This window comes from Erythrobacter insulae, assembly GCF_007004095.1.
GTDB lineage: Bacteria > Pseudomonadota > Alphaproteobacteria > Sphingomonadales > Sphingomonadaceae > Erythrobacter > Erythrobacter insulae.
On the sequence record NZ_VHJK01000002.1, the window covers coordinates 230,687 to 287,872 of the forward strand.

Here is a 57,186-nt window from a genome sequence, read left to right on the forward strand (position 1 = left end):
ATCAACGTGGGTGTATATCTGGGTTGTGGCGATATCGGCATGTCCCAGCAAAGTCTGCAAGACGCGTAAATCTGCCCCACCTTCAAGCAGATGCGTGGCGAATGCGTGGCGCAGAACATGCGGACTGATTCCGGTTGGATCCAGATCGGCGCGCGCTGCGAGCTCTTTGAGCATTTGGAAAAGACGCACCCGGCTAAGATGTTTGCCGCCTCGCGAGGGAAACAAAAAACGCGAGTTAGGCTCGCCTGGCCTGACCTTGATCCAATCTTGCAACGCCTGACGCGCTCTTTCGCTGACCGGAACCATGCGGGCAACACCGCCCTTACCCATGACAGTAATTAGCGGCGCATCGCGCGGAACCGCGCTGATTGGCAACGAAACAAGCTCGGTCGCACGCAGGCCCGAACCATATAACATTTCGAGCAGCGTCAGTTGACGGATGCTTGCCGGCTTACCGCTCTGCGCCTCAAATTCCGCGCGCTTCATCAAGGTTTCGACCTGATCATGCGACAGGACTTTGGGCAGAGGGCGATTTGTGCGGGGATTCGGCAGCGCACCGGACGGATCATCATCACGCCAACCTTCATCGACCGCAAAACCGAAAAATTGCCGCAACGCCGATGCTTTACGCGCCACTGTTGACGGAGCGAGCGAGCTCCATTGCCCTGCTAATTTGGCGATTTGCATGCGAGATGCTTTCGCCAGATCGCCGATCAACTCCTCGGCTCCGGTCAAGTCCCGGGAATAGGCGGAAAGTGTATTCGCTGCTGCCCCGCGCTCTGCTGCCAGCATATCGAGAAAGGCACGGATCGCCGGAGACACTGCCGCATTCAGGCCCGTGCAACCGCCTCTGCGGCGATCATACGCGCTTCGGCTTCCAAGCCAACACGCCTTAGCGCCGAGACGATGTGGTAAAGGTGCAGAGGGGTCATTTGTTGCCAATCCTCGCCTTGCATCCCCAGCCCGGCGAGCATCGAAACCAGAGCGCGATTCTCAACCTCGGCAGCCCTTTCGATAGTGCGGGTCCAGCGGGTCTGGCGTCTTAGATCAATATCAAGAGCCCCCTCCATCGCCTCTCTTTCAGCGGCTCCGATCCGGTCTAGCCCGGCAAGACCAGCGACAAGAAATGCGGATGCAAGCGCGCCTTTGCTGTCATCATTATCGGTAAAGGTGTCGATCGCATCCACAGGTGCCATTCCGGCGCCATCGGTTCCGACGGACAGCAATGCCCAGCCCAGACTACCCTCTGCAATCATACCGCGCCACGCAGCCGCGTCACGATCAAGCCCTGCCGACAGCATCGAAGCGATAAGACCGCTCGAATACCCGGCGAAATCTTCGGACGGTGCGATGCGCGCTGCGGCGTAGGCTGTGGTGACAAGGCCGGCATAATCCCGCGTTTCACCCCAGATCTGCTGCATCGCACTAATTCTTTGCTGTGCATTGCCACCGATATAGGCTTGGCGCAGCGCCTCTGCCTTTTCTGCAGCATCGCCGCCGACCGCGTTATCGGCATAAATCTGGCTGTATAGATCGACCATGGCACTGGCAGAGAAAATACCGCTTTGTGCCGCGCGTTGGGCCCATGGCTCGCGCTGACCAAGCGGTATCATCGGCGCTGAAGCCGCCGACTCGGCATAATAAACGCCATTTGGTCCATTCAGGGCATTATCGAGCAAGCCCTGAGGGATCGGTTCGCCGACCGCATTGGCCATCGCAAACCGCCACGGGTTCAAATCCTCAATTTCATCCCATTCGATCTCTACCGCTCTCCGCCCGCGCCCGGCGGCCCCGGCATATCTTTGCGCAAGCAACAGATCGATCACTGGAGCAATGTCATTCTCGATCCCGCGGTCAATCTGCGACGCAGCAAGCGCGCCTTCGCCAGCATAGGCGTTGCAAATTGCCTGCATCATGACCCATTGCGGATCATCGCGCACCGATCCTTGGAGACGCACAGCCGGGCATGCGCCATTGAAATCGTTAGATGCGATATATGCGGTAACCGCCTGACTCGTCAGCTCCGTATTCCAGTTACCAGTATCGACATCCTGCACGAGCGCTCTTGCGATCGTGAATTCGCCCATCCGGTTAAGCACGCCCGCACGCAAGGCTGCGAACTCCACCGGGTTCATTCCTTCTGGCGCGGTCAGGCGGCTCGCCAAGGCTCTCCGCATCAAAATATGACCCCAGCGCGAGACTAAGGGTTTCTGCGTCCCTGCGAGGACTGCCCGTACAAGCTCAGCTGGCTGCTTGCCCAGTGAATTGATCGCCATGCCGCCTTCTTCTGGCGCCAAAAGACCAACTTGCGAAAGAGAGCGGCGCGCTGCGGGTGGAATATCGAATTTGGGCTTTAGCCCTAAACGCTCGTCCAGCTCGTCGGGTGTCAAAGCCTCCAATTCTTCCAAACTGGGAAGGCGGCCCATTTCTTCGCCGGAAAGCGTGGGAACCGGCGGCAAGTCGGCGGGATTGGGCGCCGTTGGCAGTGGTCCGCTGGGTGGTAGGGGAGCCGCACCGCTCGGCGCTGGTGCAGCAGAGGGTGCCGCGGTTGGGCGCGCAGTGGGCCTGGCGGTCGGAATTGGAGTTGGTGCCGGTGCCGGATCATCGAATCCCGGCGGCAGCAAGGATTCGGGCGCTTCCTGCGCGACCGCAAGGCCACTGGCCAACATACCGCCCGCGGCCCCTGAAAAACCGAGTACAGCCGCGCTCGCCAGCCAATAAAATCGCCGCATCAGTCGCTCTCCGTAGCCACACCGGGCAAAGTCACCGCTTGAACAATCGGGCGGATCGGTTCTTCACCGCCATCAATATATGCCAGCGTCAATATTCCGACTAGCCCCGCAAATGTAAACAAAGGCCAGCGCGTGCGCCATGACCGCTCCGGCTTACCGTTTTTTTGCGCAAGATGTGTGTGGTTTGTCTTTGACATGTTGCGCGCGCTTTACCCCATCTATAGGCCAAGCCGCAATGACTGCTGATGTCTCTTTAAACGATCAGGAAATTGCCCGCATCGCTGCACGGATTGACAGGCCAGTGGTGCTCGTCGGTTTGATGGGCGCGGGCAAATCCACTGTGGGGCGCAAGCTGGCAAGCATGCTTGACCGCGATTTCATTGATGCCGATGATGCGATCGAGAACGCGGCACAGCGGAAAATCTCTGAAATTTTTGAAGAATTTGGCGAAGCCTATTTCCGCGATGGTGAACGCCGCGTCATCGCGCGTCTGATCGAAGAAAACAGCGGGGTGATTGCAACGGGTGGCGGCGCTTTTATTGATCCCGAAACGCGCACCCTCATCCTGGATAGCGCAATCGCAGTTTGGATCGATTGCGATTTGGACACTCTCGTCGAGCGGACATCCCGGCGCAATCACCGGCCTTTGTTAAAGACAGGTGACCCGCGCGAAATTCTGGGTAAACTGCTGAACGAGCGGGAGGAATTCTATTCTCAGGCGCAGATTCGCATAAAAAGCGTCAATGGCCCGCATACAGAAACAGCCAAGACGATTATCGGGGCAATTGACCAATGGATGTGATTTCAGTCGCGCTGGCCGGACGCAGCTATGACGTGACGATCGAGCGCGGACTGCTGAACAGTTTTGATGCCCATGCACGGCCGTTTCTGGAACCGTACAGCAGCAGCAACCGCAAAGTCCCTTTTGTAGCTGATACCAACACGCATAAAATCTTCGAGCAAGCGATCGCGAAAAGTCTTTCATCTGCAGGCTTGGAGGCGGACTGGTTTGTGGTCGAGCCCGGCGAAGGGGCCAAAAGTTGGGCCATCCTTGAAAAACTTACCGATTGGCTGCTCAACCTTGGCGTTACCCGATCGGATCATGTTTTTGCGCTCGGCGGCGGCGTCGTCGGCGATCTCACCGGCTTTGCCTGCGCAATTGCAAAGCGGGGCTGTGGTTTTGTGCAAATACCGACCACCTTGTTGGCCCAAGTGGACAGTTCAGTCGGCGGCAAAACGGCGATCAACACAAAGGCAGGCAAAAATCTGATCGGTGCGTTTCATCAACCGGCGGCTGTTTTCATCGATCCAATGGTGCTCGACACTTTGCCTGATCGGGAAATGCGGGCCGGATATGCCGAAGTTATCAAGTACGGGTTGTTAGGCGATGCGGCCTTTTTTGCATGGCTGGAGGCGAATGGCACCGATGTTGTGGCTCGCGAACCCACCGCGCTTACCCATGCGATTGGGACGAGCATTCGCGCAAAGGCACGCATTGTTGCCGAAGACGAGCGTGAAACCACGGGCGTGCGTGCTCTTCTGAATCTGGGCCACACTTTTGGTCATGCGTTGGAAGCTGAGACAGGTTTTTCAGACCGCTTGCTCCATGGCGAAGCAGTCGCAATCGGCATGGCTCTGGCAGGGCATTATTCTGTGCGGCGCGGTCAAATGTCGGGCGCTGATGCGGCGCGCGCTGCAAAGCTGATCGCCGAATCGGGACTGCCCGCCGACATGGGTTCATTGGGCATTACATGTTCGGGAGAAAAGCTTGTCGATCATATGCGCCATGACAAAAAGATGGAAAGCGGAACGCTGCCTTTCCTTCTGTTAAAAGGCATTGGCCAAGCGTATTTGGCACGTGATGTCAAAATGGACGATATCGCGGCGTTTCTGGATCAAGAATTGCGCTCTTCCTGATCAGAACGAGCGGAACAGGTGGCTTAAACGGCTGGCCTGCTCGGGAGCTTGGCAACTTTGGCTCCCAAATCGGTGACGGAGCCACCATTCGCCGAGACATCTACGATCATTTCGTCATGCTCTGCAAACAGACGTTCCAAATCGCTGCGACGCTCCAAAAGCGTATGCGCAATCCCCGGTGCGAGGCTCTCACCATCTCCAATTTGTCCTAACAGAGCAGCGAGATCGCTTTCTGTTGCTTCGCGGGCCGTTTTGAAAAAATGGCCCTTGCGGTCAAAATAACCGGTGCCTTTCTTAGCCATAATCAATTTCCTCCAAAATCCGATCCACCACATGAGCGATGAGTCGCAGCTGGATTTTCCCCAAAACAAAACGAATTGGCGAGTCATCTCATGTAAAAATGCGCGATGGACACAATTTTGGCGGTTGCATACAACGAATTGGAAACAAATGCGCAGCGACAATAAGGCTTTATTTCAAGCAGATGAACATTTGTGATTCAGGCCATCGGAAGTCGCGGGTCATTCCAGCTCAAGTATGACCGCGTCCACCGCAAGACTGTCGCCTTCCTCGGCATTGATCTGTGCGACCGTGCCTTCCTTTTCGGCGCGGAGAATATTCTCCATCTTCATCGCTTCAACAGTCGCAAGCGGTTGCCCCGGCTGCACCTCTTCACCGGCACTGACATGCAGCTTAACCAGCATACCCGGCATCGGACAGATGAGCATTTTTGAAAGATCAGGCGGCACCTTTTCAATCATCAGGCTTTCATGTTCAGACAGCCGCAGCGGCACAACAAGCGCGCGATGCGATGCGCCGCGCGTGGTGATGATCCAGTGATTGCCGCTGCGCTCAACGATCAGGCCGTATCGCTCACCGCCTTCGCCATCGGGCGATGTTGTTGCAATCGCCTCCTTCATACCTGGAAGCCAATTGCAATTGCCATCCACACGCTCGCCATCAACAACCGCGTGCCCTTCTCCCAGCACAACTTCATGACGGGTATCGCCCAGTTTCACGAGCCATTCGCTGGGCACATCCGGCATTCCATCAAGCTGCCCTGAAATGCGTTGGGCGCGCGCCTGCCAAGTGAATTCGTTGCCGGCACAAATTGCCGCGAGCATCCGCCGAAAATCATCGCTGACCGCAGCGCCAGTAAAGCCTTCTGGATACTCCTCGGCGATGAACCCGGTCGTCAGTTCGCCTGCGCGAAACCGCGGGTGCTGCATGATCGCACTCAGGAAATCGACATTATGGCCTAGCCCCTTGATGCGGAAACTATCCAAGGCTTCGATCTGCAGATCTGCTGCTTCTTCTCGTGTCGGCGCCCATGTAATCAGCTTTGCGATCATCGGATCGTAAAACATCGACACTTCGCCGCCTTCGAACACGCCATCATCGACACGCACGCTGCCCGCACCATGCTCGACACCGCGGCGCATTTTGCCCTGAACTTCGCGATCCTCGGTCCACCCTGGAACGGGAGGTGAGTATTCAACCAAGCGACCGGTTGAGGGCAAAAACCCACGGTAAGGGTCTTCGGCATAAACGCGGTTTTCGATCGACCAGCCATCAATGCCGATATCATCCTGCGTCATTGGCAATGCTTCACCAGCGGCGACACGGATCATTTGCTCTACCAGATCAACGCCCGTAATCGCCTCGGTCACAGGATGTTCAACCTGAAGCCGCGTGTTCATTTCCAGGAAGAAAAAGCTCTCGCCAGTCGGATCGGCACCGCTGACGATCAATTCGACGGTGCCTGCTGAATGATAATCGACTGCTTTGGACAAGGCGACGCATTGTTCACCCATCGCTTTGCGCATTTTCGGCGTGACAAACGGCGACGGCGCTTCTTCTACAACCTTTTGATGCCGCCGCTGAATCGAACATTCGCGCTCATTCAGATACAGCACATTGCCGTGTTTATCGCCAAGGATCTGGATTTCGATGTGGCGCGGATTTTCGATGAATTTTTCGATGAATACCCGGTCATCGCCAAATGAATTGAGCCCTTCTCGCTTGGTCGCTTCGAACCCTTCGCGCACGTCTTTTTCAGACCAAGCCAGTCGCATGCCCTTGCCCCCGCCACCGGCGGAAGCCTTCATCATTACAGGGTATCCGATGCCGTTCGAAATTTCGACTGCATGATCGGTATCACGGATTTCGCCGACAAAACCGGGCACCACGTTCACACCTGCGGCTTTGGCGAGTTTTTTGGATTCAATCTTGTCGCCCATCGCCGCAATTGCGCCTGCGGGCGGTCCGATAAAGGCGATGTTTTCTGCTTCAAGAGCCTCAACAAAGCTGGCACGTTCGGACAGAAAGCCATAGCCGGGATGCACAGCTTCGGCGCCGGTTTCCTTGCATGCCGCAATGATTTTTTCCGGGATCAGATAGCTTTCCGCTGCCGGAGCCGGGCCGATACACACCGCCTCATCCGCCATTTTAACAAACGGCGCACGGGCATCCGCATCAGAATAGACCGCAACAGTAGCGATCCCCATTCTCTTGGCGGTGGTGATTACACGGCAGGCGATTTCGCCGCGATTGGCAATCAGGATTTTGGAAAACAAACGGACCTCCGACTGTGGCATTTGCGTAAGACGCCTATGCCGTGGTCGAAGGCCCGTATCAAGAGAACCCGATCGGGCTCTCAATTAGAGTGCCCGGTTATTACAGGTCGATGTGGCCGATTTCTTCTTTCTCGTCCGCAACTAAGCTCTGGTACTTTTGCCAATATTCCTCGGCTTTTTCCTCGCTTCCCATACGCTCGATCAATCCTGCCCACCATTTCTGGCCGTTGGGATTACTCTCCCAACCCATCTGAGCGATGCCGCCCGGCATTTTTCTGACGAGCATCGTGTGCCACTCGCCTGAATTCATGTGAAAGAACATCGGCATCTCCAAGCCAGCTTTCGCTGCGATTTCCTTGAAAACCTCCTGCATTGCGCGAGCTTCGCCAACCTTGCCGGCGTGATACCGCACATAGTTGATTTCATACCAGTCGAGGTTGGCAAGTTTCGGCGCGTCCGCTTCCTTGTGGCCATCAGCCAATGCCGGTGTAGCAGCAAGCGGCATAGCGAACGCCGCCGCAATCATAAGTGTCTTACGCATTATTTTCCCCCTAAAAAATGCGACCCAATGTAATCGACCGTTTCCGGCCAATTTCATCAGCGTAGCCGCGTAATTTCGGGTGGCAAATTACAGACTTGTATGTATTCGCCACTACCGGCCAAAGCCGCTGTAAAGCCTCACCATATTTATTCCTGAGGGCGTCTCTGACCAGCCGTTCAGGGGCCGCGTTCGGCCAATTCCTTCAATTGCTCGGTTCGCAAAATCGTAAGTCCGGTTTTGCAAGTGGAAACCAGCAAGGGCTCAAGACTGCCTCCACGCGCATAATACCCGTCAAGCCGGCAATGGGCATCGCGATAGCGCAGCCATGCGCGCTGCGATTCCAGCAGTGTCGTGAAGTGACCCGGCCGGCGATCCCAATCGGGCTTCCAGCCTTCATCACGCTCTTTCATTCTGGCGCTCGTAACTGCCCATTGCGCATTGAGCGCGGCATCGGCCTCGCGATATTCAGCCGCGGCGCAAATGTTCATTTCCTGCTGGATGCCTTGATCGGACGCCTCTTGATCGCATTCAGGCTGACCGGCTGGGCCGGACTGAAGCAGAAGCACAAGGGCAGTGATCATCATTTGCAGTGCGTGCCCGTTACTCTGCAAATCCTTGCGCGAGATCAGCCTTGATATCCTCGATATGCTCAATGCCCACTGATACGCGGATCACATCGGGGCCCGCGCCTGCGGCAATCAATTCCTCTTCATCCAACTGGCTATGCGTAGTCGAAGCGGGATGGATAATCAGCGAGCGCGTATCACCGATATTCGCAAGATGGCTGAACAATTTCACATTTGAAACCAGCTTCACACCGGCCTCGTAACCCCCTTTCAAACCAAAGGTGAAAACTGCGCCGCCTTTACCGCCGAGATATTTCTGCGCGTGTGGGTAATAAGGATTGTCGGGAAGCCCTGCATAACTGACCCATGCGACAGCTTCCTGCTCCGTTAGCCATTCAGCCAAAGCCTTTGCGTTTGCGCAATGGCGCTCCATCCGCAGATGCAGCGTTTCCATTCCTGTCAGCGCCAGAAAGGCGTTCATCGGTGCCATTGAAGGACCAAGATCGCGCAGGCCCAGAACACGGCAGGCAATGATAAATGCAATCGGACCAACTGGCTCAAGCGCATCGACCAGCACCGCACCATGATAGGAGCCGTTCGGTTTGGTAAGCGATGGATATTTGTCGCCTTGAGCTTTCCAATCGAAATTACCGCTATCGACCAGCACGCCGCCAATCGCATTGCCATGCCCATTCAGGAATTTGGTCGTCGAATGAACGACGATATCCGCACCATGTTCAATCGGTCGGCACAGCGCGGGACTGGCCATGGTGTTATCAACCATGAGGGGCACTCCGCCAGCATGAGCGACATCGGCAATCGCCGAAATATCGCTAACCACACCGCCGGGATTGGCGAGGCTTTCGATAAAGACGCAGCGCGTCTTATCATCCATCGCCGCGCGAACATTTTCGGGATTATCGGCATCCACAAAGCGGGTTTCCCACCCGAATTTCTTGAACGCTTCGCCAAGCTGGTTGAGCGATCCGCCATACAGTTTTTTTGCCGCGACAATGTTGCAGCCCGGCTCCATCAATGTGTGGAACGCCAGAAACTGCGCGGCATGGCCAGACGCAACGCCGAGGGCTCCAACACCGCCTTCGAGCGCGGCGACTTTCTTTTCCAGCGCATCATTGGTTGGGTTCATGATCCGCGAGTAAATGTTGCCAAATTCCGCCAGCGAAAACAGGTTTGCCGCGTGCTCCGGGCTATCAAAAACATACGAGGAGGTTTGGTAGATCGGCGTAATTCGCGCATTGGTTGTCGGATCAGGCTCGCACCCGGCATGAACGGTCAGGGTTTCGGGACGAAGGTCGCTCATTCTGGAATCCTCTCACAATAATTCTTTAGCTGAGATGCATAGTGCAGCGCGCCGCGGCGGTCACCCTCGCCCGTGACAAGCGTTTCTATCGCGTCGTTCAGCATGGCTTTATTGGGCCGCGACAATTCACCAAGCGGCGCGACATAGATGCCAATGGTGAACAATATCGCGCCAGTCTTTGGCAGCCGGCGAAGCGCTTGCCGCTCCGACCGAACAAAAAGTGTCTCGCCCGCATTGTCGGCCGTGACATGTGAAAACGCAGAATCCGCCGATCCATTAGCCAGCCATCGCCGCGCGCCAGTCGGAGCAATGAACCAATTGCAGCGGCCGTAAATCGCGCCCGGTTTCAACGTTTCCATGAAACGATCAACTCCTGTGGCAAGCTGCGCTTCATAACCCGCAATAGGCGCATGAAGCGCGCGCAAAGGCAGTCCGATTTTGTCGCTGGGGTACCAGTCTGAAGGCCACGCAACGGCCGCCCCGATAAGGCGATAGACATCCTCGCCCGCGCGCCGGGTCAGCAGACACATATCCTCGTGGGACGCCAGCGCAGCCTCGCGCAGGCCTCCGTTGATGCCCAACATCGCGGCAAGTTCGCGCCCTGACGCTTCGGCTTCGGTGGTTAGCTGAATACCCTGCGGCCAATCGGCGAAACCCGATGTCCGCGCCTCGAGATCTGGTGCTGGTTGAAGCCATTCTTCTTCGGACAATCGTACAAGGCCCATCCGTAACTGGCCGCCTCCGCGCGCTTTCGGAAGAAGTTCGTCGACGGAAAACCCAAGGCTCATTGATCGCTGGATTGTCCAGACCGTTCACACCTTAAGCCCAGACCATATTCGCTCAGCCATTCAACATTTGTCGGCAGAAGATATTGCAGGGCTTCGGGCAGAAGCCCGTGCAGGCTGTTGGCATGAACCAGATCATTCCTGCGGTCTGAAAAGCAGAAATCCTGATTTCCATCCATCGCTTCGATAAGCGTCATAACCCCTTCCTCGGTCGCGCCCCCCTCGTCTGCAAGCGACACAAATAGCGGCGGCAAACCGTTTACATTGCCGTCAATCTGGCGGGCGAGTTGTTGATCACTCCACTGCATACTGGGGGAAATCGCCCCGTAGCCATCGAACAGGCTGGATGCGTTCATCCACGTCTCGACCACAAAATGACCAGCGGCGCTTTCTCCGACTAGAATATCGGTTCCGTTTGTCCGGTATTTCTGCTGGATCAGGGGTTGAAGGGTCGATGACAGCCAGAGCCGGAACGCCTCGCTTTCGCCAGCGCTCGGATATTGCTCCCGCTCTGCGGGATCTGACGTTGGGATGAGCAATTCGCGTTGGCGGTCCTTTGTCTGGACACCGACTATGATCGCCTGCTGGCTGCGCTCCCACAGCCCGTTCCAGCTATTTAACCCGGTTACCAGCATCAGGTCCTGATTCATGCCGCCATCGAGCATATATATGACGGGCCACGCCTTGTCGGTTGCCGTGTGATAATCCGCCGGGAGAATGACGTTGATCTGCCGCTTTTCATCAAGCGCGGTCAGCGTGATCGTTTCGCCGATAATCAGCGGAGTGGATTCGGGCGCCGCTTGAGCCGGTGCCAGAATCGCAAATATGCTGGCGAAAATCGCGGCAATCATTGCGCTGCCTCTACGGCTTTGCATGCTCGGGCCGGTTCTTCTTGCTGAAGCGCTGTCAGGCCCAATTTGGCAAACAACGCCCCGTCGCTGTCATCCCCGGCATTCGGCGCTGTCAGCAACTTGTCGCCAGTGAAGATCGAATTCGCACCGGCGAGGAAACACAACGCCTGCGTTGCCTCACTCATGCTCTCCCGCCCGGCGCTCAGCCGCACCATGCTCATCGGCATGGTGATCCGCGCAACTGCAACCGTGCGGACAAATTCAATATCGTCGATCTTCGCCAGCGGCGTATCGGCCAGCATGTCGCCCAGCACAGTACCCTTTACCGGGACCAGCGCATTGACCGGCACGCTTTCAGGATGCGTGTCCAAAGTCGCAAGAGTGTGCACAAAACCAACGCGGTCCTCACGCGTTTCGCCCATACCCACGATGCCGCCGCTGCATACATTGATGCCCGAATTGCGCACATGATCCAGCGTGTCGAGGCGCGACTGAAAATCGCGGGTCGAGATTACCCGTTCATAATATTCCGGGCTGCTGTCGATATTGTGGTTGTAATAATCAAGGCCCGCTTCGGCCAGCATTTCGGCCTGGTGGGGCTCCAACATGCCCAGTGTCATGCAGGTCTCCAGACCCATCGCGCGAACGCCCTTCACGATCTCGACAATCGCAGGCATGTCTCTGTCCTTGGGATTGCGCCACGCCGCGCCCATGCAAAAGCGCTGACTGCCTGCATCCTTGGCCTGAGCCGCAGATTGCAGCACGGCGCGCACGTCCATCAGCTTGGTCGCCTCGACACCGCTGTCAGCCTTCACCGATTGTGAGCAGTAGCCGCAATCCTCCGGGCAGCCTCCGGTCTTAATGGAGAGCAAAGTGCACAGTTGGACTTGCTCAGGCGGATGGTTCTCGCGGTGGACCGATGCGGCCTGAAACAGCAGCTCGGTGAAAGGGAGGTTAAACAGCCCAGCGATTTCTTCGCGGGTCCAGTCGGTGCGGATTTGGGTCATTTACGAGCCTTATTGAATGAAGGTTTTCTTGATCCGGCGAGCGAACCAAGTGCAGAAAAATGCGCCTATCACCGCGGCAATCAGTCCGTGGAAAAGGAGTTCGATCCAAAACCGCGTTTCGCTGTCCCAATCGACGATGTTCCAATCGTACAAATTAGACCAAAGCAGTCCATAGGCGAGCGTGACCAAAATGTCCGCAGCGACAAATACCGCCAAACCTAAAGCAATGGTCTGTCTCACTCCGCCGCCTCGTCCAGATCCTCACCGGCAGGCGGCATATTATGGCCCAGCAGCGTCAGGATATCCGCCGCACATTCGACCACGTTGGAGCCAGGTCCGTAAATTCCCTGCACGCCAGCTTCGCGCAGGAATTCGTAATCGCTTGCAGGGATCACACCGCCCGCCGTTACTTTGATATCGCTGCGTCCGGCCTCTTTCAGCAAGCGGATCAGCTCAGGGATCAAAGTCTTGTGACCCGCCGCAAGCGAACTTGCGCCGATCACATCGACATCCACCTCTAGAGCGCTTGCCAAGGTTTCCTGCGGGGTCTGGAAAAGCGGGCCGGAAATGACCTCAAAACCCATGTCTGAAAACGCGCTGGCGATTACATTGGCGCCGCGATCGTGGCCATCCTGACCCATCTTGGCGACCATGATGCGCGGTTTGCGGCCTAATCGGCGCTCCACTGCATCGACGCCGTCTGTTACCTGCGCCCAGCGGCGATCAAATTCATACGCCGATTTGTACACGCCAGTCACAGGTTTCGGTGTCGCATCGTGACGGCCGAAGACCACTTCCATCGCCATCGAAATCTCGCCCAAAGTCGCATCCTGACGCGCAGCCTCGACAGCCAGCTCAAGCACATTGCCGCCCGACGAACAGCCCGCGGTCAAAGCTTTAAGCGCGGCCTGACAGGCCGCCTCGTCCCGCTCTGCACGAACCCGTTCGATGCGCGCAATCTGGCCCTTGCGGACTTTGGCATTGTCGATGTCGAGCGTCTCGATCGGATCTTCGGTTTCCTTGCGGTATTTGTTGACGCCGACGATCACAGTTTCGGCTTTATCGACGCTGGTCTGCTTTTCCGCTGCCGCGCGTTCAATCGCCGCCTTCGGCGCACCGGTCGCAACGTAAGCGGTCATGCCGCCCGCCGCATCGACCTCGGCCATCAGTTTCTCGGCTTCTTCGACAAGGGTCGCCGTCAGCGCTTCGATGTAATGCGACCCGCCCAAGGGATCGACGACATTGGTGATGCCGCTTTCCTCTTGCAGGACAAGCTGCGTGTTCCGGGCAATCCGCGCGGAAAAATCGGTCGGCAGCGCAATGGCTTCATCCAGCGCATTGGTGTGCAACGATTGCGTACCGCCCAGCGTCGCCGCCATGGCCTCGATCGTGGTCCGCATCACATTGTTGTAGGGGTCCTGCTCTTGCAGAGAGACACCCGACGTTTGGCAATGGGTCCGAAGCATTTTTGATCGTTCGCTTTGCGCGCCCAGCCCGTCCATCACTTTGTACCAAAGCGTCCGCGCTGCGCGCAGCTTTGCAATCTCCATGAAGAAATTCATGCCGATGCCGAAAAAGAAGGAAAGCCGCCCTGCAAATGCATCGATATCAAGGCCGGTCGCCATTGCTTTCTCGGCGTATTCCTTGCCATCGGCGATAGTGAAAGCAAGCTCTTGAACAGCGGTCGCGCCCGCTTCGTGCATGTGATAGCCGCTGATCGAAATGCTGTTGAATTTCGGCATGTTGGCAGATGTATATGCGATGATGTCCGCGACGATCCGCATGCTCGGCTCAGGCGGATAAATATAAGTGTTGCGGACCATGAACTCTTTAAGAATGTCGTTCTGAATTGTGCCGGAAAGCTTTTCTGCAGGCACGCCAGAGCGTTCTCCTGCAACAATATAGAACGCCATCACCGGGATTACCGCGCCGTTCATCGTCATGGAAACAGACATCGTATCCAGCGGGATCTGATCAAACAGAACCTGCATATCGGCGACTGTATCAATCGCGACGCCTGCCTTGCCGACATCACCAACCACGCGTTCGTGATCGCTGTCATAGCCGCGGTGGGTCGCCAGATCGAATGCGACCGACAGCCCCTTTTGCCCCATCGCCAGATTGCGGCGGTAGAACGCATTGGATTCTTCAGCGGTGGAGAAACCCGCATACTGCCGGATCGTCCACGGACGGCCCGCATACATGCTGGCCTTCACACCGCGCGTAAACGGCGCGAAGCCAGGCAGGCCCGGATCAAAATCGGCATGATCGGCCTCTGTATATAGCGGTTTGATATCGAAGCCCTCGGGCGTCGACCATGTCAGGTCGCGGCCTTTTGATTCCTTGTCAGCAAGGGCTTTCCAGTCGGCGGGGGTAGGTTTTTCAGTCATGCTGAGCCTCTAATCACACATTTGGGCAACACGAAAGGGCCGCAAAAAAGGCGGCGGCTCAACTTCCTTTGAATTCAGCCTTACGCTTTTCAAGGAACGCCTGTCCGCCCTCTTTCGCATCGTCGCTTGCGCCGGCGATTGCTTGCGCCTCAGCCTCGACCTGCAAGACCTGTGGGAGAGCACCATCCAACGCCGCACCGATATTGCGCTTGATATGCGAATAAGCGACCGTGGGCCCATTGGCGAGCTTCGCAGCCAGAGCGCGGGCTTCTTCCATAAGAGCCGCATCATCCACGCATTTGTAGATCAGCCCCCAATCCTCGGCCTGCTCCGCGCTGATTTTTTCGCCCAGCATCATCATGCGGGTGGCGCGGGCGCGGCCGATGGCGCGGGCCAGCAGCCAAGTCGATCCGCCATCGGGCACGAGGCCGATATTGACGAAGGCTTGAAGGAAATACGCGCTTTTGCCCGCAATCGTGAAATCCGCTGCGAGAGCGAGACTGCACCCGACACCTGCCGCCGGGCCGTTAACCGCGCAGATCACCGGCACATTCGCGCGCATGATCTGGTTTATGGCCGGGTTGTAATGGTTGGAAAGCGCCTCATGGCTGGCGCCCTTGCTGCCGGTGCTGCGGGCAGACAGATCGGCGCCCGAACAAAATCCCTTACCTTCACCCGTGATCAGCACAGCGCGCGTTTCGCCCAGATCATAAAATACCTGGCCGATCTCGTTCGCCATTTGCGGCGGCATCGCGTTGAGCCGATCGGGCCGGTTGAGAGTGATCGTAAGCAGCGGACCGTCGCGCTCAACTTTGATGGTTTCGTAATTCAAGGCGCTCTCCCAAACGTATTTGTTGGCTGGTTTCGTTTCGCAACTCTTTGCCCTTCCGCGCGCGTCAAGACAAGTCCGCTACGACGCCGCACGTCAGCCCGAACGCAGGTTAATTAGACCGCGAGTTAATTAGACCAATGCGACCCCTCTTTGGGTGTCTCCATAATCTCGGTCAGGATGCCCTGCATATCTTTCGGGTGGAGAAAGAAGATCGGGGTGCCGTGCGCGCCCAGGCGCGTGGGGCCAAGAATGCGTTTGCCCAGCTCCTCGAATTCCTTGCGCGCTTCATCAATGTCGGCGACTTCGAAACAGACATGATGCTGCCCGCCAAGCGGGTTTTTGGCGAGGAAGCCGTTGATCGGGCTGTCGGTACCAAGCGGCTCGATCAGCTCGATCTGGGTGCCGAAAGTGCCCCCTTCACCGGGCGTATCGACGAAGCAGACTTTAACGCCCTGTGCTTCGAGATCGAAGGGTTTGTGGATTTTGAGCGCGCCCATCACATCGCGGTAATGCGCGATGGAGGCTTCGATGGACGGCGTTGCAACGCCGATATGGTTGAGACGGCCTAGTTTCATTCTCAAATCCTCATACGAGCGACCAGAAGCCAAGAACGGAAAAGACCGCCCCGCAAAGCAGGTGGAAATATGCGTTTCTGAAGAACGTCCTAGTCACAGCGGAATATTATCGTGCTTCTTCCAAGGGTTCTCAAGCTGCTTTGTCCGCAGCTTCCTTAGACCCAGCGCGATCCGTTTCCTAGTATTCCGCGGGTAGATCACCTCGTCAATATAGCCGCGCTGTGCGGCCACAAACGGGTTGGCGAAACGATCTTCGTATTCCTTCGTTTTCTCGGCGATCTTCTCCGCGTCGCCGCGGTCTTGGCGGAAGATAATCTCCACTGCGCCTTTTGCGCCCATTACCGCGATTTCAGCCGTAGGCCATGCGTAGTTGAGGTCTCCGCGCAGGTGCTTTGACGCCATCACGTCATACGCACCGCCATACGCTTTGCGCGTGATGATCGTGATCTTCGGCACCGTGGCCTCGCCATAAGCGAACAACAGCTTTGCGCCGTGTTTGATAATACCGCCCAGCTCCTGGCTTGTACCGGGCAGGAAGCCGGGCACATCCACCAGCGTCACAATCGGGATTTCGAACGCATCGCAGAACCGCACGAACCGCGCGGCTTTCTTGGACGAGTTGATATCGAGCACGCCCGCCAGCACCATCGGCTGGTTCGCGACCACGCCCACGGTGCGCCCTTCGACCCGGCCAAACCCGCAGATGATGTTCGCGGCATGGGCCGGCTGGATTTCGAAGAAATCGCCTTCGTCCACGATCTTGGTGATCACCTCATGCATGTCATAGGGTTGGTTCGCATTATCGGGGATCAGAGTGTCGAGGCTTTGCTCGATACGGTCCCACGGATCGTTGACCGGAAGCACCGGAGCTGTCTCGCGATTGGAAAGCGGCAGATATTGGAAGAACCGCCGCGTCGCGAGCAGCGCCTCGACATCGTTTTCAAATGCGATGTCCGCAACAGAAGTCTTGGTCGTGTGCGTGATCGCCCCGCCCAGCTCTTCCTGAGTGACTTCTTCGTTGGTGACGGTCTTGACCACTTCGGGGCCGGTGACGAACATATAACTGCTGTCTTTCACCATAAAGATGAAATCGGTCATCGCAGGCGAATACACCGCCCCGCCCGCACATGGTCCCATAATCAGGCTGATCTGCGGGATGACGCCGGATGCCAGCACGTTACGCTGGAACACGTCGGCATACCCGCCCAGTGACGCCACGCCTTCCTGAATACGCGCGCCGCCGCTGTCGTTCATGCCGATCACCGGCGCGCCGACTTTCATCGCGGTTTCCATCACCTTGCAGATTTTCTCCGCATGGCGTTTTGAAAGCGAGCCGCCAAATACGGTGAAGTCTTGGCTGTAGACATAAACCAGACGGCCATTGATCGTGCCCGATCCGGTGACCACACCGTCGCCGGGGATCTTCTGTTCGGCCATTCCGAAATCGACGCAGTCATGCTCGACAAAACGGTCCAGCTCCTCAAAGCTGCCTTCATCAAGCAGCACGTCGATCCGTTCGCGCGCGGTCAGTTTACCTTTTGCGTGCTGTGCGGCGATGCGTTTTTCACCGCCGCCCAGTTCGGCAGCAGCACGGCGACGTTCCATTTCGGCAATATTGGCGGACATTCACGCACCCTCTGATTTATTTGGTTCACAGGTCGTTGCCGCAGCCACGCCAAAGCGTCAACGTGTCATGGCCAGCCGGAGCGTCAGAATTTGAGCGTCAGGCGGCGTGCCAGCGCCGGATGGATCGATTCCATCACACGCAGCGCTTTGGTCATGCCAATATTGGCTTCATCGCGGTCTTTCTCAATCGCTTCAATGATTTGCCGCGCGCATTCCTCGGCAGGCATCTTCTTCATCGGGTTGCCATCGTTCATCTGGGTATCGACGACGGGAGGCAGCGCCTCGATCACGTGAATGCCGGTATCTTTCAGCTGCTCCCGCAGACTGAGCGTGTAAAAACGCAGGCCTGCCTTGGTCGCGCAATAAACCGGCTGACGCGCCGCCGGGGATATCGCCAAACCGCTGGTCACATTGACGATGGCGGCTTCGGGGCGAGCTTTGAGACGTTCAATCAAAGCTGTGCCTAAACGCATCGGCGCGTTGAGATTGGCATAAATGCAATTATCGGCGGCATCGGGATCAGGCGCGCCTTTGCCTGAACCAGCGCGGAAATCGTGATCCACCAGTTGGCCCGCATTGTTGATAAGCACATCCAGATCGCGCGCTCCCCACTCCGCCAAAAACGCGTCTACACCGGCCGCGTTTGAGAAATCGGCAGCCATGGTTTCAAAGCCAGCTTCACGCATCGCCTCCAACCGAGCGGGATTGCGCCCGGTCAGCGTGACCGAAGCGCCCTTTACCTTGAGCTGAAGTGCCATTTCTTTGCCGATGCCGGCGGTCCCGCCGGTAAGCAGGATTGTCTTGCCTTGAACGTCCATTGTCGTGATCCCTTATTTAAACAGGACCAATTCCTCGGCCATGGTCGGGTGAATCGCTGTGGTTGAATCAAAGTCCGCTTTGGTCAGGCCAACCTTAACCGCAATCGCGGCAGCTTGCATAATCTCGGGCGATTCCGGTCCGATCATATGGATGCCAACGATTTTGTCGTTCGCTGCATCGACGATCATTTTGTAGAGGCTGCGTTCATTCCGGCCCGCGACAACATTCTTCATGGCACGGAAATCGGACTGATAGACTTTGATATTGCCAAGGCTGTTGCGCGCTTCGCTCTCGGTCATCCCGACAGCGGCAATGGGCGGGTGGCTGAATACGGCGCTCGGAATGCAGCTATGGTCAACGGCGTAGGGTTCAACCCCGCCAAAAACGCTGTCTGCGAACGCTTGACCTTCGCGGATAGCGACAGGGGTCAATTGCACGCGGTCTGTCACATCGCCAACAGCATAAATGTGCTCGACATTGGTCTTGCTGAATTCATCAACCTTGATCTGACCTCGATCACCAAGCTTTACGCCTGCTACATCGAGGCCAAGCCCTTCGATGTTGGGTACGCGTCCCGTGGCGACCATAACCACATCAAAATCACGCTCGTCATGGCCGGTCAGCTTGACTTTCAGCGAGCCGTCTTCGTTCTTTTCCATGTATTCGAATTCTGCCTTGAAACAGAATTCAATTCCCTTGGAGAGGGAGATTTGCAGCAATCGATCCCGCACCGAAGCGTCATAGCCGCGCAGGATCACATCTGATCGGTTCGCGATTGTTACTTTGCTTCCGAACTCATTGAAAATTCCGGCAAATTCATTGGCGATATATCCTCCGCCAGCGATCAATATCCGTTTTGGAATATCATCCAGATGGAACGCCTCATTGGACGTAATGGCAAGCTCGCTGCCCGGGAAATCGGGCACATGCGGGCGGGCACCTGTCGCAATAAGGATATATTTGGCGGTGACTGTCTTTCCGCTCGAAAGCGTAATTTCGTGCTCGCCGGTAATCTCGGCCCGCTCTTTGAAAATGGTGACGCCGTGATTATCGAGCGTTTCGCCATAGAGCCCCTCGAGCCGATCGATGTCATTCTGCACGTGATCGCGCAGTTTCACCCAGTCAAAGCTTTTGCCTTCAATGGTCCAACCGAACTGCGCGGCATCATCGATATCTTCGGCGAAATGCGCACCGTAAACGAGCATTTTTTTGGGCACACAGCCGCGGATGACACACGTTCCCCCCACTCTGTATTCCTCGGCCGCGGCGACCCGCGCACCGTGCGCAGCAGCCACGCGGCTGGCGCGGGTTCCGCCCGACCCAATTCCGATGGTGAAAAGATCATAATCGTATTCGGCATCCGTCATTCGGATTCTCCATCCTTGTTTGGTGCGAGCTATGAAGAGCAAGACATCGCTTGCCAACACTCGTTCTGCGCTAAGGGAATATTACGCCTGCGGGGGCGATTGGTTACTTCTCTTGCACTTCTTCCAATCGCGCTGCGAAATACGCGCCTGCAAGGCAAAGAGCCGCCATCAAAGCCAATACCGCCGAATTTCCAAAGAACTGCGCGATGGCTCCAAAGACACTCCCGCCGAGCAAGATAGCCCCGATGATCGTGTTCGAAAGCGCGGTATAGGCAGCGCGGGTATCCTCCGTTGCCATGTCAACAAGATGGGTCGATCTGCCCAATCGAACGCCCTGATACGATATCATCAGGCCAAGCAGAAGCAGCGGCAGAACCCAGATCGTCTGGATCAAGCCCGCGTAACTGGCGGCGGCGCTCACGGCCAGAGCCGCTCCGCCCGCCAAAGCCGAAATCAGAAGCACTCGGCGGCTGGACCGGTCGGCCAAGCGCCCCCAAATGGCCGAACTCACCAGCGCCGCGCCTGAAGAGGCGAGTACGAGAAAGCCGAGCCCCTCGAATGCGGATTGTCCCGCGCCAGAGGCTGCAGCGATCATGAATGGCGGGGCCAGCGCAGTCGCAGTCAGGCATCCTCGTGCAAAAATGAAAAGGCGCAATTGCCGGTCTTGCGACAACAACGAAAGGTTCTGCCGCGCAACCACAAAAGCGCTCTGACCGCCATCGGTTGCGCCCTCGTGTTCCTGGAGGCTGGTGAAAAGAAGGCCGCCTGCAATCCAGCAGATACCGGCAATGACAAGCCCTGCCAAAACAATGCTTTGGCGTTCGACGAAATCCGTAACCAGCATGACTGCAAAGACAATAACCAAAGCCGCAGCGATCGATCCGGCAAGGCCAGTCGCGGTCCCGCGCCGGGATTTCGAAACCGTTTTGCCCAGCACATCTTTATACGACACAGAGCATACAGAACGCGCCAGAGCGAGTATCGTCAGCGATGCAAGAATCGCCCAGCCGGCCTGCGCTCCTTCAAGAAAAAGCGCCGCCGCAAAAATTCCAAACGCACCCAGCCCCTGAAAAACCGCGCCCAGCGCCCAAGCATATTTGCGATGCGGCATCCTCCGAATGGCGCCTGCGGTGAACATTTGCGGCAGCAATGCACCGGCTTCGCGCACAGGCACCAAAAGACCTATCAAAAAACTCGGCGCGCCGACGCTTGTCATCAACCAACTGAGAACGAGCTTTGGATCTATCAGACCATCCGCAACCTTGCTCAACGAGAGCGAGGTAACGTGGGTTAGGAAATTGCGCGGCTCTTCGCGGCATGCGCTGTCGGGGATATCCCGGCATGCCCGCCCCTCATCATCGATTACGATCGCTTCAAATACAGCGTCGAGCGTAGTTCTTTGATCTGCCATAAGAGGTGAACGCAGCAAGCCTGACTTGGTGCCTCACGCTCTCATGACTGTTCCGGCAAAGACCGGTAGATTTACCCTTGCGAGCGGCGCCGCGAACGGTTTGCGCCGCCGCCTGAACGACCGCCAGAGCCGCCGCCGCTGCCGCCGCCGGAAGAATAGTTCCCGCCGGGCTTGTTCGGACGGCCCTTGCGCGCCTGATGCTTACGCTTTGGCTTGGCTGAGCCTTCGCCTGCTCCTTCACCGGCGCCGCCGCCACTTCCGCCGCCATTTCCGCTGCGCGGTTTACCGCCGCCGGCGGGTTTCTTGCGAAATGGCTTTGGATTGACCCGCGCCTGACGCTGTTTCGGTTCACGCTTGGTCGGCCCGACACCTTCAACCACGGCGCGGAAATTATCCGGCAATGGCAGGCGCTCCATCTGGGCATCGGTCGTCTTTTGAATGTCTTTCAGATATGCGCGCTCGTCCTCGGCACAAAAAGCGATGGCAATGCCATCTTTGCCTGCCCGCGCAGTCCGGCCAATGCGGTGAACATATTGTTCCGGCACATTGGGCAATTCGTAATTGATGACATGGCTCACGCCGGGAATATCGATCCCGCGCGCTGCGACGTCGGTTGCAACCAGGATCGAAACCTTGCCCCGGCGGAATTCATCCAAAGCGCGCTGACGCTGGCCCTGTGATTTGTTGCCGTGGATTGCATTGGCTTCGATGCCGCACTGACTGAGCTTTTTCACGACCCGGTCGGCGCCATGTTTAGTGCGCGTAAAGATCAAAACCCGCTCAAGATCGCCGGGAACGGTATGACGCCCCTTCAACACCGTTTCGATCAGGGCTTGTTTTTCGTCCTGTTGGACCATGAACAGATATTGCTCGATCCGCTCGGCGGTTGAGCTTTGCGGAGTGACAGAGACCTGCACCGGATTGTTGCAATATCCACTGACAAGCTCTTTGATAGCCTTTGGCATGGTCGCGCTGAAAAACAGCGTCTGGCGCTCTTTGGGCACCAACTTGTTGATCGTGCGCAGCGCATGAATAAAGCCAAGGTCGAGCATCTGGTCGGCTTCATCCAGAACCAGCACTTCGACGCCGCTCAAGTTGAAAGCCTTTTGATCGATCAGATCGAGCAAACGGCCCGGCGTCGCGATCAGGATATCTGTGCCCCGGTGCAGTTTATTCCGGTCTTTGTTCACCGAAGTCCCGCCAACGATGCACTGGACCTTGAGGCCGGCAAGCGCGCCGTAATCCTTTGCACTGTCGGAGATTTGCACCGCCAGTTCGCGCGTCGGGGCAAGCACCAACATGCGGCAGCTTTTGAACGGGATCTGTTTGTCGCTGTTGCGCAGCCTGTCGATGCTGGGCAGCATGAAAGCCGCCGTCTTGCCCGTACCCGTCTGGGCAATACCCAGCAGATCGCGCCCTTCGAGAACCGGCGGGATCGCCTGCTCCTGAATAGGTGTAGGAGTGGAATAGCCCTTGAGATCAAGCGCCTGTAGAACGGGCTGAGACAGCCCGAGTTCATCAAATGTCATTGAGTAAAAACTCGCAATATATGCGAAGCGCGCACCGGAATCGGCGCGCGGTCGCGGTGGTTGAAAAACCGCCCGCGTGAATAGGGAAGTTGTAGATTGGTAGGGAGACAGGCGCCGGGGCGGAGTATTTAGAGCCGCCGCTTCACGCTAGGCATGCGTGTCTCGTTCGAGGCGCATATGGGCTTACGTTTGCGGAAAGTCAAAGGAAATTGCTGTTTCCCGAATAATGGATCAGCAACCCGGCGCAGTTTGAGAATGTCCCGATGAATTCAGATCGGACATTTGCCTCTGCCCCATCAACCAGAACAATTGGCCATCATATTCGCCACACCATCGACGCGGGCCAAAGGGTGTACGGGTTCCAAATTCCCAAAAATTGAACGTCCGTGGGCCGGGGCAATGGATTGAGATTAATTGGGCAGAGTGCAGAGAAAAGCGCTTTTCTCTCGCTCCGCAGCGACATCTTCATTGACCCACCTGAATAACCTTCACCCCAACCCGGCCGCCTTCATCAAGGCCGCTGTACTCGCGTCAAATTCGCCCTCGCCGCCTTCGATGTCTTTGGCCATTTTCTTGCCAAGCTCCACCCCGAATTGGTCAAACGGGTTAATGCCCATCAGGACAGCATTGGCGAAAGTGCGATGTTCGTGAAAAGCGATAAGCGCGCCAAACATCGCCGCATCCAGATCATCGACAAGGAACATCGCGCTGGGCCGGTCGCCGGGGAAAGCGCGCGCGGGGTCTTTGCCGTCGGCTGACATATTGCCGCCCGCCATCAAAGCCGCGCCTTGCGCAAAACAATTGGTCAGCAGCGCTTTATGGTGCGCCGGATTAAGCTCGTCACCCGGTGCAATGCTGGCAATGAAATCAACCGGGACCAGCTGCGTGCCCTGATGCAAAAGCTGAAATACCGCATGTTGGGCATCGGTGCCCACCCCGCCCCAAGTGATCGGCGCAGTCGAACCGCTGACGGGATCTCCTGATGCGGTCACGCTTTTGCCGTTGGATTCCATTTCAAGCTGCTGGAGATAATCCGGCAGCAGCGCCAGCCGTTCGTCATAGGCAAAAATAGCCCGCGTCTGGCACCCGCGGAGCCGCGTGTAATACTGGTCACCAAAGGCCGCGAGCAATGGGCCATTGGCGCGGCCTTCTGTTTCGCGGAAATGCGTGTCGATCGCCTGCGCCCCGGCTAACATGGCGCGAAAATCATCCATGCCCACAGCCAGCGCAACCGGAAAGCCGATGCTCGACCACAGGGAATACCGTCCGCCGACGCTTTCCGGGAAAGGCAGAACACGCGTTTCATCCACTCCCCACTCAACCGCTTTTTCCGGATTTGCAGTAAGCGCCACAACGCGACCACTTGGATCGTCAACGTCATTATCATTCAGCCATTTGAGCGCGCTTGCCGCGTTGGTCATCGTCTCTATCGTGGTAAAAGTCTTGGATGCCACCGCAATCATCGTGGTTGCCGGATCGCACGCTGCAAAAGCCTGCTCCAACGCGAGCCCATCAATGTTCGACACGACATGCACATCGACCAGCTTTAGATCACGGGTCAGGGCGTCAACGGCCAGATCGGGACCAAGCGCAGATCCGCCAATGCCGATATGGATCAGGTGCTTGACCTCACCCAGAGCGCCATCGTGAATGGCATCGACCAACATGCCCATCCGCGTCAGCAGAGCCATCCCTTCCTCAACATCGGCATCCGTGCCGCTGCCGCGCATGGCACCGTGGGTTGCCGGGCGTCCCTCTGTCGGGTTGATGATCCCACCATCAAACAGAGATTTGCGAGCCGCATCAAAACCGGCGGCACGGGCGAGTTCTTCAAACGCATCAAGCAAGTCATCGTCGAGGTGGGTCTTTGACCAATCGAGCAACAGGCCGCTGGTGCCATATTCAGGAACTTCAAATTCGATCCGCTGGCTCATTTTGGCTACGCGTTCGCTATCATTGGCAAACAAATCGGCCAAAGTAGAAGGAGCCATCCCTTCCAGTCTGGACCATACGGCGGACAATTTGGACGATGTCATGAGTCAAACCCCTTTGCGCGTTGTGTGGGTGCGAGTAAGGGGGCGGGCGATGAATGTTAAGACACAAACTGCGGTTACGGACGTATCGGTTGAAAATACCGCGTCGGAAAGCTGGTCGAGCTTTGTCAAATTCGTCCTGAAGCTGGTTTTGGCGGTGCTTATCTTCCGCATCTGCATCTTTTCGCCCTTTTCGATCCCGAGCGAAAGCATGCTGCCACGCCTGATGAACGGGGATTACCTGCTCGCGGCAAAATGGTCTTACGGGTTTTCGGGCAACTCGTTGCCGTTCGATCTTGGCCTTCCGAAAGGGCGGATACTGGCCAGCGAGCCGGAACGCGGTGATTTGGTGATATTTAAACATCCGATCGACAACACCGATTACATCAAACGTGTAATCGCCCTGCCCGGCGATACAATTGCGGTGTCTGGCGGACAGTTGGTGCTGAACGGGAAACGCATCGCGCGCGAACAAATCGGCGATTTTACGCTTGAAGAATCGCCCAATACGGGATGTGCATGGGGCGGCGAAACCTCATGGGACAGCGCCGATAATCGGATCTGCAATTACCTCCAATTCAAAGAGACACTGCCCGGCGGCAGAAGCTTTAACGTGCTGGATTTCGGCGTGACCCAGGGGGACGATTTCAAGGGCGTGACAATCCCCGATGGCCAGATGTTTGTGATGGGTGACAACCGCGATAATTCACGCGATAGCCGGTTTAGAGCCGCAGCAGGCGATGCCGTTGGCCTTGTCCCGCAGGACAATCTGGTTGGCCGAGCAAGCGTGATCATCTGGTCAACCGACGGCAGTGCCGAGTGGGCGAAACCGTGGACGTGGTTTTCGGCTGCGCGCTGGGGCCGGATCGGGAATGTGCTATGATCGTTCTGTTATCATGACGCAGCTTAAACCAGAAACACGCGCATGGCTTAATGCCACCGGCTTTGCAGTCCATTCTGAAGCTCCGTGGCTTGAGGCGCTGACCCATGGCAGCTTCAACGGCGGGGCTAACGCGGCGAGCGAGGCCGATTACCAGCGACTGGAATTTCTCGGCGATCGCGTGCTCGGCCTGTCGGTAGCAGCTTGGCTTTACCGCGCAGGAGACGCCCCCGAAGGCCGCCTTTCCCAGCGTCTGAACGCATTGGTAAGCGGCGCGACCTGTGCGCGGATCGCCCGAAATGTGGCGCTGCCCGATCACATCCGGCTGGGCAAACAGGCGCGCGAGGATGGCGGCGCGGATAGCGACAATATCCTCGGTGACGTGATGGAGGCTCTGATCGGCGCAAGCTTCATCGAACACGGATACGAAGCCACTCGCGATGTCATTTACAGCCTGTGGGCAGAGGAATTGTCGGGCGATTCCGGTAAAGCCAAACATCCCAAAAGCGCGCTGCAGGAATGGGCGGCCGGTAATCGCCGCGCTATGCCCAATTACGAGGTAATCGATCGCAGCGGCCCCGATCATGCCGCGAGTTTCACAGTTCAAGTCAGCATTCATGGCGTCGGCACAGCCGCAGGCATCGCATCAAGCAAAAGCGCAGCAGAAAAGCGCGCAGCAAAAGCATTTCTGGAGGAATTCGGGTGACTACAAACGAAGCGCCAATCCAAGGCGGATCAACCCAATGCGGCGTCGTCGCAGTATTGGGCGCTCCCAATGCCGGCAAATCGACATTGGTAAACCAGCTGGTCGGACAAAAGGTCGCGATTACATCTGCCAAAGCGCAAACGACGCGCGCGCGAATGCTGGGCATCGCATTGTTCGGTCAGGTACAAATGATTCTGGTCGACACACCCGGCATCTTTGAACCCAAACGCCGGCTTGATCGCGCCATGGTCAGCGCAGCTTGGGAAGGCGCACAAAGCGCCGATGCCATTTTGCTGCTGGTTGATCCGATCAAACAGCGGCGGCATGAATTGATCCCGTTGATTGAAGCGCTGGAGAACCGGCCTGAAAAGAAAATCCTGGTTCTGAACAAGGTCGACAAGGCGAAAAAAGAGCCCCTGCTCGCGCTGGCCGAAGAGCTTTCGCAGCGTGTCGCATTTGACCAGATTTTTTTCGTATCGGCATTGTCGGGCGACGGTGTTCCCGAGATGAAGGAATTTCTGGCGAAATCTATGCCCGCTGGCCCCTGGATGTATCCTGAAGATCAGGTCTCCGATGCGTCTGAACGCTTGCTCGCCGCAGAAGTCACTCGCGAACAGCTTTACGCGCAGCTGCACGAGGAACTGCCCTATGATGCCGCTGTACGCCCCGAAAGCTACACTGTGCGCCCCGACGGCAGCGTCGAAGTGCGCCAGCAGATTGTGATCGCCCGCGACAGCCAGAAACCAATTGTGCTGGGCAAAGGCGGCCAACGTATCAAAGCCATCGGAGAGGCCGCACGGACCGAACTGGCGGAAATCCTGGGTGTGAAGGTCCACCTGTTCTTGCACGTCAAAGTCAGCGAGGGTTGGTCCGATGACAAGGAAGTGTTCGAGGAAATGGGGCTCGATTGGGTGAAATAGCAGACCCGCTGTTGATCGCACTTACTGTCTAGCGCAGGCGTACTAGGCTGTTTGCCCAATCGTCAGACATCAAGACACGCCCCTATTCTACAGTCCTCATCATCAAAAGGAGAGATGACTGTGAATACGATCCTAGACTTGAATGTAATTGAAATCTCGTCCGTCGCTGGCGGCAACCCGGAAGATGGCCAGAGCTGGTACGATTATCTGAATGACCGGTTTCCCGGCGGCGAATGGGTAGGCAACAGCTTTTTCCCAAATGGCGCGCCTGAATTTCCATAAATTCGGCTTTTAGTAGCGTGCATACGGCAGTGCGAAACACAGCTTTCGCGCTGCCGTTTCATTTGCAAAACCGGATTGCGGTTAGCGCTTCTTTGCGATTTTGATCTTTTGCTGACGGGCGAAACTCTTGGTCGAATCTTCGCTTCGATTAAGGGCTTTGGCGATTTGCTTAAGGCCTTGCCCTTTCGATGCGAGCAATTGCAATCGCCCTGCCTCTTCGGCATTCCATGGCTGCTTGTGGCGTTCGAAGTTTTCTTTGCCCATCTGTGCGGCCTATCGCCGTGGCACAGTCTTGGCGAGGGATTAGTTGATCAACCGCGGTGAAATTTTTCGAGCTTGGCGCGCAATGCCGTCTCGTCAAATGGTTTGATGATGTAATCGTCCGCGCCTGCTCCGATGCCTTCGTGGATGTCTTTTGCCTCTCCGTTGGACGTACAAAACATCACAATGGGTTCTTTGGGCGTCGGAATTGCGCGCAGCTGGCGAACAAATTCGATCCCGTCCATTTCAGGCATGTTCCAATCGGTCAGAACCACTGCCGGCATAGATTTCTTGCAACGGGCCAGAGCTTCTTCGCCATTCTCCGCTTCGATCGGCACATAGCCGAGACTTCTTGCGATCTTCGAAGAGACTTTGCGGATCACCCGGCTGTCATCAACGATCAGACAGACTTTGGCCGTCTGTTTGGGTGTTTCTACACCATCGAAACGGCCGCGCATGGCTTTCGCTTGTTCAACTATAGCGTCCGTTGCAGATTCGTCTGAGCCAGCACGAGCCGCCTCAATTGCTTCGGCGACGTCTTCTGGCGTGTCGACAGGCTGCACGTCTTCACGGGCCTGTGTCAGCCGTTCGGCCAGCGTCTTGCCGTCCATGACATGCTTGTTGCGATTGGGACCGGCGTTGCGTTTGATTAAATTTTGAATGGTTCGTGCTCCCCGCCCAGTGTCGCGAAATTGGTTTCGCCGTGCAAAGGATGAGCGCCATCGGATTCTGTGCCGACCTCGCCCGGTGTCATTCGAATATGCAGATAGGGCATCCAGATGTCGCCATATTCGGCCTTTTGGTACCAAACATCGAGCACATCATAGCTCGCCCACATGCCATCAGGTTCGCGCAGACGCAGCCCCTCACCAATGCGCGGAACAGCCGCAAAGCGGATGCGCTCCTGGTTTTGGTGGGTCTCGTTTTGAACTTCGATTTCAATCACGTGTCTTGGCCCTCGATATCGAGACACGTGTTACGGAGAAATACTAAAGGATTTATGAGCGCCCGCTTCGCTTTTTCAAAATGAGCGCAGCAGTGGTGTTCACGCGTCCTTTGCCGGTGCCTTTTTCTTGGCTGGAGCCTTCTTTTTAGCCGCCGGTTTTTTGGTTGCAGCCTTTTTCTTGGGCGCGGCTTTTTTGCGGCCCTTTTTCTTGGCTGGCGCTTTGGCTGCACGCGCGTCAATCAGCTCGATAGCCTGCGCAGCTTCGACATCTTCAGGCTTCACATCTTTCGGGATCGTCGCGTTGACATTGCCGTCGGTGACATAGGGGCCATAACGGCCCGGCATCACCTTGATCTCTCCGCCGCTGGTCGGGTGTTCGCCCAAAACCTTGATCGGTTCCGCCTTGCCGCGTGAACCGCCCTTGCGATTGGCGGCCTCGGCAAGCAACGCGACCGCCGCGTTCATGCCCGTGTCGAACACATCGCGAGTGCTGGTCAACTTGGCATATTTGCCGTCATGGCGAAGATATGGGCCGTAACGTCCGATGGCCGCTTCGATTTCATTCCCTGTTTCAGGGTGCGCGCCCACGATGCGCGGCAGATCGAGCAGCTTGATCGCCCATTCAAGGTCAAAATCGTCAAGGTCTTTCGGGATCGACGCGCGTTTCTTTTTATCGTCCACTTCCATTTCGACATACGGACCAAAACGGCCTGATTTGCGATGGATTTCTGCCCCGGTTTCGGGATGTTCGCCCATCAAACCGTCTTCGGCAGGATCTGCGCCATCAGCGCCGGGCTGGGCGAACCGGCGGGTGTATTTGCATTCAGGATAATTCTGACACGCGATGAACGCACCAAAACGCCCGCCGCGCAGGTTCAACTTGCCGCCTTCTCGACCTTCCTGATCACATAGCGGGCAGAAACGCGCATCTTTGCCGTCTTCGCGTTCTGGAAAGAGATAGTCGGACAGATACTCGTCGAGCACTTCGGTGATTTCGCTCGGCAGTTTTTCCATGACCTCTTCGGTCTTGGGTTTGAAATCTTTCCAGAATTTCGTCAGCAGAACTTTATAATCTTCGCGCCCGTCAGACACGACATCCAGTTCGTCTTCCATTCCGGCGGTAAAATCATAGGCGACATAGGTCGGGAAAAACCGTTCGAGGAATGCTGTGAGCAAACGCCCGCTTTCCTCTGCGTGGAAACGGGTTTTTTCCATCCGCACATAGTCGCGATCGCGCAGTGTCTGAATGGTCGAGGCATATGTCGATGGGCGGCCAATCCCGAGTTCTTCGAGCCGTTTGACGAGCGATGCCTCAGAAAAACGCGGGGGCGGCTGCGTGAAGTGTTGATTGGCCTCAACCGCAGTCTTGGCCGGTGCATCGCCATCTTTCATCGCTGGCAACAGGCCGTCATCATCGTCGTCTGATTTGTCGTCAAAACCTTCCTGATAAACCGCGAAGAAGCCCGGAAATTTAACGACTTGCCCGGTGGCGCGCAGTTCATGCTGGCCGGTGGCATCGCGCAGGGTAACTGTGGTGCGTTCAAGCTGGGCCGAGGACATCTGGCTCGCCATGGCGCGCTTGAAAATCAGCGAATAAAGCTTTGCCTCATCGCCTGTGCCCGCTTTATCGCGCGTAAAATTGGTTGGGCGGATTGCTTCGTGCGCTTCCTGAGCGTTCTTGGCTTTAGAGCTGTAAAAGCGCGGTTTTTCCGGGCGATATTCGCTCGCAAAACGCTCTTCAATCGCGTCGCGTGCGGCCATGATGGCCGACATGTCCATCTGCACACCATCGGTACGCATATATGTGATGGCACCTGCTTCATACAGTGACTGCGCGAGACGCATCGTGTGGCTCGCAGAAAAGCCGAGCTTGCGCGATGCCTCCTGTTGCAGGGTTGACGTGGTAAATGGCGGCGATGGATTGCGTTTGAACGGTTTGGTTTCGACGCCTTCGACCGTAAAGCGCCCGCTCTCAACCGCGGCCTTGGCCTCCATCGCAATGCCTTCGGCACCGAGGCTGAGCTTGTCCAGCTTTTCGCCTTTATACCGAACCAACCGTGCATCGAATTCGGTGCCATCGTGTTGAAGTTTGGCCAGTACCGACCAGTATTCATCCGGCCTGAACGCTTCGATTTCGCGCTCACGATCTACGATCAGACGCAGCGCAACCGATTGCACACGGCCAGCGGACTTTGCACCGGGCAGCTTGCGCCAGAGCACTGGCGACAAGGTAAAGCCGAACAGGTAATCAAGCGCGCGGCGCGCAAGATACGCATCGATCAAGGGCTGATCGAGCTCGCGCGGTGATTTCATGGCCTCGGTAACGGCAGATTTGGTAATCGCGTTGAAGGTCACGCGGTCGACCTTCGCCGGCAGGTTCTTGCGCTTTCTCAGCAGCTCTTGAACATGCCAGCTGATCGCTTCGCCTTCGCGGTCAGGGTCGGTCGCGAGGACCAGCCGGTCTGCATCCTTGGCTGCGTCGCTGATTTCCTTGAACCGCTTTTGTTTGTCGCGGTACAATTCCCAATCCATCTCGAAATCGTCATCGGGACGGACGCTGCCATCCTTGGGAGGCAAATCACGGACATGGCCGTAGCTAGCCAGAACCTTAAAATCCTTACCCAGATATTTTTCGATAGTCTTCGCCTTGGCTGGCGATTCAACGATGACAAGCTGCATGATGGTCTAATCTTTGTCCCTACATGTGTACGTACGCGCGAGAGTGGGGTCGGCGTTCGTAAAGCGTCAAGAGCCTATTCGAATGTTCGTGTAACTTCTTTAGGCCCCTTCATTTGCAGGGCGTATAGAGCAACGCGAGGCAATGTCAGCCTCGCATTTAGGCGAAAACCTCGCTCAGCTCTTTCGTTTCGTTGTGACAAAGCCGAAATACCGCCACAGCGAACGCGATGAAAAGCGCCGACATCAGAGCGTCGGTCACGGCAGAAGCGATCAGAGTTGGCGCCCCGATAAACCCGGACAACATGGCAGAAGCACCGCCCAAAACCGCCCCAGTTACGAAGGTCACGATCAGCAAAATGATCATAGTCCCGAGGATCGACCACGCGGAGCCGCTCGTCGCCTCCCAGCTTTCGCCAAAAGTGTCCATCGCAGGCGATTTGGCTTCAATCACCAACGGCAGGACAATCGACCAACGCACAATAAGAATGATTCCAGGCACAATCAAAAGGATCAATCCAAACCCGATGCCCAATGTGGCGAGGATGTAAATGCCCGCCCACGGCCAGAATCGCTGGAAACCGGGCGACGGATCGCGCGCCATCAACGCAGCGTAAAACCAGTAGGTCAGCGCAATACTGACAAGCCACAGTGCAAGGTACAGCGCGGCAAGACCAGCTCCAACCGCAAGCAGATTTTCTGTGAAATTTATGTCGAAACCGAAATCAAAGCCATCGCCCGGCGATCCAACGTCAAGCCAGTTAAACGACGCGGTGATTGGCACCATGACGGCGAGGAAAATTCCAAATATCCGCCCATTCGACTTCAGCTCCCAAAAAGTCTGATTGAGCATGTTGGATAATGTCAGCGGCTGTTTCATCGCATGATCCTGTGCGCGGCTTCCCGCCTTATTGGGCTGGACCGGTCAAACTAACAGAACCGCCGCCATGGCGTTCGAGTTCCCCAGTGATTTCAAGCTCTAGCAGAGCCATATGCACCGAGGCCGCATCGCCTCCTGATTGACGGATCAGCTCATCAACTGAGATTGGCGCAGTGGAAAGCAGGCTGGCCACATCATCCTTTGCGTAAGACGGATTGGCCGCTGCAAGTTCGCTGTAATCGAAATCCTGAGATTCTTCGGCCACCCGGAATGTCGAACGCGGTGCGCCGGTAAAACCTTGCAACAGCTCGATAACTTCCTCTGCTGATTGGACAAGGACAGCCCCGTCACGGATCAGCTGATTGCAACCGAGGGAGCGCGTATCAAGCGGCGAACCCGGTATCGCCATAACCTCGCGGCCTGCCTCTCCAGCGAGGCGCGCGGTGATCAATGTGCCTGATTTTGGGGCTGCTTCCACCACTAAAGTCCCGCTCGCCAGACCTGCGATGATGCGGTTGCGGCTGGGAAAATGGCGCCCGCGCGGTTCGGTACCGGGTGGCTGTTCTGCAATCAGCAAACCTTCGGAGGCGATGCGTTCTTGCAGATCGGCGTGCTGCGGCGGATATGCAATTTCGATCCCGCTTGCGATGACGCCAATCGTGCGCGGAAATGCCCCCTCATGACTTGCCCCGTCGATGCCCCGAGCAAGGCCCGATACGACGGTAAAGCCGGCTTCGGAAAGCGCGCCGGCGAAATTGCGGGCCAGCTTGACCGAAGCGGCGCTCGCATTGCGCGCACCGACCATCGCGACGCATGGCCGGGATGCCAGCGACAGATCGCCGCGGCATGTGATTATCGGCGGCGCGCTTTCGATCTGCGCGAGCAATTCGGGATAATCGCCCTGATCATGAAACAGATAACGCGCGCCAGCTTTGCGAACGGCATTGACCTCTGCCTCTATCCGGTCAGGCGATGCCGCACGGTACGCAGTTTTGCCCCTACTCGCGAGGTCTGGCAGCGCCTCAAGCGCGGCCTCTGCTGTGCCAAAGCGGGCGAGCAGCTGTGCGTAGCTGACCGGGCCGATATTGGGCGAGCGCAGCAGGCGAATACGGGCGAATGCCTCCGCCTGCGTTAGCGAAGAAGACGCCGTTTCATTCACTTTCCAGCGCCAACCTTCGGCTCTTCACCGCGTATCAACCGCCCGATATTGGCGCGGTGTTGGATTAAAACAATTACGGCAATCGCGATCAATGGGACGATTACAGCCGGGTATCCCATCGCAAATCCCGCCACAGGCGCGGCAACAACTGTCGTCATCGAAGAAACCGAAGAAATGCGGCTGATCGCAAGGGTCGCGGCCCAGATCGCTGCGCTGACAAGCATCACGGGCCACGCCAAGGCGAGCAGCACACCGGCGGCGGTGGCAAAGCCTTTTCCGCCTTTGAATTTGAGCCACGGTGTAAAGCAATGTCCGGCAACAGCAGCAATGGCCGCAATGCCGCCCAAATCGCTCCAAAACCCCGGTGCGGTGGCTTGGTCCTGAACAAACAAGATCGGCGCGATTAGCACCGGAAGCGCGCCTTTGGCTGCGTCTAACAGGACTGTTGCGGCAGCCAGCCCTTTGTTGCCTGTGCGCAGCACATTGGTCGCGCCGATGCTCCCGCTGCCAATGTCGCGCACATCGCCCAGGCCGGCGGCTTTGGTTAGTAAAAGACCGAAGGGTATCGATCCGCATACAAAGCCCAGCAATGCTGCAAAAATCGGTTCCATTATGGTCCTTCAGTCAAATGCTTGGTTCACTTTTGCCTGTGCCTAAGTAATAGACCGGGGAACGGCAAGTTCGCACTGGATAAATAGAGCCATTACCGATCCATCCTCTCCTATACTGATCCTAGATACCGGCGTCGGCGGGCTGACGGTGTTGGAAGAGCTGCGCCATGCGCTGCCCGATGCTCCGGTGATTTTCGCCGCTGATCAGGCGGGTCTGCCATATGGCACTAAGACCGAAGCCGAAGTCGCAGCGCGCGTGTGCGGTCTGCTGGGCCGGATGGCAGAGCGGTATCGTCCGCGCTTGATCTGCATCGCCTGTAACACGGCCAGCACAATCGCCTTGGGAATGGTGCGCGATGTTCTGGAAATCCCGATTGTAGGCACTGTGCCCGCTATCAAACCCGCCGCGGCCCAGACAAAGACCGGGACCATTGGTCTGCTCGGAACCGAAGCGACAATTCGGCAGGCATATGTAGACAATCTTGAGCGCGAATTTGCGGCAGGCAAAGTCCTGATCCGCCATGCGGCTCCGGGCCTGGTTGAACCAGCCGAGGCCAAATTACGCGGGCAACCGGTGGATCAGGCAGAGATAAAAGCAGCGATTGCCGGCCTGCTTGCCAAACCCGGTGCAGAATCAATCGATACTGTCGTGCTGGCTTGCACCCACTTTCCGCTTCTGCGGTCGGAATTGGCGCAGGTGCTTGGCGATCATGTAAGCTTGATTGACGGCGCCAAGGGAATTGCGCGGCGGATTGTCACGCTGACCCAAGGACAGGATTTCGCCGCCGGGCACCCGGATTTCGCCGTGACGACAGGCCCCCTTGAAAGCTTCAAAGCGCTCTCGCCTGCTCTTGCCAAGCTTGGCATCAATGAAATCCGCGAATTCTAGCTGCGAGTCGATTGCAAAGATCGCGGTGGCAAACGGGGAACCGATTGCCTAGTTCTATCGCTATAAAAGTCCGCCATTGCCGGCATCCGGAAAAACGACGCGCGCGAGAACACACGTGAACTACGATCAGATTTTCAACACTGCGATTGACCAGCTTCACGAAGAAGGCCGTTACCGGGTCTTTATCGATATCATGCGCACCAAAGGCGCGTATCCGAACGCACGCTGTTTCCACGGCCACAACGGGCCGAAACCGATCACCGTGTGGTGCTCGAATGATTACCTTTGCATGGGCCAACATGAAAAGGTCATCGGCGCGATGGAGAACGCATTGCATGATGTCGGTGCAGGCTCAGGCGGCACGCGCAATATCGGCGGCAACACGCACCTTCATGTTGAGCTGGAAAAAGAGCTGGCCCAGCTGCACGGAAAAGACAGCGCTTTGACTTTCACAAGCGGTTACGTGTCGAATGACGCGACCCTTTCAACACTGGGCAAGCTGTTGCCGGGCTGTGTGATATTCTCCGACGCTTTGAACCATGCCAGCATGATCGCGGGAATTCGCAATTCTGGCTGTGAAAAACGCGTTTTCCGCCACAATGATATGGCGCATCTCGAAGAAATGCTCGCCGCAGAAGACCCCGAAGCGCCCAAAGTGATCGCGTTTGAAAGCGTGTATTCGATGGAAGGCGACGTCGCGCCGATCCACGCGATCTGCGACCTCGCCGAGAAATACAACGCGCTCACGTACATCGATGAAGTTCACGCTGTTGGCATGTATGGCGAGAATGGCGGCGGCATTTCGCAACGCGATAATGCGGCGCACCGGATAGACATTATCGAAGGCACACTGGGCAAAGCGTTTGGGGTGATGGGCGGCTATATCGCGGCCGATACCCGGATCGTCGATTGCATCCGGTCCTATGCACCCGGTTTCATTTTCACCACTTCGCTATCGCCAGTGCTGGTCGCCGGAGTGCTGGCATCGGTAAAGCACCTCAAATCGTCCAGCGTAGAACGCAATGCGCAGCAACAGGCTGCCGCGATGCTCAAGCTGAAATTTGCAGAAGCGGGTTTGCCAGTCATGGACAGCGTTACCCACATCGTGCCGCTGATGGTGGGCGACCCGATCCGCGCCAAGAAGATCAGCGATATTCTGCTCGCGGAATACGGGGTCTATGTCCAACCGATCAATTTCCCCACCGTACCTCGCGGCACAGAACGTCTGCGATTTACACCTGGCCCCAATCACAGTGAAATCATGATGGACGAGCTGACAGATGCTCTTGTCGAAATCTGGGACCGGCTCGATATGGAATTGCGCAAAGCCGCCTGATCGCGCATCCTCCCTGTTGAGGGAGAAAGAAATGGCCACCACGTTTGACCGCACGGCGTACGATACAGGCGCGCTCGATATCAGGCCCCTAACACCGGCTATCGGAGCGGAAATTCGCGGAATCGATCTGTCGGCATCTGATGTTGGCAAACGGGTTCCAGAAATTCGGACTGCCCTGCTTAATCATGGGGTTATCTTTTTTCGAGATCAGGATCTTAGCCAAGAGCAGCATATCGCTTTTGCGCGCCATTTTGGTGATCTGGAAGTTCACCCGGCGACACCCAAAGATCAGCCAAACCCAGAGGTTCTGCGCATCTCGCATGGGCCCAGGAGCCGGGGTCAGGAGAATTACTGGCATTCTGACGTCACGTGGCGGGAAAAACCTTCGCTCGGCAGTATTCTGTTAGCGCGTGAGGTGCCCGAATGCGGCGGCGACACTCTATTTGCCAACATGCATCTCGCTTACGAGCGCCTGTCCGACAAAATGAAAGAGTTTTGCGAGGGCCTTACAGCCGTTCACGATATCAGCAGAGTGTTTGCCAAACGATTGGGCAAAGCGCCCGAAGACTTGCACGAGAAATTTCCGCCGGTACGCCATCCAGTTATCCGGACCCACCCCGAAACAGGCGAACGGGTAATTTACGTCAACACCGCCTTTACTTCGCATATCGAAGGCGTGTCGAACGAAGAAAGCCAGTGGCTGCTTGCCCACCTCTACAAGACCGCGATGGATGCCGAAATCCAATGCCGGTTCCAATGGAAAGCGGGATCGATTGCATTCTGGGACAACCGCGTGTGCCAGCATTTGGCAGTCTCCGATTACTTCCCTGATCGCCGGGTGATGGAGCGCGTCACAGTCGAGGGCGATGCGCCCTACTTCAAAATATAGCTCGCTGAATGCCTCATAAATCTGTGCTGATGTCGCTGTGATACATTGGGTTTTTACTGCCTGAGAATAACTCCCAGCGCTTGGGATCGCAGGAGGGATTATGAAACGTATCAGAAATTTGGGCGCGGCTGCGCTGGCACTGGCTTTGGTTGCATGCGGAGGCGGGGGTGGCAGTTCCCCTCCCCCTCAAACAGGAGGCGGCAGCTCTGGCGGCGGCAGTTCCGGTGGCGGAACACCCGCCCCATCGCCCGCACCAACATACACCGAATTTGCAAGCCTGACCGGCAATCAGACATTTCAGAGCGCCTGTTCAGGCTTCGAACTGGGCTTTAACTTTGCCACGTTCCCGTCGACTTCGTTCACGAACGGGTTCGGCTTTGACTTTACCGCAGCGACCGACGTGTGGACCATTTCGCCCGCGACAGGTTTTTCCGCTTTCGATGCGAACCTTTCATTTGGATCGGCTGATTTGCAAAGCTCTTCGGCAGAGGGAACAGCGAGCTATCGGAGACAGGATGCCAACGGACAAACCGAACTGTTTCGGTACGGGTTCGTGTCTTCGCTTTCTCCAGCACCGGCATACGCAAGAAGCCTGCAACTTTCCGCGATTCTACCAAACGGCAATCGCGGGATATTCCGTTGCACCTTTGGCGTAACCACTCAGCTAAGCGATCCAATTCCGACCGTGACAGCGTCAAGCGGGTTTATATCATATGGCAGTTACAGCATCGAAGGCGATGCCTACGTAAGAGCCTCAGACGGAACGACGCAGCAATTCTCGCTGGACCGCTCAAACATAGATTTCCGAGCGAATCCTGCGGATGGATCGATCCGGGTTGGAATAGAAGCAATCGGCCGGGAATTCCTTTCAACCGGAGCTCTTTCTGATCAGGAAACAGCGCTCGGAACTGCGCAGGGCGACACGTCCATCGATGGATCCGAACAGAATTTCTCGGGCCTAATGAATGGCACAAGTCCTGACGGCAATTTCTTTGGCGGAGGGTTCGGAGGCTGGTTCTTTGGACCCCAGGGCGCAGAGCTCGGGATGGTATTCGAATTCTTCATCAACCGCGCGGATGGGTCGGTTGTGATTATGTCAGGCGTCGTCACCGGCACTGGACAGGATGAATTCGTCCCGGTTTAAACCCAGCGCAATCAGCGGTTGAACCGCCAGCGCTTTCACTCCGCTCATCTCTCCGCTAGCAGACTGAAAACGTCTGAGACAGGAGAGATGAGTGAGCGGAACGCCAGACCAAAAGTATGATGAAGTGGTGCGTGGACGCCGTTCGATCCGGGGTTATCTGGACAAGCCGGTCGAGCGCGAATTGATCGAAGAGGTGCTTTCGCTTGCGATGCGATCACCCACTTCGATGAATACCCAGCCGTGGCATTTCCACGTCATCACCGGCGAGCCGCTGGACCGCATCCGCAAAGGCAACACAGAGCGCATCCTTGCCGGAGAACCGGACAGCCGGGAATTTCGCCGGGGCGAACCATTCGCCGGCGTCCACCGGGACCGCCAGGTTGAAGTCGCCAAGCAGCTGTTCGGTGCGATGGGCATTGAACGCGATGACAAGGACAAACGCCAGGACTGGGTCCTGCGCGGGTTTCGGCAATTCGACGCACCTGTCTGCGTTATTGTCACCTATGATCGTGAGCTTTCCAGCAGCGATGACACCGCCTTTGATTGCGGTGCGGCAACGACTGCACTGGTCAATGCGGCATGGTCCCGCGGGCTTGGCTGCGTCATCAACTCGCAAGGCATCATGCAAAGCCCGGTGGTGCGCGAACACGCCGGCATTCCTGATGATCAGGTGATCATGAAAGCCGTTGCGATGGGGTGGCCTGATCCGGACTTTCCGGCCAACGCGGTATACACCCACCGGAAAGAACCGGTGGACGCCATGCGGTTCGTCGGGTTCGATTAAACCCGCCGCCGCACCGTGCCTTCAGATTAATCAGTCACGGTTCGCCGCATCTTACGCCCGAATTAACCCTCCCTGTTGCAGTTAGGCTTGTAAAATCATCCGACAGACGGAGAACCTGCTTCCAGCGGGGCAAGGTTAGAGGAGCAGAATAATGATCAACACTTCAAACAGGTCGCGCAGCTTGGCGCTCGCGGCTTTCGTTTCAATGGCAGCGCCATCCGCATTGGCAGCGCAAGACGAAGGTCCGGTCCGGGTTTCGGCGCAGACGCAGGAAGACGTTCTGACGACGGTAACGGGCTCACCACCAGCCGATTTGACCGGCCTGACGCAAGGCCCCGAAATCGAAGGGCTGATTTCCGCCCGCAACGGGGACAGAGTTCAGATTACCGCACCAGACGGTAGCAAAACGGTCGTGACCCTTGGCAGCGGAACGGTGATCAAGGCCAAAGGCGGATTTTTGGGAATGGGGCGCACTGCGCTTACACCGGATGCTTTGCTGAATGGTCTGCCAGTGAGCGTTGAGACAGTCGAATGGGCCAATCGCCTGGTCGCGACCGAAATTGGTCTCAGCAACAAAGATCTCAAAACGGCGGCGATGATCCGTAATGGAACCAATCAGCGTTTCGAACAACAAGGTGCCCGTATCACGCAAAACGCAGCCGCCACCGAAGCACTGCGTGGCCGGTTCGGCGATATTGACCAGTACAATCTCAAAGGCACAACCAACGTCTATTTCGACAGCGGCAAATACAGCCTTTCACCCGAAGCACGCGGAGAGCTGTGCCGAGCGGCAGAGGATGCAGAGGCGATGGACAATGCCTTGCTTTTGGTTGTTGGATACACCGATTCCACTGGCAGTTATGAAATCAACCAGGAGTTGAGCGAAAAGCGCGCAGGCCGCGTGGTCAATTTCCTTCAGCAGGAATGCCGCTGGAAACCTTACCGGATGCTCACACCGACAGGTATGGCGGCCTCCGATCCGGCGGCCGATAATGCTAGCGAATATGGCAAAGCGCAAAACCGCCGCGTTGCAGTCAATATCCTCGTCAGCAAGAGCGTCGATGGGTTAAACTAAGAGCTAAAAGGGCGGGCTTTGATCCGGCCTTTTTGATGAAGAATAGGAATAGGAGGGCGGGTCTTATGGCCCGCCCTTCCCGCTTTTACGGGCAAGCCAGAGGCTGGCGCGCGCGCCACAAGACCAATCAGACGCCCGGCATATCAGGCTCGATTGAAGGCATGGGGCAATGCAGCAGGGGATTTGGCTGCATCACGGCAGGCGCATTGTAAAAGGTGCGCCCCTACACCGGCACCCGTTTGCCAGACCTCGGCAAAAACACGAAACGGGGCGCTCGGCGGCTGAAAATCATTGGGTGGACGCCATCATATCCATGAAATTGCGCGCCGCCTCCCTATCTGCTTCGTCTTCGAAAGCTACGTCCAGATCGGGCGCAGCATCCAGAATGTGCAGCAGGCTCCAAAGGGCAAATCGCTTTCCACGGTCGCTTTCAAGCCCAAAATCGACAAGCATCCTATCCGTGGCCATCGGGATCGCGTCTACCTGGACCTGCCCCAGATCCGTGGTGCCAAAATAGCGTTGCAGCAAGTTTTCCATATCCATGATCTGGCGCTAAACCTCTCACCGCACGAAGCAAGTGTTCAATCAAATTGCCCCTTCGCCATCAAAGTCGTTGGGCCATGCGTTGGGAGTTGCTAGAGGCGCGGTCATGCTTACCATTGATGATGTCACTATTCGGCTTGGCGGCCGCCCAATCCTTGAGCACGCAAGTGCCGCGATCCCGCAGGGCGCGCGTGTCGGACTGATTGGCCGCAATGGAGCCGGCAAGTCGACTTTGATGAAAGCCCTGATCGGCGAGATTGAGCCGGACGAAGGCGCGATCTCAAGATCATCAAAGCTCAACCTCGGCTATATCGCACAAGATGCGCCAAGCGGTTCCGTAACGCCCGAAGAGATCGTGCTTGCCGCAGATGTCGAACGCGCCGAATTGCTGGAAGAGGCCGAAACCTGCACAGATATGGACCGGCTCGGCGATGTGCATGATCGTTTGCTGGCCATCGATGCGTACAGTGCGCCCTCGCGCGCGGCGCGCATTTTGACAGGGCTCGGCTTCGACGAGGATATGCAGCGCCAATCACTCGACAGTTTCTCAGGCGGTTGGAAAATGAGAGTTGCGCTGGGCGCACTGTTGTTTTCAGAGCCGGATGTTCTGCTTCTGGATGAGCCTTCGAACCACCTCGATTTGGAAGCGACGCTGTGGCTTGAGAATTTTCTAAAAAGTTACCCGGCCACCTTGTTACTGATCAGCCACGAACGCGATCTGCTCAATAAAGTTGCCGATCACATCTTGCATCTGCAAGGCGGTAGGTTGACCCTCTATCCGGGCGGATACGACAGTTTTGAAAAGCAAAGAGCTGAGCGTGCCGCACAGCTCGCCTCTGCCAAAGCTTCACAAGACGCGCAGCGCGCGAGGCTGGAGGATTATGTCGCTCGTAACAGCGCCCGTGCGTCAACCGCCAAACAGGCGCAGTCGCGGGCAAAAATGCTGTCAAAAATGCAACCTATTGCGGCGTTGATGGAAGACCCCTCGCTGAGCTTCGATTTCCCCAATCCCGCCGCCCTTAAACCGCCCATGATTACCATGGACACAGCGGCCGTCGGCTACGAAACGGATGTACCGATACTCAGACAGGTGAGCATGCGGATTGAGCCGGATGACCGGATCGCGCTGCTTGGACGCAACGGCAATGGCAAGACCACCTTGGCGCGGCTGTTGGCCGCTCAGCTTCCGCTGATGGAAGGGGAAATCAACGCTCCTGGCAAAATGAAGGTCGGATATTTCACGCAATATCAGGTGGAAGAATTGGCGGGTGATGAAACCCCGCTCGAACACATGAACCGTGCAATGGAAGGCAGACCGCAATCTGCAATACGCGAGCAATTGGGCCGCTTCGGATTTTCCGGCAATCGCGCGACGAGCAAAGTGGGCAAGTTGTCGGGCGGTGAACGGGCACGCCTCGCGCTGGCATTGGTAACGCGCGATGCGCCCCATCTGCTGATTTTGGATGAACCGACGAACCACCTCGATGTCGATGCGCGCGAAGCATTGGTGCAGGCGCTGAACGATTACTCTGGTGCCGTCATTCTGATCAGCCATGACAGGCATATGGTTGAATTGACCGCTGATCGACTGGTGCTGGTCGATGCAGGGACTGCAAAGGAATATGCCGGAAGCATGCAGGATTACATCGACTTGGTGCTGGGCCTGAACCAAAATAAAAAGGAACGCGGTACCAAAAACAAAAAAGCCAATCGCGGCAAATCTGCCAAAGAGCGCACCGAGTTGAAGGCTGTAAAAGCGCAGGTCACCCAGCTGGATAAAGTTATCGCAAAATTGCAGTCCGATCGTAGCGATCTCGATCGCGCAATGTATGAGCCTGCCAGCGCATCAACTGGATTGGCAAACAAGCCAATGAGCGAGCTTATGGCGCGGCGGGCACGCCTGACCGATGAACTGGAGGAAGCAGAAGCCGAATGGCTCACCCTAAGCGAGCGAATGGAGAAGATCGAGCAAAGTTAGGTCTGCATTACGCAGGCGATTGTGGCCAACAAAGGCGCGATCAATTCGGCGAAACAGCCGCGCATTCAAAGACGCACATCGCCAGTTACCGACAGCAAGGTGGCTTGTGGAATTCTGCACTCGGGCCGCAATCAGCCTGCCGAGCTTCCTACCGCAAGCTCACCACATTATCGCTGTCCTCACGCACGCGCGTACCATTGAACAGGCTCAGCATTGGTTCGTCAGTTACGATGACACATTCGGCATCACCAAACCCGTTAAAACCGGTTTTCATTGCCGCGCCATACGCGCCGAGCATACCAATCTCGATATAGTCGCCCGCCTGAATATCCGCAGGCAGCGGGAACGGGCCGGCCATGTAATCGGCATCATCGCAAGTGGGGCCGTAGAAAGCGAAATCCTCAAGCCCGTCGCGCAGGTCATCTTCCAGCGCATTTGCGGGGAAACGCCACGCCACATGCGCCGCATCATACAGCGCGCCGTAGGCACCATCATTGATGTAAAGCTCGCTACCGCGCCGTTTTTCGACCTTCACAATCATAGAGCTGTATTCCGCGCACAGCGCCCGGCCCGGCTCACACCATAGCTCTGCGTTGTATGCGATGGGTAGCGCATAGAAATGCTGATGAATGATCGCGAAGTAATCTTCCAGCGGAGGCGGCTCCATACCCGGATAGATGCTGGGAAAACCACCGCCCACGTCGATCATGTCAATCACAACCGAAGCCTCTGCAATGGCTGCGCGGGTGCGATCGAGCGCCTGAACGAAGGCGAATGGTGTCATTGCCTGACTGCCCACATGGAAACAGATGCCAAGCCAATCGCAATGCTGGCGGGCCTGTTGCAGCAGCTCAGGCGCTTCGAGCAGATCACAGCCAAACTTGCTGGCCAGTGACAGTTCAGAATATTCGGACGATACACGTATGCGCACACACAAACGCAAATCTTGCGCAGGCTCACCTGTTTCGGGATTGCGGCAGGCCTCGACGATCTTTTCAAGCTCTTCGATGCTATCGAGACTGAAGGTTTTGACGCCGTGCTTGAAATAAGCCTCACGGATTGCGCTTGGCGTTTTGATCGGGTGCATAAAACACAGCGTCGCATCAGGCAGAACGCCGCGTACGAGCCGCACCTCTGCGATGGAGGCAGTGTCGTAATGCGTTACTCCTGCATCCCACAGAACCTCGATCAAATCGGGCGCCGGATTCGCTTTCACAGCGTACAGAACCTTGCCCGGAAATTTCCCGACAAAGAATTCTGCAGCGCGCTTGGCAGCGTGCGGACGATTGAGGATGACCGGCTCGTCAGGCTTAAGAGCCCGGGCTACAGTCTTGGCGTCAGGAAACGTATGCAATTCAAGGGACCCCCAGAAGGTTCAGCTGTTTGACCAAACGGTTTTGAGGCTGCCTTGCGGTTTAGTCCCTTGGGGCAGCGGAAGCGCGCATATAAAGCCTCTGCGCGCCCTCGCAACTATAAATCATGAAAGACGCAAAAGTTCCGTGATTTAGAACGCAACAGCCGGGGTCTGATCCACGGTGCCCTGCTCGCTATCGTCGAGCCGATTAAAGTCGGCCTCTTGGAAACCCAGCGCCCCTGCGAACAGGACGGCAGGAAACGCTTCGCGAGAGGTATTGAAGCGCGCCACCGCAGCGTTCAGCGCACGGCGCGACGCGGCAAGCTTGTCTTCAACATCGGCGAGCTCATTCTGAAGCTCCTGAAAATTGGTGTTGGCTTTGAGATCGGGATAATCCTCACCAAGAGCCAAAAGGTTATCGAGAGCCAGTTTTAGCCCCTTTTCCTCGCCGGACGTCGGATTGCCTTTTGCCGCGGCATTGCGGGCCTGAATGACGCTTTCCAGCGTCGAGGCCTCATGCCCGGCATAACCTTTCACCGTTTCAACGAGGTTTGGGATCAAATCGTGGCGCAAACGAAGCTGTGCATCGATGTCGGCCGCGCCCTGATTAACATTCTGTCTCAGGCCAACCAGATTGTTGTAAATGCCGATGATCAACAGCAAAAGTGCAACGACAATCACGATAATCGCAGACGTCCAGAACCAGCCAAGAATCTCAACCATTGTACACCCCTCCTTTTGCGAGCAACTATATCCTAACTCCTATTGGTTAAAAGATCACAGCTTTAACAAAGGTTTTGCAAAATGATGCGCGCGGATGTTCAGGGATTGATGCACGGGGAGCTTGGCGACTGGCTTGGCCAGCAATCCGCCATGCGCACGGAAGCGAAAGCGGAAGCCACATCGCGCTGGACGTGGGGCGCTGCTGGATTGCTGCCGGTTCTGGCCTTCCTTTGGTTTGGCCCATTCTTTTCAGGGACATTCACGTTCATTCTTACCGCTCTTGCAATTGGCGGTGTTTATGCCTGGGGATATATGCCCATCGCCGAAGCGAAAAAGGCGATCAAAGTCGGCATCAATTCCGCCATCGCGAACAGTCTCGGCGTGCAATACGCCCATGATGTTGAGCCAGGCGGAGAATTCGAGGCCTGCCGGACCTATGGCCTTGTCCCGAATTATGACCGATCCGATTTTGAAGACCGCTGGTTTGGCCGATTGGAAGGGCACAGCTTTGAATTGTACGAAGCACACCTCGAAGAACGGCGCGGATCGAACAAAAACCGCCGATGGGTCACTGTGTTTCGGGGCGCCATTATCGCGATGGAATTTGGCCGGTCATTCCATTCCACCACTCTTTTGCAGAGAGCGGGTAAACATCAAAAATGGCTCGGGCTTGGCGGACGCAAAGACAATGTGAAATTCAAAGGCCATCAGCTCGCCTATGTCGATCAGGTGCATCCCGACTTTGAAGATATTTTTGAACTGTGGAGCGACGATCAGGTCGAAGCGCGCGTTTTGGTCCACCCGTCTTATATTGAACACTTGATCGCGCTCGAAAAAGCATTTCACGGTGAAGCGGTGCGCGCTCTGTTCACCCGCGGTTCTGTCGTAATCGCCGTGGAAAGCCAGGATTTGTTCGAAAGCGGATCATTGGACGCCGAGGGCGACGAGGCTCGCGTTGCAGAGGCCGCTGCGCAGTTCGAAGCTCTGGCTGGGCTCGCGCTTGCGATCAATCAAAACGAACGCGGGCGGGTTCTGCAAAATGTTGAAAGAGACCCGATCGGCGGGCAATTTGGACGCCGCAGGCGCAACGTGCGCCGTTAACTCAGCCGGTTTCTAAAGTCTTCGTAGTCGAACCGTTTTACACATTCGAGTGCATCCGTCTCGCTGTCCCACAACCAGATACTGGGCAATTGCACTCCGTTGAATGTGTTGGTCTTCACCATCGAATAATGCGCCTGATCCAGAAATGCGAAGCGCGCGCCCGCTTCTGCAGGGACCGGCAAACGGTAATCCCCAATCACATCACCTGCGAGGCATGACGGCCCGCCAAGGCGGATCGGGATGCTATCTTCGCCCGCAAGTTCGCCCATCATCGCTGGCCGATACGGGGCCTCCAACACATCCGGCATATGACAGGTCGCAGATATATCGGTGATGCCGATGGGCACTTCATTAAAGCCAGTGTCGAGCAGCGTGCCCACCAGAATTCCCGCGTCCAAAGCAATCGCCTCACCCGGTTCGATAATGATTTCTGCACCAGTATCAGCAGCCGCATCACGCAGAAACTCGGTCAGCTCTGCGCGCTCATAATCGGCGCGCGTGATATGATGCCCGCCTCCCATATTGATCCATTTTAGCTGTCCGAACCACGGCTCAATCGCATCGAAAACACGGTCCCAAGTCGCGCGAAGCGGCTCAAAAGTCTGCTCGCACAGGTTATGAAAGTGGATGCCCTCCACACCTTCCATCGCCTCTTCGGTCAGTTGATCGATAGGAAAGCCCAAACGGGAGCCCGGCGCGCTGGGATCGTATTTGGCCACTTCGCCCGTCGCGACCATCGGATTGATCCGCAAACCGACCGACACATCGCCGCCGGTTGTGGCTGCATGGTCAAGGATGAGCGCGGCGCGCTTCATCTGGCCGGGGGAATTAAAGATCACATGTTCGGAAAGGCGGCAAATCTCGTCCAGTTCCTCCGGCTTGAACGCGGCCGAATAGGTCGCAATCTCGCCGTCATAAAATTCAGACGCCAGCCGCGCCTCCCACAGACCGCTGGTCGATACCCCGTCGAGATATTCACCAAGAATGTGCGCGGTCGACCACATGGAAAACGCCTTGAGAGCCGCAAACACCTTGATCGAGCCGCCATCGCTCGCGGCTTCGTCTCGAATCCCTGCAAGGATCTGACAATTCTCACGGATTTTGGCCGCATCTACAACAAATGCGGGGCTATCGACGCGGGACAGATCAAAATGGGCGAAAGCGCCCGGATCACCGGCTTTTGTTTCCATTACTTTTTATTCCGTAATCTTGATCTGAACCGATGTGCCATCGGGCAAATCGGCAATCTCGCTATGCACCTGCGCCAAGCCAACCAACACTTCGCGCGCGGGCACAGCGTTCAAATTCGCCGCGCTATATTCGCATTGGGCAAATATCGGCAGAATCGCAAAGGCATAGCATTCATCTGCGCCCGCGACCTTGCCGGCGCTGTGCAATTCTTCGATCAGCCCCGGACCAAACCACACCATCACATCTTCGCCCACCTCATCACAGGTTTGCTCAAATACGGCGCGGCTTTCGGCGACCTCTTCTATATCGCCGAGCGAACAGCTGAGGCATTCAACCGTGCCGCTGGAGGTTTCATAGAAAACATCACCAAATTTGGACGCGATGAACGGCCTGAAATCACGATTTTTCAGCAACCATGACCAGGCCTGCGCGATTTCCTTGCTGAGGTTTTCTCCCGGTCGAAAGGCAATATCAGACCATGTGACCGGCATTAAAACTGCACCGGCCCGTCCAGTTCCTTTACCTGCCATGGCAGGCCATGCGCGTTCAGCATGTCCATAAATGGATCCGGGTCCATCTCTTCTATGTTGAACACACCCTTCCCGCTCCATTTGCCCGTCACCATCATCGCCGTGCCGATCATCGCAGGCACGCCGGTGGTGTAGCTGACCGCCTGATTGCCGGTTTCTTCATAGGCCGCTTCATGGCTGCAAATGTTGTTGATGTAGAATGTCTTCTCGCCCGAACCATCCAGCGCCTCGCCCGTGGCGATACAGCCGATATTGGTGTTGCCTTTGGTCGTTTCGCCAAGGCTTTCGGGCTTGGGAAGCACGGCTGCGAGGAATTGCAGCGGGATGATTTCCTTGCCCTGATATCGGACAGGTTCAATGCTGGTCATGCCAACATTCTGCAGCACGGTCAGATGCTTGATGTATTCGTCACCAAACGTCATCCAGAACCGCGCACGCTCCATTTCGGGATTGAATTTGGAAAGGCTCTCCAGCTCCTCGTGATACATCAGATAGGCGTTTTTCGGCCCGACCGCCTCGAAATCAAACTCGGTCTTTACCTGCATCGCCGGTGTCTCGACCCATTCGCCGTTTTCCCAATGGCGCGCGGGGGCGGTCACTTCGCGGATGTTGATTTCAGGATTGAAATTCGTCGCAAACGCCTGACCATGGTCGCCGCCGTTGCAATCCAGAATGTCCAGCGTGCGGATCGTTTTGAGCTTATGCTTCTTAAGCCACATCGTGAATACGCTGGTCACGCCGGGATCAAAACCGCTGCCCAAAAGCGCCATCAGACCCGCTTCCTTGAACCGGTCATGATAGGCCCACTGCCATTTATATTCGAATTTCGCCTCATCCTTTGGCTCGTAATTGGCGGTGTCGATATAATGCACGCCCGTTTCCAGACAGGCATCCATGATCGGCAAATCCTGATATGGCAGCGCAAGATTGACAACCAAATCCGCACCGATTTTTTTGATGAGGTTGACCATCGCAGGCACCTCCTCGGCATCGATTTCATATGTCTCGATAGATTGTCCGGTACGCGTTTTCACGCTTGCCGCGATGGCATCGCATTTTGACCTGGTCCGGCTAGCGAGGTGGATTTCTGGGAAAATTTCCGAATTCATCGCCATTTTATGGACGCAAACCGAGCTCACTCCGCCTGCTCCAATCACCAGAACCTTCGACATATCCATAACCTTTCAAATTCGATTGTTGCGCGCTCCCTAGTCCAATGCGCTAAAGCGTACAAATGATCCAAGAAGATATACGAATTCCGACCGCGCAAGGCGTCGCCGCTGCTCTCAAAAGCATTCAAGCTATTCCCCTTGCTCCGACACCGTTGATCCCGATCGAAATCGGCGGTGTTCAGGTGCATGTGAAATGCGAAAACCTGCAACCGATCGGCGCATTCAAGATCAGAGGCGCCTGGTGGCGGCTCAACAATCTGGGCGGCGATCATGCTGTCGCTGTGTCAAGCGGCAACCATGCGCAAGGCGTGGCATGGGCGGCAAAGCGTCTTGGCCTAAAAGCAACCATCGTGATGCCGCGCGATGCCCCCGAAGTGAAACTTGCAAACACCAAAGCGCTCGGCGCGGAGGTCGTGTTGTATGAACGGCCCGGCGAAGACCGTGACGCGGTAGCCGCAAAGCTGATCGAGGAGCGCGGGGGCATTCTGGTCCATGCGTTCGGCGATCCTTGGGTCATGGAAGGCCAGGGCACCGCAGGACTCGAGGCGGCAGAGCAACTGGGCCGCGCGCCAAGCCGGATCGTCACATGCTGCGGCGGAGGCGGTCTGGCTGTCGGTTTGAGTTTAGCCTGCCCCGATGCCGCGATCCACATTGTCGAACCCGAAGGCTGGGATATGGTCGGGCAAGCGATAGCGGCGGGCGAGCTGGTCCGTGTTTCCGATACGCCGCGCAAAACGATTTGCGACGCCTTGCAACCCGATGTCACCAAACAGCTTAATCTCGACATGCTGAAAGACCGCGCCGAACCCGGTATCACGGTCAGCGATGAGGATATTCGTCAGGCGCAGCGCTGGGCTTTCGCCAATCTGCGGATTGTTGTTGAACCGGGCGGCGCAGCCGCGCTTGCTGCGGCGTTGGCAGGGAAAGTGCCGCTTGATGATGGGACAATTCTCATGATTACAGGAGGCAACGCCGATCCTGCGCGGTTTGCAGAGACTATTTCGGCCGGGTGATTTGACAATGCCTGCGCGCTTTCGCAGAGGTGACACATAAGAGAGAAGAGGGGATCGTCTCAATGCAAGCGCAAATGCTCGCGCCCGCCGCCGTTCTGGTGGTGTGGACACTTATCGTACTGCTCTGGATCATTCCGGCGCGATTTGGCGCCATTGCCAAGGTCGAGGATAAACGCACTTTGCCTGCAAAAACGGGTGTAAGAGGCGGCGATCTTGAGGGTGTAATCCCCGACAAGGCGAATTGGCCCGCGCACAATCATACCCATCTGCACGAACAACCCACTCTGTTTTATGCGGTTGTGGTGATCCTCGCTCTCACCGCCCCTTCAGGTACCGACGTGATGCTTGCATGGGTCTATGTAGGGCTGCGGATAGTCCATTCCCTCTGGCAGATCCTGGTGAACAAGGTACCTGTGCGCTTTGTGCTGTTCTTGCTGAGCAGTATCGTGCTGATTGCGCTGGCAATTCGCGCTTTGATGGCCACTGCATTCGCTGATCCATCTGCGCTGTCTTAAGCTTCAACGAACGGACGTAATCAATGAACAATATCGACATCTTGCAACCGGCGGTCGCTTTGATGATCTGGACCATGATCATGTGGGCCTGGATGTATGCAACCCGTATTCCGGCGATGAACAAATCGCCTGATATTCCGGCCCCGTCAAAGCTTGTGGGATCAACTGGATCGGATCTACGCGCCAAACTGCCTGAAAAGGTCAGCTGGAAAGCAGACAATTACAACCACTTACACGAACAACCTACGGTGTTCTATGCTGCCGTAATCGTGCTTGCCCTGCTTGACCAAGGCACCGGGATGAATGCATTTCTGGCTTGGATTTACACTGGCCTTCGTGTGACACACAGTCTGGTTCAGGTAACAGCGAACAGGGTTATCGTGCGTTTTGTGCTGTTCGCATTGTCCAGTCTGGTGCTGATCGCGTTGATATTCCACGCGAGCGTCATCGTCTTCGACATTCACATATGATCATGCGTATTTAGCCGAAGCGCAGCAAGCGGCGGAGATCACTCCGCCGCTTGTGCTTCTGCATGTGCCTGAGCGTCCATTGTCGCAAGGAAGCGTTCGCCATCCAACGCGGCCATACAGCCCATTCCGGCAGCGGTAACGGCCTGCCGGTAAACATGGTCTGTGACATCGCCAGCCGCAAACACTCCGGGGATCGCTGTTTTCGGCGTGCCGGGTTCCACATCCAGATAGCCACTGGCATCCATGGAAAGCTTTCCTTTAAACAGCTCGGTCGCAGGCGCATGGCCGATCGCGACGAACGCACCATCGACTTGCAATGTTGAGGTTTCACCGGTCTGCGTGTCTTCGAGCACGAGATGATCGAGCGTCCCTTTCTCTCCTGCTTCGAAACTCTTCACGGTCTTGTTCCACAATGTCGTGATCTTGGGATTGTTGAATACACGGTCCTGAAGGATCTTTTCCGCGCGCAATTCATCGCGGCGATGGATCAGGGTCACATCGTCGGAATGGTTGGTTAGATACAGCGCCTCTTCCACAGCCGTGTTGCCCCCGCCGATCACCGCAACTTTCTTACCGCGATAGAAAAATCCGTCGCATGTTGCGCAGGCCGACACACCTTTACCGCCCAATTCCTGTTCACCCGGAGCCCCCAGCCATTTGGCCTGAGCGCCGGTGCAAATCACCACAGTATCGCCGATATATTCATCGCCGCTGTCACCGATGGCGGTATAGGGAGGGCCATTATCCAGATCGACCGAGACAATCGTGTCCCACATCATGCGCGTGCCGACATGTTCGGCCTGAGCCTTCATCTCTTCCATGAGCCACGGCCCCTGCACCACCTCGCGGTAACCGGGATAATTTTCGACGTCGGTTGTAATAGTCAGCTGACCGCCCGGCTGCAGACCTTGCACCACAATCGGTTCCAGCATAGCGCGCGCAGCATAAATCGCAGCGCTATATCCCGCCGGGCCGGAGCCAATAATCAACATCTTGGTGCGATGAGTAGCCATAATAAGTCTCGTTATACTTTGAATGTTTGAGGTAACGATATGGGCGATACAGCCCGAAATGTCAGCCCACGTAACGCTCGATCAGACGAGCTTTCCTTGCCTCATCCACACCTAATATTTGCGCAAGATACGTGTCGATGGAACCGTGATCTCTTGTGACCTCGGCAAAATAGGTATCGATATACTCGGGCAGCACACCGATCAGATTGCGCACCGCGCCCGGTTCAATCGAATCGTAATGTGCTTCCATCCGGGGTAAAGATTGCCGCTCCAAGATATGCTGCGTCGGCGCTTCGTTCGTCAGCAGGAATTCGTGCACGATATCATCGTGATGCACACCCAACGTATGCAGAAGCAGGCTGGCCGCGACGCCGGTTCGATCTTTACCAGCAAAACAATGGATCAGACTGGCGCCATCGCGGCTGTCCAAGGCACCGAAATATTGGGCAAACATGTCAATCATCGCAGGGTTTACCGGCATCCGCGTATAGACCGATAGCATACGCTGACGCGCCTTTTCGGCTGTCATATCGGACTTGTCCAAGCCGCCCTCGTGTGGGGGAGAACTGGTTGTCTCTCCGTCATATGCGATCACTTCCGAGGTGAAGGCATCATGCCGCCGGCACGGAAAACTAGACCGTTCGCTCTTGCCTCTGAAATCGATGATGGTCCGAATATCAAGGTTATGGAGCGTATCGAGATCGCCGTCGCTCGCCTCCATATGTTGTCCGGAGCGATACAGCAGCCCGGTTTTTACCCGGCCACCGCCGGTAACGGCATAGCCGCCATAATCACGCAGATTATGAATGCCTTCGGTGGGAAGGAACGGGTCTGGTCTAGTCTCTCGAATCATCATCAGCTTTAGTGGCAGTGCCGCCGCACCTGCACAACCGCTGACGCACAAACCGCAGGGACTGCACTTGTTTACGTAGCGGCCCGTACCCTTGTCTCAGCGCCAACTTGGTAAATTCAGCGATAGTCATAATTTTCACGGCCCCGGTGGGCCTCAATTCAACTTGGAAGGCTCACTATGGCTCGCATAATGATCGCGGATGATGACGAACTGGTCGCTGAATTGGCGAGCGACCTGTTGATTGATGCAGGCCACGCCTGCGGTTGGGTGACCAATGGAGAGGACGCATGGGCGTTAATGGAACAGCGCCGCCCCGATTTGCTGCTGCTCGACCAGGACATGCCCGGCATTTCAGGGGTCAGCTTGCTTCGGCGAATGCGCGGTTCGGCCAGGTTTTACGATTTGCCGGTTATCATGTTCACTGCGATGAGCGGGGCAGAGGACGAAAACAGGGCAATTTATGCCGGAGCGCAGGATTACATCCGCAAACCGTTTACCGGCGCTATTCTGACTGATCGCATTGACCGTGTGCTGGCAAAAACGGGTGGGCGGCACCTTGACCTAAAGACAAGGGTGGCTCGTGATGCCGGGTTTCTGGAGCCGGCTCGCCCGCTGGAGCAGCGGTGGGTCTAACGATTAATCCGCCGCAAGATCGCTGCAAAAATTGTTTGTCCAGTCCTGCACATTGTCATCCCGGATCGTTCCGATCATCGCCTCATACCGGCTTTTCCGTTCGTTTAACGGCATATCAAGGGCGGTCTGAATTGCCCTGGCTAGTGCATCCGGACTGTGCGGGTTCACCATCAAGGCACCCTGTCCATCGCAGTCCAATTGCTGCGCCGCACCGGCGAAATCCGACAGCAGCAACACGCCGGGATCCTCTGGATCCTGAGCCGCGATGTATTCTTTGGCGACAAGGTTCATTCCGTCGCGCAGCGGTGTGACCATACCGATCTTGGATGCCCGGAAAAAACCGTACAATTCAGCGTGGCTGTATCCTTGGTTCACATAGCGGATCGGAACGATATCGACTTCGGAACGCGCACCGTTGATCTGACCGGTTTTCTGTTCGAGCACCGCCCGGATTTTTTGATAGCTATTCACATCCTCGCGGCTTGGCGGGGCAATCTGGATGAAAATAAGATCGCGGGTGCGCTCGGGATGCTGGTCAAAAAACCGGCCAATACCGTCGATCCGCTCTGGTAAACCCTTGGAATAATCCAACCGGTCCACCCCGATCATACCTGTACGATTACGAAGGGATTCGAGCAGGCGCTTTTCAGCGTCTTTCGCTTCATCGGTTTTGCCCTGTTTCTGGAAATGGTCCCAGTCAATGCCGATGGGATAAGCCCGCGCGATAGCGGTGCGTCCCTTATGCGTTATGCGGCCCGTCGTCTGGTCGACATCCGCCTTCAATTCGGTCTCGCAATAATGAAAAAAACTGCTCAGCCACTCGCCGGTTTGAAATCCGATGAGATCATAAGCGAGCATCGTCTCAACCAACCGCTCGTGGAACGGCAAAGATGTCAGGAGCCGGGTCGGAGGCCATGGAATGTGGCTGAAAAAGCCGATCCGGTTCTTCGCTCCGCGAGCGCGCAGCCGTTCCCCCAGCGGGATCAGATGATAGTCGTGAACCCAGACAAGGTCCTCTTCCTCAATCAACGGCATGACGCTTTCGGCAAAACGCTCATTAACGCGTTCATAGCCCTTGCCCGTCTCGTTCTCATATTCGGTCAGATCGATCCGGTAATGGAACAAGGGCCAAAGCGTCGAATTGGCGTAACCGTTATAATATTCATCAATATCGCGCGACGACAAATCGATGGTCGCGGTCGTTACACCATCACTGCGCTGAAGATTCATGTTGCCAGTCCGGTCCTCGCTTTCCTGACCAGACCAACCGAACCATAAACCGCCATAGTCTTTCAGTGCTGCATTAAGAGCCCCCGCCAGTCCGCCTTGCGCACCGGCGACCCCGCGCGCTTTGGGTACGGCAACACGGTTCGAAATGACAACTAGACGGTTCATCGTGCCCTTATCTCACATCGCTCCACAATTTGGAAAGCAAACCGGCACAGTTTATCACCCCAACGAGCGAATAGGTCTGCGGGAAGTTGCCCCAAAGCTCGCCGGTTTCATAATCCAGATCCTCTGACAAAAGACCCGATCCGGTCGTATGGCTGAGCATTGTGTTGAACAATGTCCGCGCCTCATCATCGCGTCCGGCCAGATGCAATGCCTCAATCAGCCAGAATGTGCAGACATTAAACGCTGTCTCGGGCGCGCCAAAATCATCTTCTGCGGCATAACGCAGCATGTGATCTCCGCGTCTTAAATGTTCTTCAACGGCGGCAAAGGTCTGCTGGAAACGTTCATTGTCTGGCGCAACAAAGCGCAGCTCGACCATTTGTAGCAGGCTGGCATCCAGATAATCGCTTTCGAAACTCGCCCCGTAATGGCCGCCGCCCTTGCCATCATCTTTCCACGCTTCGGCTTCGATTTTCTCGCGAATGCTGTTGGCACGTTCCCGCCAGATCGCTGCGCGATCGGCCTTCCCAAGGTGATCAGCAACATTCGCCAGCCGGTCGCAGGCGGCCCAGCTCATGACAGCGGAATAGGTATGGACTTCTTCTCGGGTGCGGAATTCCCACAGCCCGGCATCGGGTTGATCGTGCATTGCCCATGCCATTTTCCCGACCTGTTCGAGGTTTTCAAAATCGTGATCATCAGCGGGACGAAGCAGGCGCTTGTCAAAAAAGCTCTGCACACTGGGAAGAACAATCTGACCATAACAATCGTGCTGAATTTGTTTGTAGGCGGCATTGCCGCGCCGCACGGGTCCCATGCCGCGATACCCGGCAAGGTAACTCGCGGTGGTTTCATCCAGCTCGCTTTCGCCCATCACGGAATATAACGGCTGGATCTGTCCGCCGCGCGCACCATCGACAATGTTGCGCAGATAGCCGAGATATTTCTCCATCACATCCAAAGCGCCAAGGCGGTTAAGCGCCTGAATAGTATAATAGGAATCGCGTATCCAACAATAACGGTAATCCCAATTGCGCTCCGAATGGGCAGCCTCTGGGATAGAGGTAGTAAGCGCCGCGACAATCGCGCCGGTTTCTTCATGCTGGCACAATTTCAGCGTGATAGCACAGCGGATAACCTCCTCTTGCCATTCAAACGGTATGTGAAGGCCGCGCACCCAGCTCTGCCAATATTTGCGCGTGCGCTGCTCCATTCCGCGCACTTCATTGCGCACATTTCCGACAAATGGCTCGTCCGGGCCAAGGAAAAAGTGCGTATCGTCTTCGATCCTGAACGTGCGCCCTTCGACGATGTACCCAACCGGAGCATCGGTCGAAAGCCGCAGCGCCTGCGGCCCGACCAGATAGCGAATATGGTTGGTACCATGGGTCGTCTCGGCAACCTGAGCGCCGTAATCCTTAACCGGGTTCAGAATTACTCTAATGCGGGGATTGCCCGATATAGGGCGGACGATCCGCGAATAGGCGACAGGGCGATACATCCGGCCAGACCGCTCATAACGGGGGCAGAAATCCAAAATCTCGACCGCGCTGCCGTCTTTGGCCTCCAGGGTTGTCACCAGATTGGGCGTATTGCGGATGTATTCCTGTTTTGCGGAAACCTGGCCTTCCAGCTCAAACCGCCAGATCCCTGCATCGCGCTGCTCGCCATTAAGCAATGACGAGAAAACCGGATCACCATCAACCCGCGGCACACAGCCCCAAACCAGAGCACCGCTCTGATCGATCAGGCCGGATACCTGGCAATTGCCAATCGGCCAAAGCTCAAGGTTCGGAAGACGCGTTTCAGTCATAAGTGAAGCCATTCGTGAACAGAGTTTACATCGGGAAGCCGATAGGCGGCGCTGGTTTCGCGGATTTCTCCAACCAGAATGCCGGCCCCGCCAGCTTGAATACACGCAGCAAAGCCAGCTTCATCGGTCAAATCATCGCCAACAAAGAAAGGGCGCGAGCCCGCAAACGGAACCTCGCGCAGGAATGTCTCCACAGCCGAGCCTTTATTCGCGCTTTTCGCCACGATCTCAACGACGCATTTGCCGCTCTGCGCGGCCCAGCCATGGCTGGCTGCCAAACTTTCGGCAAAGGCATGTGCTGCGGGTCCGGCGTCTGGATTCGACCGATAATGCAGCGCGCCGCCGTGCGGCTTGTCCTCATAATTCAGCGCATTTTGTGCAGCATACGCTTTCAATTGTCGTTCGATGGCAGCGGGCAGGCCTCGCGCGGCCTCACCCAGCTGCTGTCCCGCCGCGTTGCGGATATCCGAGCCATGTGAACCAGCGCCTGCCACGGGCAAAGGCCCGATATGCGTTGCGATATCATCCAGACCCCGACCGCTCACAATTGCGCAGCGTCCATCCAGCCGATTG

General features: G+C 56.4%; 58 protein-coding genes (2 of these 58 only partly in view). 19 read left to right on the plus strand and 39 right to left on the minus strand.

Features of this window, described 5'->3' with window-relative positions:
• The 3 genes in view from FGU71_RS13700 to FGU71_RS13710 are tightly spaced (at most 8 nt apart) and all read right to left on the minus strand, a layout consistent with a single transcriptional unit that may run on beyond the window.
• Positions 1 to 822, minus strand: the 5' portion of a protein-coding gene (locus FGU71_RS13700) for a tyrosine recombinase (RefSeq protein WP_142789333.1). It extends 57 nt beyond the left edge of the window; the window shows 822 of its 879 coding nt (coding positions 1-822); it begins with the start codon at positions 820 to 822; its stop codon lies off the left edge, out of view.
• An 8-nt stretch (positions 823 to 830) separates the two neighbouring features.
• Positions 831 to 2,732, minus strand: a complete 1,902-nt coding sequence (locus FGU71_RS13705; protein ID WP_142789334.1) for a hypothetical protein — start codon at positions 2,730 to 2,732, stop codon at positions 831 to 833.
• Positions 2,732 to 2,929, minus strand: a complete 198-nt coding sequence (locus tag FGU71_RS13710) for a hypothetical protein (RefSeq protein WP_142789335.1) — start codon at positions 2,927 to 2,929, stop codon at positions 2,732 to 2,734. The genes FGU71_RS13705 and FGU71_RS13710 overlap by 1 nt, the downstream gene beginning before the upstream one ends.
• A 38-nt stretch (positions 2,930 to 2,967) precedes the next feature.
• Here FGU71_RS13710 and FGU71_RS13715 point away from each other — a divergent pair, with 38 nt between their 5' ends.
• Complete coding sequence (locus FGU71_RS13715; RefSeq protein ID WP_142789336.1) at positions 2,968 to 3,534, plus strand: shikimate kinase; 567 nt, start codon at positions 2,968 to 2,970, stop codon at positions 3,532 to 3,534.
• Positions 3,525 to 4,649 carry a 3-dehydroquinate synthase gene (gene aroB, locus FGU71_RS13720; RefSeq protein WP_142789337.1) on the plus strand — a complete coding sequence of 375 codons (1,125 nt, stop codon included), beginning with the start codon at positions 3,525 to 3,527 and terminating at the stop codon, positions 4,647 to 4,649. The genes FGU71_RS13715 and aroB overlap by 10 nt, the downstream gene beginning before the upstream one ends.
• A gap of 23 nt (positions 4,650 to 4,672) precedes the next feature.
• On the opposite strand, the gene FGU71_RS13725 is transcribed toward aroB, so the two are convergent.
• The 18 genes from FGU71_RS13725 to pgi all read right to left on the minus strand — a co-directional run bounded on the left by FGU71_RS13725 (position 4,673) and on the right by pgi (position 24,881).
• Positions 4,673 to 4,951: a hypothetical protein gene (locus FGU71_RS13725; RefSeq protein ID WP_142789338.1), complete on the minus strand. Its 279-nt coding sequence runs from the start codon at positions 4,949 to 4,951 to the stop codon at positions 4,673 to 4,675.
• Positions 4,952 to 5,170: 219 nt separating this feature from the next.
• Positions 5,171 to 7,225 carry an acetyl-CoA carboxylase biotin carboxylase subunit gene (locus tag FGU71_RS13730; protein ID WP_142789443.1) on the minus strand — a complete coding sequence of 685 codons (2,055 nt, stop codon included), beginning with the start codon at positions 7,223 to 7,225 and terminating at the stop codon, positions 5,171 to 5,173.
• A 100-nt stretch (positions 7,226 to 7,325) separates the two neighbouring features.
• Positions 7,326 to 7,823 (minus strand): hypothetical protein, encoded by a 498-nt coding sequence (locus FGU71_RS13735; RefSeq protein ID WP_142789339.1) that lies wholly within the window; start codon positions 7,821 to 7,823, stop codon positions 7,326 to 7,328.
• A gap of 119 nt (positions 7,824 to 7,942) precedes the next feature.
• Positions 7,943 to 8,350 (minus strand): lysozyme inhibitor LprI family protein, encoded by a 408-nt coding sequence (locus FGU71_RS13740; protein WP_142789340.1) that lies wholly within the window; start codon positions 8,348 to 8,350, stop codon positions 7,943 to 7,945.
• Positions 8,351 to 8,366: 16 nt separating this feature from the next.
• Positions 8,367 to 9,653: an O-acetylhomoserine aminocarboxypropyltransferase gene (locus tag FGU71_RS13745; RefSeq protein WP_142789341.1), complete on the minus strand. Its 1,287-nt coding sequence runs from the start codon at positions 9,651 to 9,653 to the stop codon at positions 8,367 to 8,369.
• A complete protein-coding gene (locus tag FGU71_RS13750) occupies positions 9,650 to 10,441 on the minus strand; it encodes a heme-dependent oxidative N-demethylase family protein (RefSeq protein ID WP_142789342.1) in 792 nt (263 codons plus the stop codon). Before FGU71_RS13750 ends, FGU71_RS13745 begins: the two co-directional genes overlap by 4 nt.
• On the minus strand, positions 10,438 to 11,313 hold the full coding sequence (locus FGU71_RS13755) for an alpha/beta hydrolase (RefSeq protein ID WP_234035795.1): 876 nt from the start codon (positions 11,311 to 11,313) through the stop codon (positions 10,438 to 10,440). Before FGU71_RS13755 ends, FGU71_RS13750 begins: the two co-directional genes overlap by 4 nt.
• Positions 11,286 to 12,296, minus strand: coding sequence for a biotin synthase BioB (gene bioB / locus FGU71_RS13760; protein WP_142789343.1), 1,011 nt, complete (start codon positions 12,294 to 12,296; stop codon positions 11,286 to 11,288). Before bioB ends, FGU71_RS13755 begins: the two co-directional genes overlap by 28 nt.
• A gap of 9 nt (positions 12,297 to 12,305) precedes the next feature.
• Positions 12,306 to 12,536 carry a hypothetical protein gene (locus tag FGU71_RS13765; protein WP_142789344.1) on the minus strand — a complete coding sequence of 77 codons (231 nt, stop codon included), beginning with the start codon at positions 12,534 to 12,536 and terminating at the stop codon, positions 12,306 to 12,308.
• Positions 12,533 to 14,686 carry a methylmalonyl-CoA mutase gene (scpA, locus tag FGU71_RS13770; RefSeq protein WP_142789345.1) on the minus strand — a complete coding sequence of 718 codons (2,154 nt, stop codon included), beginning with the start codon at positions 14,684 to 14,686 and terminating at the stop codon, positions 12,533 to 12,535. The genes FGU71_RS13765 and scpA overlap by 4 nt, the downstream gene beginning before the upstream one ends.
• Before the next feature lie 58 nt (positions 14,687 to 14,744).
• Positions 14,745 to 15,518: an enoyl-CoA hydratase-related protein gene (locus FGU71_RS13775; RefSeq protein WP_142789346.1), complete on the minus strand. Its 774-nt coding sequence runs from the start codon at positions 15,516 to 15,518 to the stop codon at positions 14,745 to 14,747.
• A gap of 125 nt (positions 15,519 to 15,643) precedes the next feature.
• Positions 15,644 to 16,093: a methylmalonyl-CoA epimerase gene (mce, locus tag FGU71_RS13780; RefSeq protein ID WP_142789347.1), complete on the minus strand. Its 450-nt coding sequence runs from the start codon at positions 16,091 to 16,093 to the stop codon at positions 15,644 to 15,646.
• A gap of 93 nt (positions 16,094 to 16,186) precedes the next feature.
• Positions 16,187 to 17,719 carry an acyl-CoA carboxylase subunit beta gene (locus FGU71_RS13785; protein WP_142789348.1) on the minus strand — a complete coding sequence of 511 codons (1,533 nt, stop codon included), beginning with the start codon at positions 17,717 to 17,719 and terminating at the stop codon, positions 16,187 to 16,189.
• Between the two features lie 83 nt (positions 17,720 to 17,802).
• Entirely contained in the window at positions 17,803 to 18,537 is a 735-nt protein-coding gene (locus FGU71_RS13790) for an SDR family oxidoreductase (RefSeq protein WP_142789349.1), read from the minus strand.
• 12 nt (positions 18,538 to 18,549) lie between these two features.
• On the minus strand, positions 18,550 to 19,905 hold the full coding sequence (gorA, locus tag FGU71_RS13795; RefSeq protein WP_142789350.1) for a glutathione-disulfide reductase: 1,356 nt from the start codon (positions 19,903 to 19,905) through the stop codon (positions 18,550 to 18,552).
• 103 nt (positions 19,906 to 20,008) lie between these two features.
• Positions 20,009 to 21,316, minus strand: coding sequence for an MFS transporter (locus tag FGU71_RS13800; protein ID WP_142789351.1), 1,308 nt, complete (start codon positions 21,314 to 21,316; stop codon positions 20,009 to 20,011).
• Positions 21,317 to 21,387: 71 nt separating this feature from the next.
• On the minus strand, positions 21,388 to 22,845 hold the full coding sequence (locus FGU71_RS13805; RefSeq protein ID WP_142789352.1) for a DEAD/DEAH box helicase: 1,458 nt from the start codon (positions 22,843 to 22,845) through the stop codon (positions 21,388 to 21,390).
• 488 nt (positions 22,846 to 23,333) lie between these two features.
• The gene (gene pgi / locus FGU71_RS13810) at positions 23,334 to 24,881 is read right to left on the minus strand and encodes a glucose-6-phosphate isomerase (protein ID WP_142789353.1); all 1,548 of its coding nucleotides are present in this window, start codon (positions 24,879 to 24,881) and stop codon (positions 23,334 to 23,336) included.
• Positions 24,882 to 24,930: 49 nt separating this feature from the next.
• Between pgi and lepB the strand changes: the two genes are divergently transcribed.
• The 4 genes from lepB (at position 24,931) to FGU71_RS14155 (ending at position 27,666) form a co-directional block, all read left to right on the plus strand.
• Positions 24,931 to 25,761, plus strand: a complete 831-nt coding sequence (gene lepB / locus FGU71_RS13815; RefSeq protein WP_142789354.1) for a signal peptidase I — start codon at positions 24,931 to 24,933, stop codon at positions 25,759 to 25,761.
• 13 nt (positions 25,762 to 25,774) lie between these two features.
• Entirely contained in the window at positions 25,775 to 26,464 is a 690-nt protein-coding gene (rnc, locus tag FGU71_RS13820) for a ribonuclease III (protein ID WP_142789355.1), read from the plus strand.
• Positions 26,461 to 27,384: a GTPase Era gene (gene era, locus FGU71_RS13825; protein ID WP_234035796.1), complete on the plus strand. Its 924-nt coding sequence runs from the start codon at positions 26,461 to 26,463 to the stop codon at positions 27,382 to 27,384. Before rnc ends, era begins: the two co-directional genes overlap by 4 nt.
• 120 nt (positions 27,385 to 27,504) lie before the next feature.
• A complete protein-coding gene (locus FGU71_RS14155; RefSeq protein WP_185960322.1) occupies positions 27,505 to 27,666 on the plus strand; it encodes a hypothetical protein in 162 nt (53 codons plus the stop codon).
• Between the two features lie 81 nt (positions 27,667 to 27,747).
• On the opposite strand, the gene FGU71_RS13830 is transcribed toward FGU71_RS14155, so the two are convergent.
• The 7 genes from FGU71_RS13830 to plsY all read right to left on the minus strand — a co-directional run bounded on the left by FGU71_RS13830 (position 27,748) and on the right by plsY (position 34,199).
• On the minus strand, positions 27,748 to 27,930 hold the full coding sequence (locus FGU71_RS13830) for a hypothetical protein (RefSeq protein ID WP_142789356.1): 183 nt from the start codon (positions 27,928 to 27,930) through the stop codon (positions 27,748 to 27,750).
• A 47-nt stretch (positions 27,931 to 27,977) separates the two neighbouring features.
• Complete coding sequence (locus tag FGU71_RS13835; RefSeq protein WP_325053193.1) at positions 27,978 to 28,538, minus strand: response regulator; 561 nt, start codon at positions 28,536 to 28,538, stop codon at positions 27,978 to 27,980.
• 38 nt (positions 28,539 to 28,576) lie between these two features.
• Positions 28,577 to 28,873: a hypothetical protein gene (locus FGU71_RS14255; protein WP_234035797.1), complete on the minus strand. Its 297-nt coding sequence runs from the start codon at positions 28,871 to 28,873 to the stop codon at positions 28,577 to 28,579.
• A 99-nt stretch (positions 28,874 to 28,972) separates the two neighbouring features.
• Positions 28,973 to 31,552, minus strand: a complete 2,580-nt coding sequence (topA, locus tag FGU71_RS13850) for a type I DNA topoisomerase (protein WP_142789359.1) — start codon at positions 31,550 to 31,552, stop codon at positions 28,973 to 28,975.
• A gap of 157 nt (positions 31,553 to 31,709) precedes the next feature.
• Positions 31,710 to 32,429, minus strand: a complete 720-nt coding sequence (locus FGU71_RS13855) for a glycerophosphoryl diester phosphodiesterase membrane domain-containing protein (RefSeq protein WP_142789360.1) — start codon at positions 32,427 to 32,429, stop codon at positions 31,710 to 31,712.
• A 28-nt stretch (positions 32,430 to 32,457) separates the two neighbouring features.
• Complete coding sequence (gene dprA, locus FGU71_RS13860; protein ID WP_142789361.1) at positions 32,458 to 33,588, minus strand: DNA-processing protein DprA; 1,131 nt, start codon at positions 33,586 to 33,588, stop codon at positions 32,458 to 32,460.
• The gene (plsY, locus tag FGU71_RS13865; RefSeq protein WP_142789363.1) at positions 33,585 to 34,199 is read right to left on the minus strand and encodes a glycerol-3-phosphate 1-O-acyltransferase PlsY; all 615 of its coding nucleotides are present in this window, start codon (positions 34,197 to 34,199) and stop codon (positions 33,585 to 33,587) included. The genes dprA and plsY overlap by 4 nt, the downstream gene beginning before the upstream one ends.
• A 148-nt stretch (positions 34,200 to 34,347) precedes the next feature.
• Here plsY and murI point away from each other — a divergent pair, with 148 nt between their 5' ends.
• The 7 genes from murI (at position 34,348) to FGU71_RS14160 (ending at position 40,528) form a co-directional block, all read left to right on the plus strand.
• Positions 34,348 to 35,088, plus strand: coding sequence for a glutamate racemase (gene murI, locus FGU71_RS13870; protein WP_407644414.1), 741 nt, complete (start codon positions 34,348 to 34,350; stop codon positions 35,086 to 35,088).
• Positions 35,089 to 35,203: 115 nt separating this feature from the next.
• Positions 35,204 to 36,424 (plus strand): 5-aminolevulinate synthase, encoded by a 1,221-nt coding sequence (hemA, locus tag FGU71_RS13875; protein ID WP_142789367.1) that lies wholly within the window; start codon positions 35,204 to 35,206, stop codon positions 36,422 to 36,424.
• Positions 36,425 to 36,455: 31 nt separating this feature from the next.
• A complete protein-coding gene (locus tag FGU71_RS13880) occupies positions 36,456 to 37,313 on the plus strand; it encodes a TauD/TfdA dioxygenase family protein (RefSeq protein WP_142789369.1) in 858 nt (285 codons plus the stop codon).
• A gap of 100 nt (positions 37,314 to 37,413) precedes the next feature.
• Positions 37,414 to 38,457, plus strand: a complete 1,044-nt coding sequence (locus tag FGU71_RS13885; RefSeq protein ID WP_142789371.1) for a hypothetical protein — start codon at positions 37,414 to 37,416, stop codon at positions 38,455 to 38,457.
• A 91-nt stretch (positions 38,458 to 38,548) separates the two neighbouring features.
• Positions 38,549 to 39,241 (plus strand): nitroreductase, encoded by a 693-nt coding sequence (locus tag FGU71_RS13890; protein WP_142789373.1) that lies wholly within the window; start codon positions 38,549 to 38,551, stop codon positions 39,239 to 39,241.
• Positions 39,242 to 39,392: 151 nt separating this feature from the next.
• Positions 39,393 to 40,316, plus strand: a complete 924-nt coding sequence (locus FGU71_RS13895) for an OmpA family protein (RefSeq protein ID WP_142789375.1) — start codon at positions 39,393 to 39,395, stop codon at positions 40,314 to 40,316.
• 65 nt (positions 40,317 to 40,381) lie between these two features.
• Positions 40,382 to 40,528, plus strand: coding sequence for a hypothetical protein (locus tag FGU71_RS14160; RefSeq protein WP_185960323.1), 147 nt, complete (start codon positions 40,382 to 40,384; stop codon positions 40,526 to 40,528).
• A 76-nt stretch (positions 40,529 to 40,604) separates the two neighbouring features.
• Here FGU71_RS14160 and FGU71_RS13900 read toward each other — a convergent pair whose 3' ends face one another.
• Entirely contained in the window at positions 40,605 to 40,859 is a 255-nt protein-coding gene (locus FGU71_RS13900; RefSeq protein WP_142789377.1) for a hypothetical protein, read from the minus strand.
• 106 nt (positions 40,860 to 40,965) lie between these two features.
• Here FGU71_RS13900 and FGU71_RS13905 point away from each other — a divergent pair, with 106 nt between their 5' ends.
• On the plus strand, positions 40,966 to 42,837 hold the full coding sequence (locus tag FGU71_RS13905) for an ABC-F family ATP-binding cassette domain-containing protein (RefSeq protein ID WP_142789379.1): 1,872 nt from the start codon (positions 40,966 to 40,968) through the stop codon (positions 42,835 to 42,837).
• Positions 42,838 to 42,985: 148 nt separating this feature from the next.
• Here FGU71_RS13905 and FGU71_RS13910 read toward each other — a convergent pair whose 3' ends face one another.
• Positions 42,986 to 44,191, minus strand: coding sequence for a type III PLP-dependent enzyme (locus FGU71_RS13910; RefSeq protein WP_142789381.1), 1,206 nt, complete (start codon positions 44,189 to 44,191; stop codon positions 42,986 to 42,988).
• A gap of 150 nt (positions 44,192 to 44,341) precedes the next feature.
• Complete coding sequence (locus FGU71_RS13915; protein ID WP_142789383.1) at positions 44,342 to 44,914, minus strand: LemA family protein; 573 nt, start codon at positions 44,912 to 44,914, stop codon at positions 44,342 to 44,344.
• A gap of 81 nt (positions 44,915 to 44,995) precedes the next feature.
• On the opposite strand from FGU71_RS13915, the gene FGU71_RS13920 reads away from it, so the two are divergent.
• Positions 44,996 to 46,015, plus strand: coding sequence for a DUF3137 domain-containing protein (locus FGU71_RS13920; RefSeq protein ID WP_234035798.1), 1,020 nt, complete (start codon positions 44,996 to 44,998; stop codon positions 46,013 to 46,015).
• Here FGU71_RS13920 and FGU71_RS13925 read toward each other — a convergent pair.
• From FGU71_RS13925 to FGU71_RS13935, 3 genes are read right to left on the minus strand one after another with little or no spacing between them, the layout of a single operon-like run.
• Positions 46,012 to 47,205, minus strand: a complete 1,194-nt coding sequence (locus tag FGU71_RS13925; protein ID WP_142789385.1) for a carboxynorspermidine decarboxylase — start codon at positions 47,203 to 47,205, stop codon at positions 46,012 to 46,014. The genes FGU71_RS13920 and FGU71_RS13925 overlap by 4 nt on opposite strands.
• 6 nt (positions 47,206 to 47,211) lie before the next feature.
• On the minus strand, positions 47,212 to 47,697 hold the full coding sequence (locus FGU71_RS13930; RefSeq protein WP_185960324.1) for a hypothetical protein: 486 nt from the start codon (positions 47,695 to 47,697) through the stop codon (positions 47,212 to 47,214).
• Positions 47,697 to 48,908 carry a saccharopine dehydrogenase family protein gene (locus tag FGU71_RS13935; protein ID WP_142789451.1) on the minus strand — a complete coding sequence of 404 codons (1,212 nt, stop codon included), beginning with the start codon at positions 48,906 to 48,908 and terminating at the stop codon, positions 47,697 to 47,699. The genes FGU71_RS13930 and FGU71_RS13935 overlap by 1 nt, the downstream gene beginning before the upstream one ends.
• 62 nt (positions 48,909 to 48,970) lie before the next feature.
• Between FGU71_RS13935 and FGU71_RS13940 the strand changes: the two genes are divergently transcribed.
• From FGU71_RS13940 to FGU71_RS13950, 3 genes are all read left to right on the plus strand, one after another.
• Complete coding sequence (locus FGU71_RS13940; protein ID WP_142789389.1) at positions 48,971 to 49,921, plus strand: threonine ammonia-lyase; 951 nt, start codon at positions 48,971 to 48,973, stop codon at positions 49,919 to 49,921.
• A gap of 62 nt (positions 49,922 to 49,983) precedes the next feature.
• A complete protein-coding gene (locus FGU71_RS13945) occupies positions 49,984 to 50,436 on the plus strand; it encodes an MAPEG family protein (RefSeq protein WP_142789453.1) in 453 nt (150 codons plus the stop codon).
• Between the two features lie 23 nt (positions 50,437 to 50,459).
• Positions 50,460 to 50,906 carry an MAPEG family protein gene (locus FGU71_RS13950; RefSeq protein WP_142789391.1) on the plus strand — a complete coding sequence of 149 codons (447 nt, stop codon included), beginning with the start codon at positions 50,460 to 50,462 and terminating at the stop codon, positions 50,904 to 50,906.
• A 38-nt stretch (positions 50,907 to 50,944) separates the two neighbouring features.
• Here FGU71_RS13950 and trxB read toward each other — a convergent pair whose 3' ends face one another.
• On the minus strand, positions 50,945 to 51,919 hold the full coding sequence (trxB, locus tag FGU71_RS13955) for a thioredoxin-disulfide reductase (protein WP_185960325.1): 975 nt from the start codon (positions 51,917 to 51,919) through the stop codon (positions 50,945 to 50,947).
• A gap of 61 nt (positions 51,920 to 51,980) precedes the next feature.
• Entirely contained in the window at positions 51,981 to 52,775 is a 795-nt protein-coding gene (locus FGU71_RS13960) for a tyrosine-protein phosphatase (RefSeq protein ID WP_234035799.1), read from the minus strand.
• Between the two features lie 174 nt (positions 52,776 to 52,949).
• On the opposite strand from FGU71_RS13960, the gene FGU71_RS13965 reads away from it, so the two are divergent.
• Positions 52,950 to 53,405, plus strand: coding sequence for a response regulator (locus tag FGU71_RS13965; RefSeq protein ID WP_142789395.1), 456 nt, complete (start codon positions 52,950 to 52,952; stop codon positions 53,403 to 53,405).
• A gap of 3 nt (positions 53,406 to 53,408) precedes the next feature.
• Here the strand turns inward: FGU71_RS13965 and FGU71_RS13970 are convergent, their stop codons facing one another.
• The 3 genes in view from FGU71_RS13970 to otsB are tightly spaced (at most 7 nt apart) and all read right to left on the minus strand, a layout consistent with a single transcriptional unit that may run on beyond the window.
• Complete coding sequence (locus tag FGU71_RS13970) at positions 53,409 to 54,800, minus strand: alpha,alpha-trehalose-phosphate synthase (UDP-forming) (RefSeq protein WP_142789397.1); 1,392 nt, start codon at positions 54,798 to 54,800, stop codon at positions 53,409 to 53,411.
• A gap of 7 nt (positions 54,801 to 54,807) precedes the next feature.
• Positions 54,808 to 56,613: a glycoside hydrolase family 15 protein gene (locus FGU71_RS13975; protein WP_142789398.1), complete on the minus strand. Its 1,806-nt coding sequence runs from the start codon at positions 56,611 to 56,613 to the stop codon at positions 54,808 to 54,810.
• Positions 56,610 to 57,186: the 3' portion of a trehalose-phosphatase gene (otsB, locus tag FGU71_RS13980; RefSeq protein WP_185960326.1), read on the minus strand. It continues 179 nt past the right edge of the window; 577 of the gene's 756 nt are visible here — the last part of the coding sequence; its start codon lies beyond the right edge, outside the window; its stop codon occupies positions 56,610 to 56,612. The genes FGU71_RS13975 and otsB overlap by 4 nt, the downstream gene beginning before the upstream one ends.

Coding starts and splice junctions, on each gene's coding strand:
- FGU71_RS13935 (WP_142789451.1), bottom strand. CDS start 48,908: ATGTCGAAGGTTCTGGTGATTGGAGCAGGCGGAGTGAGCTCGGTTTGC.
- FGU71_RS13930 (WP_185960324.1), bottom strand. CDS start 47,697: ATGCCGGTCACATGGTCTGATATTGCCTTTCGACCGGGAGAAAACCTC.
- FGU71_RS13965 (WP_142789395.1), top strand. CDS start 52,950: ATGGCTCGCATAATGATCGCGGATGATGACGAACTGGTCGCTGAATTG.
- FGU71_RS13975 (WP_142789398.1), bottom strand. CDS start 56,613: ATGACTGAAACGCGTCTTCCGAACCTTGAGCTTTGGCCGATTGGCAAT.
- FGU71_RS13800 (WP_142789351.1), bottom strand. CDS start 21,316: ATGGCAGATCAAAGAACTACGCTCGACGCTGTATTTGAAGCGATCGTA.
- FGU71_RS13835 (WP_325053193.1), bottom strand. CDS start 28,538: ATGGACGGCAAGACGCTGGCCGAACGGCTGACACAGGCCCGTGAAGAC.
- gorA (WP_142789350.1), bottom strand. CDS start 19,905: ATGACGGATGCCGAATACGATTATGATCTTTTCACCATCGGAATTGGG.
- FGU71_RS13725 (WP_142789338.1), bottom strand. CDS start 4,951: ATGGCTAAGAAAGGCACCGGTTATTTTGACCGCAAGGGCCATTTTTTC.
- FGU71_RS13960 (WP_234035799.1), bottom strand. CDS start 52,775: ATGATGATTCGAGAGACTAGACCAGACCCGTTCCTTCCCACCGAAGGC.
- FGU71_RS13755 (WP_234035795.1), bottom strand. CDS start 11,313: ATGCAAAGCCGTAGAGGCAGCGCAATGATTGCCGCGATTTTCGCCAGC.
- scpA (WP_142789345.1), bottom strand. CDS start 14,686: ATGACTGAAAAACCTACCCCCGCCGACTGGAAAGCCCTTGCTGACAAG.
- FGU71_RS13915 (WP_142789383.1), bottom strand. CDS start 44,914: ATGGTTGAGATTCTTGGCTGGTTCTGGACGTCTGCGATTATCGTGATT.
- FGU71_RS13925 (WP_142789385.1), bottom strand. CDS start 47,205: ATGGAAACAAAAGCCGGTGATCCGGGCGCTTTCGCCCATTTTGATCTG.
- FGU71_RS13920 (WP_234035798.1), top strand. CDS start 44,996: ATGATGCGCGCGGATGTTCAGGGATTGATGCACGGGGAGCTTGGCGAC.
- lepB (WP_142789354.1), top strand. CDS start 24,931: ATGAATGTTAAGACACAAACTGCGGTTACGGACGTATCGGTTGAAAAT.
- FGU71_RS14160 (WP_185960323.1), top strand. CDS start 40,382: ATGGCCCGCCCTTCCCGCTTTTACGGGCAAGCCAGAGGCTGGCGCGCG.
- FGU71_RS13785 (WP_142789348.1), bottom strand. CDS start 17,719: ATGTCCGCCAATATTGCCGAAATGGAACGTCGCCGTGCTGCTGCCGAA.
- FGU71_RS13735 (WP_142789339.1), bottom strand. CDS start 7,823: ATGAAATTGGCCGGAAACGGTCGATTACATTGGGTCGCATTTTTTAGG.
- FGU71_RS13970 (WP_142789397.1), bottom strand. CDS start 54,800: ATGAACCGTCTAGTTGTCATTTCGAACCGTGTTGCCGTACCCAAAGCG.
- topA (WP_142789359.1), bottom strand. CDS start 31,552: ATGCAGCTTGTCATCGTTGAATCGCCAGCCAAGGCGAAGACTATCGAA.
- FGU71_RS13885 (WP_142789371.1), top strand. CDS start 37,414: ATGAAACGTATCAGAAATTTGGGCGCGGCTGCGCTGGCACTGGCTTTG.
- FGU71_RS13880 (WP_142789369.1), top strand. CDS start 36,456: ATGGCCACCACGTTTGACCGCACGGCGTACGATACAGGCGCGCTCGAT.
- FGU71_RS13900 (WP_142789377.1), bottom strand. CDS start 40,859: ATGGATATGGAAAACTTGCTGCAACGCTATTTTGGCACCACGGATCTG.
- bioB (WP_142789343.1), bottom strand. CDS start 12,296: ATGACCCAAATCCGCACCGACTGGACCCGCGAAGAAATCGCTGGGCTG.
- plsY (WP_142789363.1), bottom strand. CDS start 34,199: ATGGAACCGATTTTTGCAGCATTGCTGGGCTTTGTATGCGGATCGATA.
- pgi (WP_142789353.1), bottom strand. CDS start 24,881: ATGACATCGTCCAAATTGTCCGCCGTATGGTCCAGACTGGAAGGGATG.
- aroB (WP_142789337.1), top strand. CDS start 3,525: ATGGATGTGATTTCAGTCGCGCTGGCCGGACGCAGCTATGACGTGACG.
- FGU71_RS13710 (WP_142789335.1), bottom strand. CDS start 2,929: ATGTCAAAGACAAACCACACACATCTTGCGCAAAAAAACGGTAAGCCG.
- FGU71_RS13740 (WP_142789340.1), bottom strand. CDS start 8,350: ATGATGATCACTGCCCTTGTGCTTCTGCTTCAGTCCGGCCCAGCCGGT.
- trxB (WP_185960325.1), bottom strand. CDS start 51,919: ATGGCTACTCATCGCACCAAGATGTTGATTATTGGCTCCGGCCCGGCG.
- FGU71_RS13715 (WP_142789336.1), top strand. CDS start 2,968: ATGACTGCTGATGTCTCTTTAAACGATCAGGAAATTGCCCGCATCGCT.
- FGU71_RS13705 (WP_142789334.1), bottom strand. CDS start 2,732: ATGCGGCGATTTTATTGGCTGGCGAGCGCGGCTGTACTCGGTTTTTCA.
- FGU71_RS13750 (WP_142789342.1), bottom strand. CDS start 10,441: ATGAGCCTTGGGTTTTCCGTCGACGAACTTCTTCCGAAAGCGCGCGGA.
- FGU71_RS13945 (WP_142789453.1), top strand. CDS start 49,984: ATGCAAGCGCAAATGCTCGCGCCCGCCGCCGTTCTGGTGGTGTGGACA.
- FGU71_RS13895 (WP_142789375.1), top strand. CDS start 39,393: ATGATCAACACTTCAAACAGGTCGCGCAGCTTGGCGCTCGCGGCTTTC.
- mce (WP_142789347.1), bottom strand. CDS start 16,093: ATGAAACTAGGCCGTCTCAACCATATCGGCGTTGCAACGCCGTCCATC.
- FGU71_RS13940 (WP_142789389.1), top strand. CDS start 48,971: ATGATCCAAGAAGATATACGAATTCCGACCGCGCAAGGCGTCGCCGCT.
- FGU71_RS13805 (WP_142789352.1), bottom strand. CDS start 22,845: ATGACATTTGATGAACTCGGGCTGTCTCAGCCCGTTCTACAGGCGCTT.
- FGU71_RS13745 (WP_142789341.1), bottom strand. CDS start 9,653: ATGAGCGACCTTCGTCCCGAAACCCTGACCGTTCATGCCGGGTGCGAG.
- FGU71_RS13830 (WP_142789356.1), bottom strand. CDS start 27,930: ATGGGCAAAGAAAACTTCGAACGCCACAAGCAGCCATGGAATGCCGAA.
- FGU71_RS13855 (WP_142789360.1), bottom strand. CDS start 32,429: ATGAAACAGCCGCTGACATTATCCAACATGCTCAATCAGACTTTTTGG.
- FGU71_RS13950 (WP_142789391.1), top strand. CDS start 50,460: ATGAACAATATCGACATCTTGCAACCGGCGGTCGCTTTGATGATCTGG.
- FGU71_RS13790 (WP_142789349.1), bottom strand. CDS start 18,537: ATGGACGTTCAAGGCAAGACAATCCTGCTTACCGGCGGGACCGCCGGC.
- FGU71_RS13905 (WP_142789379.1), top strand. CDS start 40,966: ATGCTTACCATTGATGATGTCACTATTCGGCTTGGCGGCCGCCCAATC.
- rnc (WP_142789355.1), top strand. CDS start 25,775: ATGACGCAGCTTAAACCAGAAACACGCGCATGGCTTAATGCCACCGGC.